Genomic DNA, 44229 nt, shown 5'->3' with positions numbered 1-44229 from the left:
AAGGAAGAGGACGGCCTCTTCCCTGCGTCACTCATCGCGCTGGGAGGCGCCGAGTGGGACGCCTCGATGCTGGCGTGGCAGGAGGCGCACCCGGGTCAGAGCATGATCGGGCAGTGATGCCCGGTCGGTGCAGGGCCAGCCGCCCGGCCTTGGGTCAGTGCGCAGGCAGGCAGCCAGGTGTCAGCCGTTTTTCTTGCCGACGCTCAGGAGGATCGCGGAGTCTTCGTCGGCCTCGAGGGCGTGTCTGGCATCGGGCACGACCAGCAGGTCCCCCGTTGACCCGCTCCACGAGGTGTCCCCTGAGACGAGCCTGACGTGCCCATGCAGGACCTGGACCGTCGCGTCGCCCGGATTCTCGTGCTCGTCGAGGGCGCTGCCGGCGCGGAGTGCGATGAGGGTCTGGCGAAGGACATGGTCGTGACCTCCGAACACGGTCTGTGCACTCCGTCCGCTGGTCGCCGTCCGGGCGAGCTCGAGGTGGTGTCGCGTCAGGTCGTTGAGGGACTCGTTCTGCATCGTGCTCATCTCCAGGGTTGTGGTTCAGGTCTGGCCGGCGCGGAGGGCCCTCAGCCGACGCGGTCCCAGCCGCGACGGGGCCGGTGGCTGCCGAGCTGGGTGTCGTCGCGACTGCGGTAGACGATGTAGGGGCGGGTCAGGTAGCCGATCGGCGCGCTGAACACGTGCACCAGCCTGGTGAAGGGCCACAGGGCGAACAGCCCGAAGGCGACCAGCGCGTGCAGCTGGAATCCCAGCGGCGCGTCCGCCATCAGGGAGGCGTCGGGGTGGAACGCGAGGAACGAGCGGTACCAGACGGATACGCCCTCGCGGTAGTTGTACTCGCCGCCGATCGTCATGATCGAGCCGGCGATGGTGTTCCACATGCCCAGCATGATCACGACGGCGAGGAAGGCGTACATGACCTTGTCCATGCGCGTGGTGGCGGAGAAGACGGGGCCGACGGTGCGTCTGCGGTAGATCAGGATCGCCATGCCGACCACGGCCATCACGCCGGCCAGCAGGCCTCCCGTGACGGCTACCACGTGGTAGGCGTGCTCGCTGACCCCGGCCCAGTCCGTCCAGGACTGCGGCACCAGCAGGCCGATGATGTGGCCGCCGACGACGCCGAGCATCCCGAAGTGGAAGAGCGGGCTCCCAATGCGCAGCAGGCGGTTCTCGTAGAGCTGGGACGATCGCGTGGTCCACCCGAACTTGTCGTAGCGGTAGCGCCACAGGTGACCGACCACGAAGGTCGTCAGGCACAGGTAGGGGAGGATGACGAAGAGGAACTCGTTCATGTGCGGGCTACCGGGAACGACGGCATGGGCAGCGCGATGGATGCCGTGGCAGCACGGGTGTCCGCGCCGGGGCTGAACTGCGGGTTGGCGAACGGGGCGAGCCCGACCTCTTCCTCGGGTGGCCCCTCGGCAGCGAGCCGCCGGACGGCATCGCGCTCGTCGCCACGCAGCGGCGGCAACGTGGCGGTGACTGCATCGATCAGGTGCGCCCACGGCGAGCCCATGTCCCGCAGCGAGAGTCGCAGCAGCTCGAGGCCGGCCCGGTGGTCGAGCATCAGGTCGCGGCCGATGTCCTGGTCGACGGTGGCGGCGAACTCGAGCACCACACAGAGGTGGTCGGGCAGCTCCCCGTCGTCGAGCTCGAACCCGGCGCGCAGGTACGACTGCTTGAACCGGAGCAGTGCCATGCCGCGCTTCCGGGTGTCCCCGTGGGCGAAGTAGGTCAGGAACAGGTTGCAGCGGCGCCGGGTGTCGAACGTCTCGACGTAGTCCGCCTGGAGCTCCGGCAGCGGAGTGGACTCGAGGTGGTCAAGGAAGGCCCGGATGGAGCCCCCGACCGCCGGCGTCAGCCGCTGCGAGGCGGACCTCAGCAGGTCGGCGCGGGCGATCAGGAACTCGTCCGGGTAGTCGAGGAGTAGGGAGACCGACTGCCACACGATGGTGAGCTGGTCGGGGGGCAGGGTCGGTCTGGGACGGCGGCTGCTCATGAGTCGGAGCCCGTTGGTGGGAACATCCCCGGTGGGGAGCCCTTGCCATCCCAGTTGAGGAGGTTGACACGGCCCTTCGTGTGGCTCGGTCCGGCCAGCGAGTCGGAGGTCTGCCGGTCCTGCAGCATCTGGAAGTTCTCGACCGCGATCGGCGTCGGGATCCCGGACCCCTCGCCGAACAGGTCCTGCTGTCCGCCGCCGTAGTCCGACACGGAGCACTCCGTGGACAGCTCCTCCAGGGAGTGGGCCTGCTCGGCGTGCGCGGGCGGGATGACGTAGCGCTCGTCGTACTTCGCGATCGCGAGGAGGCGGTACATGTCGTACATCTCCTCCTCGCTCATCCCTACTGCAGCGGGGATCGAGGGGTCGGGGTCGCGGCCCATGTTGATGTCGCGCATGTAGCAGCGCATCGCGGCGAGCTTCTTGAGGACGGCGTCCACGGGTTCGACTTCGCCGGCCGTGAAGAGCTCGGCGAGGTACTCGATGGGGATCCGGAGGGCGTCGATCGCGGCGAAGAGGTTGCCCTTGTCCTCGGCGTCCTCCCCGGTCTCTGCGACGACGTCGACGACGGGGGACAGGGGTGGGATGTACCAGACCATGGGCATGGTGCGGTACTCCGGGTGGAGCGGCAGTGCGACCTTGAAGGTGTTGATCAGGGCGTAGATCGGTGAGCGCTGTGCCGCGTCGATCCAGTCGCGGGCGATGCCGGCGTTCTCCGCCTCACGCACCACCTCGGGGTCGAACGGGTCGAGGAACACGTCGCGCTGGGCCTCGTACAGCCCCTGGTCGTCAGTGGTCGAGGCGGCCGCGAGGACCTTGTCGGCGTCGTAGAGCATCAACCCGATGTAGCGCAGCCGACCCACGCAGGTCTCGGCGCACACGGTTGGCAGGCCGACCTCGATACGCGGGAAGCAGAACGTGCACTTCTCGGCCTTGCCGGTGCGGTGGTTGAAGTAGATCTTCTTGTAGGGGCAGCCCGAGACGCACTTGCGCCAGCCGCGGCACTTGTCCTGGTCAACCAGGACGATGCCGTCCTCCTCGCGCTTGTAGATCGCGCCGCTGGGGCAGGACGCGGCGCACGACGGGTTGAGGCAGTGCTCGCAGATCCGGGGCAGGTAGAACATGAAGGTCTGCTCGAACTCGAACTTCACCTTGTCGGCGATCTTCTTGAGCATGGGGTCGCGGTGCGCGGTCTCGGTGGAGCCGCCGAGGTCGTCGTCCCAGTTGGCCGACCACTCGATCTTCATGTTCTTGCCGCTGATCAGCGACTTGGGTCGTGCGACCGGAGTGTGCTCCTGGGCGGGCGCGTCGGTGAGGGTGGAGTAGTCGTACGTCCACGGTTCGTAGTACTCGCCGATCGAGGGCAGGATCGGGTTGGAGAAGATCGTCATCAGGTTCTTGAGGCGTCCGCCTGCCTTGAGCTTCATGCGGCCGCTCTTGGTGAGCTCCCAGCCGCCCTTCCACTTCTCCTGGTCCTCGTAGGTGCGCGGGTAGCCGAGCCCTGGCCGAGTCTCGACGTTGTTGAACCAGATGTACTCGGTGCCCGAGCGGTTGGTCCATGCCTGCTTGCAGGTCACCGAGCAGGTGTGGCACCCGATGCACTTGTCGAGGTTCATCACCATCGCCATCTGGGCCATGACCTTCATCAGTACGTCACGTCCTGGCTGCGCTTGCGGATGATGGTGACCTCGTCACGTTGGTTGCCGGTGGGGCCGAGATAGTTGAACGCAAAGGTCAGCTGGGCGTACCCCCCGATCAGGTGGGACGGCTTCACGAGCAGCCGGGTCAGTGAGTTGTGGATTCCTCCGCGCTTGCCGGACGTCTCCGCCAGCGGTACGTCGATCAGCCGGTCCTGGGCGTGGTACATGTACACCGTTCCCTCCGGCATCCGGTGCGAGACGATCGCCCGGGCCACGACGACGCCGTTGCGGTTGACCGCCTCGATCCAGTCGTTGTCCTTGATGCCGACCTTGGCCGCGTCGCGGTCGCTCATCCAGATGTTCTGGCCACCGCGCGAGAGCGAGAGCATGAACAGGTTGTCCTGGTACTCCGAGTGGATCGACCACTTGTTGTGTGGGGTCAGGTACCGCACGGTCAGCCCTTCGACCTGGCCGGCCGAACCGTCCGACACGGTGCCCAGCGCGGGCTCCGCGAACAGCGCCGCCATGTTGAGCGGGGGCCGGTAGACGGGAAGACCCTCGCCGAGCTCGGTCATCCAGTCGTGGTCGAGGTAGAAGTGCATCCGCCCGGTCAGGGTGTGCCAGGGCTTCTTGCGCTCCACGTTGATGGTGAACGGGGAGTAGCGCCGCCCGCCGGTCTCGGAGCCCGACCACTCGGGTGAGGTGATCACCGGGACGGGCGGTCCCTGGGTGTCGGCAAAGGTGATCTGCTTGCCCTCGTGCTCCTCGGCCAGGTCGGCGAGCTGCACGCCGGTGCGCTTCTCGAGCGTCTTGAAGCCCTGGGTGGCCAGGTGCCCGTTGGTGGTCCCGGACATCGCGAGGATCGCTTCGCACACGTTGACGTCCTTCTTCAGCGACGGCCGACCGTCGGCCACGCCGCCTCGGACCGCCCCGTTCTTGGCCCGGAGGTAGTCGACCTGCTTACTGAGCTCGAACGTGACGCCCTTGGTGGTCGCGCCGAGCGTGTCCACGAGTGGGCCGAGTGCGTTCATCTTCGCGGCGACAGCGCCGTAGTCGCGTTCGACCTCGACCAGCTTGGGCATGGTGACGCCGGGAATCGGCTCGCACTCGCCCTTCCTCCAGTCGCGCACGACGCCGTGCGGGTTGGCCATCGCGTCGGGGGTGTCGTGGGTGAGCGGCACGGCGACCACGTCCTTGCGGACACCGAGGTGCGTGGCGGCGAGCTCGCTGAACTTCTCGGCGATCGTCTGCCACGCGTCCCAGTCGGTGCGGGTCTGCCACGGCGGGGCGATGGCGGGGTTGAAGGAGTGCACGAAGGGGTGCATGTCGGTGGTGTTGAGGTCGTGCTTCTCGTACCAGGTGGCGGCGGGGAGGACGACGTCGGAGAAGATCGTGGTGCTGGTCTGGCGGAAGTCGATCGTCATGAGCAGGTCGAGCTTTCCCTCCGGTGCCTCGTCCCTCCACAACACATCGACGGGTCGTTGCCCCTCAGGTGTCTCGGTGGCTCGCACCGAGGAGTCGGTGCCGAGCAGGTGCTTGAGGAAGTACTCGTTGCCCTTGCCGGACGAGCCGAGGAGGTTGGCCCGCCAGATCGACAGGATCCTCGGGTAGTTGCCGGGCGCGTCAGGGTCCTCGCCGGCGAAGTCCAGCTCGCCGGACTTGAGTTGTTCGACGACGTACTCGCCGATCGGCTTCCCCGCGGCAGCCGCGTCGTCGCTGAGGTCGAGCGGGTTGCGGTCGAAGGTGGGATAGGACGGCATCCAGCCCATCCGGGCGCTCTGGGCGATGACGTCGGCAGTGGACTTGCCCGCGAGCTGGCCCTTGCCAGTGGTCGCCGAGAGGGTATCGGCGCCGAACTGGTCGTAGCGGAACTGGTTGGTGTGCAAGTACCAGTAAGCCGTTTGGATCATGTTGCGCGGCGGCCGGTTCCAGTCGAGTGCGTTGGCGATCTGGGTGTAGCCGGTGATCGGGCGGACCTTTTCCTGTCCGACGTAGTGGGCCCAGCCGCCGCCGTTGACACCTTGGCAGCCGGTGAGGTTGGTGAGGGTGAGGAAGGCGCGGTAGATCGTGTCGGAGTGGAACCAGTGGTTGGTGCCGGCGCCCATGACGATCATGGACCGGCCCTTGGACTCCTCGGCGTTCTGGGCGAACTCGCGCCCGATCCGAGCGGCGGTGGCGGCCGGCACTCCCGTGATGGCCTCTTGCCAGGCGGGCGTGTACGGCGACTGTGCGTCGTCGTAGCCGTTGTTGTCACCGGTCGGCCAGACTCCCGGAAGGGCCTGACCCTGGTGCGACCGGCCAACCCCGTACTGCGCGAGGAGCAGGTCGTAGACGGTGGTGACCAGGTGACCATCGACGCGGCGCACGGGTATGCCCCGAGGGAGGTCGGCGGCCGCGCCGTCAGGGGTGTCGAAACGCGGCATACGGACGACGACTGACTCGGTCGCGGTGTCCAGGAGGGAAAGAACCGGGTCGACGTCGCCGAGCTCGAGGTTCCAGCTGCCCACCCCTGCCTCGCCGTACCGATGGCCCAGCGACCCGTTCGGGATGACGGGCTTGCCGGTGGCGGAGTCGATCAGCACGGTCTTGAAGGCGGCGTTCTCGTCGCCGATGTGGTCGGGGAGGTCGGCGGCGGTGAGGAACTTGCCGGCGGTGTACTCACCGTCAGCCGCTTCCTCGAGGCGGACCAGGTGGGGGAGGTCGGTGTAGGCCTTCACGTACTGCGTGAAGTAGGGCGTCTGGCGGTCGACGAAGAACTCCTTCAGCACGACGTGGCCCATCGCCATCGCGAGGGCGGCGTCCGTGCCGGGCTTGGCAGCCAGCCACTCGTCGGCGAACTTCACGTTGTCGGCGTAGTCGGGGGCGACGGCGATGACCTTCTGGCCGCGGTATCGGGCCTCGGTCATCCAGTGAGCGTCCGGGGTGCGGGTGACGGGGAGGTTGGAGCCCCACATGATCAGGTAGCCCGCGTTCCACCAGTCACCGGACTCGGGGACGTCGGTCTGGTCGCCGAAGACCTGTGGGGAGGCGACGGGGAGGTCGGCGTACCAGTCGTAGAAGCTCAGCATGGAGCCGCCGATGAGGTTCACGAACCTGGCGCCGGAGGCGTGCGAGACCATCGACATCGCGGGGATGGGCGAGAATCCGGCGACGCGGTCGGGCCCGTACTTCTTGATCGTGTGGACGTGCGCAGCAGCGACGATCTCGCTGGCTTCCTCCCAGGTGGCGCGGACCAGGCCGCCCTTGCCGCGCGCCGACTTGTAGGCCTTGGCCCGCAACGGGTTCTCGACGATGTGCTCCCAGGCTTTCACCGGGTCCCCGTCGTGCTGGGACTTGGCCTCGCGGAACATCTGGAGCAGGACGCCGCGCACATACGGGTAGCGAACTCGAGTGGGGGAGTAGGTGTACCAGGAGAACGCCGCGCCACGGGGGCAGCCGCGGGGCTCGTACTCGGGGGAGTCCGGGCCGACCGAGGGATAGTCGGTCTGCTGGGTCTCCCAGGTGATGATCCCGTCCTTGACGTAGACCTTCCACGAGCAGGAGCCGGTGCAGTTCACCCCGTGGGTGGACCGCACGACCTTGTCGTGGCTCCAGCGGTCGCGGTAGAAGTCGTCGGCCTCGCGCCCTCCGACCTGCGAGATGGTCCGGAGGTCGTCCGAGACGGTTCCCTTGGTGAAGAACCTCCGGCTGCGGACCAGGGCCTCCGTGAGGGAGCCGTCCATCCCGATGTCGGACGTGGACTTCTTGTGCGAGGGGGTCAACGAGCTTCCTGTCCTTGGGCGGCGGTTCGTCGGACGACCGTGACGGTGAGGAGCAGTGCCAGTGCGGCGGTGGCGCTGAGCATCCACAGCCCGATGGCGTACGAGTCGGTGCGGCCGTAGACGTAGCCCATGATCAGTGGCGGCACGAAACCGCCCAGACCTCCGGCTGCGCCGACGAGTCCGGTCACGCCCCCGACCCGAGAAGGCTCAGTGACCTTGGCGATGAGGGCGAACGTGGCGCCGCTTCCGGAGCCGAGCGCGGCGGCCATCGCGAGGAACGCGAGGGTGCCGATGCCGTGCAGTGGTGGGGTGCCGGCGGAGATGGCGGCGCACACGACGACGACGCCGAACCCGGTGGCCAGCACAGGGATCGAACCCACCTTGTCGGCGAGCCAGCCGCCGACGGGGCGCAGGATGACCGCGATGAGCACGAAGCCGGCCATCCGGTTGGCCGCGCTGTCCGGGGTGAGGTGGTGGGCGGTCTTGAGGTATGCCGGGAGGTAGACCGAGAAGGCGACGTACCCACCGAAGGCCACCGCGTAGAGAAGGCACGCCTGCCAAGTGATCGGGAGCCGGGCGTTGGCCGAGATCCGCGAGGCCAGTGAGGTGGTGGGCACCACTCGGTCGGGTGCGTCCCGAAGGATCAGCCAGGCGGCGAGGGAGTAGCCGGCCAGCACCACCGCAGTGATGAGGAAGGGTGCCTTTGCGCCCAGGTGGCTGGTGAGCTTGACGGTGGTCAGTGCGCTGATCGCGGTACCGCCCATGCCGGCGCCGAAGATGCCGACCGCGAGACCGCGCTTCTCCGGCGGGAACCACGCGTTCACGAACGGGACGCCCACGGCGAAGGCGGTGCCGGCGATGCCGAGGAAGAAGCCGCCGAGGATGAGCAGGGCGTAGGAGTCGAGGGCGAAGAAGGCGATGAAGAGGGTCGGGATGATGGTCACGCCCGAGACGATCGGAAACATGACCCTTCCGCCGTACCGGTCGGTCAGCCCGCCCACGATGATGCGGCCGAGGGAGCCCACCACGACGGGGACAGCGACGAGGAGGGCGACGTCGGACTCGGTCAGGGTGCCGAGGGACCCGGTGGCCCGGAATAGTGGTCCGAGGGGGCTGATCAGCGCCCAGGCCCAGAAGTTCACCGCGAAGCCGAGGGTGGCCATCGCCAGCATCAGCCAGGGCGATCTGGTTGCCGCTCGGGGCTGATGGTCCGAGGTCAACGGGGTGGTGGTCATCGGAGTGGTCACAGTCGTGCTCTGATGACGGAGCTGTGGACGACGGGCGTTGCGGCGGCCTGTTCGGCCATGACTGGTCTCCTTATCGGCCCACCGGCGGTGGTGGGGCGGCGCGGAAACAAGCACAGTGGCTTCGGTGCATGCCTACCAGTGCCAAAGGTCCTGCTCGTCGGAGATGCCCGGTCGGCTCTTCGAGCCTGTCGGGACGCTGGTCCCGGGCGGTGCCACACGATGTCTCCTCTGCCGAGCGGTGCATCAGCTGAAGTCACCGGGTCCAGGGCGACGACGAGTTGGACCTGTCCCGACCAACATAGCCCTTGCCTAGCCGACTGGCGCCGACTCGTGCGGGGCCGAAGAGCCTCCGACCGGCGTCGACGGTCTGTGGGGAAATCGCGGCGAACTTCGTTGGCGAGCCGTGAAGGCGAAGGTGAGCGGCCGGCATACCCCGGCCTGTAGATCCATCGCGAAAGCTTCGAAGATTCGCGGGGAAATCTTGGTTTCGAAGGCTGTGACCGTCGGACTCCCGCGCCCGTGACCCGCACGGACACCAGGGGTGGGGGTATGCAATCGCGATGGAGTTTCGCACCGTTCCGATTGGCGATGTTACGGGCAGACCGATGCGGTATACACGGCTGGCCCCAGGAGTCTGTCGAAAGGTCGTTGCCCTTAGCTGCGCGTGACGAGAATGCCGTCCGAGTCGCTGTAGAGGCGCAGCCCCGGCCGGAATGTAACGCCGCCGAAGACCACGTCCACGTCGCGCTGCCCGACGTTCTCTTTGCCGCTTCTGCGCGGGTTGGAGCCGAGGGCCTTCACACCCAACGCGATGCCCGAGAGCGCCTCGACATCACGTACCGCCCCGTTGATGACCACCCCGGCCCACCCGTTCGCGGCTGCCCGGTCGGCCATCCTGTCCCCCATGAGGGCGCAGGACAGCGATCCAGCACCGTCCACGACGAGAACACGTCCAGCCCCGTCCTCCGCAATGGCGGTCTTGACGAGGATGTTGTCCTCGAAGACTTTGATGGTCGTGATCTCACCCTCGAAGGCAGCGTGCCCTCCATAGTTGCGGAGCTGGGTGTAGCACGACTGCAGGGCCTCTCCCTGGTCGTCGTAGATGTCGGCGGTGGGCTTCATGCATGACTCCTGGGTGTTGGTGAGTGCTTGGGCAGGTTGTGACTTGGTGGTGGACATGGTCAGGTCGCAGCTGCTGAGGGAAGGTTGCGTGCGGCCAGTCCAACGGCTGCGAGGCTGGCGCCCGTCACGATCAGTACGCCGGCGGCTCCAGTGGTGGCCGCCATCGCGCCAGCGGCGGCTGGCAGGACGACCTGTCCGGCCCGGTTGCCGACGATCCGCAGCGACATCGCCTTGCCGCGCGCGCCGGGCGGGGCAGAGTCGGACAGCCAGGACATGGTCAGGGGCTGTCCTACCCCGAGTCCAAACCCGGCAACGGCGATGCACACCGCAAGGAAGGCGATGCCCAGTGGCAGGGCGGCTGCAGCCATGGCCACGGCGGACAGCAGGGTGAAGGAGACGAGGAGTCGCTGGCGACCGAGTCGGGCGACCAGTCGTCCAAGGGTGATGCGTGAGGCCATCGACGTGAGGCCGCGCAAAGCCAGCAGTACTCCCACCATGCCGGCGCTGATCCCTCGTTCGGCGCCGAGCGCCGGAAGGTAGGCCAAGGTGATGTCGACCGCCGCGAGAACGACACAGCTCGTCACGAGGGCCCGGGCGAGCCCTGGCATCCGCAAGAGGCGACCAGTGCCCGCGGCGCCGGGCCGCGTCTGGCGCGTAGATGTGCTGGTGCTGGAGAACCCGAAGGAGACGAGCGCCAAGAGTCCGGCGGCCCCGCAGGCTGCGATGAAGATGGCGCTGGTGTCGGGGATCGCCTGATCAGCGCCGAAGAGGAGCAGGAGCGCCGGTCCGATCGTCTGCCCCAACGAGGCGGCAAACGTGTACCGGCCGAAGGCGCGGTCGGCGCCTGTGCCCGTGACGCGGTTCGCCACCCAGGTCTGCTCGGCGATGACACTGCAGAGGTGGCCAAGCCCCAACAGGACCGTGCCGACCACCAGTGCGGCGAGGGACTGCCCGGCCAGGGTCAGGGTCGAGACGGAGGCCACGATGAAGGCGGAGCCGGCGACCGCCATGGTTCGCTCGCCCACCCAGTCGGTCAGGGCCCCACTGGGAAGGGCGAGCAGCAGGGGAGCGACCGCGAAGCATGCCGAGAGCAGACCGAGCAGGCTGCTGCTCAGGCCGAGCTCGATGGCCCGGTAGGTGGTGGTGGGTCGGACGACGAACGTCAGCACCTGCACCAGCAGGGCATGCGCCAGCAGGACCGCCCACGGTCCACGCAGCACCGTCCACGGCGGTGCGGTGCGGGCCATGTGTCACTTGGCGGACGGCTCGGGGTGCCCGAGCCTCCACACAGCCGTGGCTCCGAGACTGGTGTCGATGTGCTCGCGCATCACCGCGCCCGCTGCTTCGCTCTCGCCGGCGATGACGTACTGAACCAGCAGGTCGTGCTCACGAGCCTTCTGGTCGCGGGCCGCCTGGCCCCGGTCGGTCTGGAGGGCCAGCCGTCGGTAGCGGTCAGCCTTGTCCCACAGCGCCTCAAGGGTGTCGATCAAGAGCTCGTTGTGGGAGGCCATGTAGATGGCGGCGTGGAACCGGCGGTGGGCCACAAGCTGCTCGACGGCCGGGTGGGAGGGCAGCGGGTCCAGGCCTTCGGCCGCCGCACGGATGGCTTGGATGTCGGACTTCGTTCGGCGCTCGGCTGCGAGGGCCGCGGCCAGTGGGTCGAGCGATCGGCGGAGCTCGAGCAGGTCGCGTGCTTCCTCTGCTCGCAAGGAGGAGATTCGGGCGTCACGGTGGGCATCGAGCTCGACCAGTCCCTCGCTCTTCAACCTGCGCAGGGCCTCACGCAGGGGTGTGGTGCTGATGCCGATGTTGCTCGCCAAGTCGCGCTGCTGGATGACGGTGCCGGGGCCGAGTTCGCCGGAAAGGATCCGGTCGCGGACCTGACGGTACGCAAAATCGCTCTTGGTCTCGTACAACTCTGCTGGCTGCGACATGCGGCTCTCCTCCGTGATTGGGTTATAACGTAGCGCAACTCTGCCCCTAGTTGGCAAGCATTCGCACACTTCAAGTGCCGTGCGATGTAGCACACAGGCGGATGAAGGGGGCCTAGGGGAGGGCTTCCGAGGCTCCCCTGATCAAGAAGGGGGTCACTGAGGGCTTGACGTCATAGGTTATAACCGTCACTCTAGTGCGAACACCCCGAGGCAATGGGCCTCGTTCTTCAAGGAGGAAGAGCATGACTGCTGTCCCACTGGGCGCCGCTCGTATCGTTCGACGACGCCCCGCCCGGGTGGCCCTGGCCCTCGGCGCCGTCGCATCCCTGACCCTCGTGGCAGCCTGCGGAACCAGCGACACCCCCGAGCCCGGCGCCAACAACGTGGTCAAGACCGGCGAGGCCCCGAGCTACTACCCGGCCGAGTACAAGGACGTCATCACCGCCTCCAAGACCGAGGGCGGCACCCTGACGATCTACTCCAACACCGACCAGGAGAACTGGGCCCCGATCTTCCGCGACTTCCAGAAGAAGTACCCCTGGGTCAAGAAGATCGCTGCCAACAACCTCGACAGCGACGAGGTCTTCCAGAAGGTCCTCAGCGAGCAGGCCACCGGTGGTTCGCCGGCGGACATCCTGGTCTCCAACGCAGCACAGGCGTGGGCCGACTTCGGTGAGCGGCCCGGGACGCTGCTGGAGTACAAGTCCCCCGAGCTGGCCAAGCTGCCCGAGGTGGCGACCCTCATGCCGAACGTCTACTCGATGTCGACCGACCCGATGTCGATCGTCTACAACGCGTCGCTGATGAAGGACAAGCCGACCGGGCTCAAGAGCCTGGCCGACATCGTCGCCAAGGACCCCAACACCTACAAGGGCAAGATCACGACGCGCGACGTCGGCGGTGCCTTCGGCTTCACCGTCTCGAACGCCTTCACTGAGGCGCGACCCGACTCTTGGGCGTCGCTGGAGAAGCTCCTCCCGCTGGGCAAGGCCGAGTCCTCGTCGGGAACCCAGCTGGAGAAGATCACCGCCGGTGAGTACCTCGCAGGCTTCTTCGTCAGCGCCGCGCCCGCCTACCCCAAGGTTGAGCAGAGCGGTGGACTCCTGGGCCTGACCTTCCTGGACGACGGAACCGTCGTGCTCCCGCGCGGCATCGGCATCGCAGCGAAGGCCCCGCACACCGCGACGGCCAAGCTCTTCACCGACTTCGTCCTCTCCGAAGAGGGCCAGCGCGCAGTCGCGGAAGGCGGCCTGACCTCCTACCGCGACGGGATCGAGGCCACTGACGGCCGGCACACCTACCAGGAGCTCGTCAAGAAGGTCGGCGAGGCCAACGTCATCAACGTCAAGTACACCAAGGTCCCCGAGGACAAGGTGAAGGCGTTCACGACCCGCTGGGACGGCCTGCTCGGCCGCTGACCAGACAGCCAACGACCGCACCGAGGACACGAAGGGCTTCGAGAACCATGACAACGACAACGACGTCGCCGCGACGCAGCGACAGCCCGCCGGCACCGGGGGCGTACCCGGCACCCCGGTACCGGCGGGTCCTCGGCCAAGGACGAGAGGTGCTGCTGCACTGGGCAGTCATCATCCTGCTGGCCGTCCTGGTTCTGGCCCCGGTGGTTCCGACCCTGTACCAGTCCCTGCTCGACCGGCCGCTCTACGAGGCCGGCGGAGTGCTCAGCCTGGACAACTACGCCAAGCTGTTCACCGAGGCAGGCTTCGGCAAGGTCATGCTCAACACGGTGCTCTTCGCCGGCCTCACCACGGTGCTCACCCTCGCGATCGCCGTCCCCATGGCGGTCGTGGTGGTGCGGACCAAGATCCCCGGAGGACGGATCCTCGCGGCAGCGATGCAGTGGCCGTTCTTCATCTCCTCGCTGATCCTCGGCTTCGGCTGGATCACCATGTACGGACCCGCAGGGTTCGTCAGCGTCCAGGTCCGTCAGGTCCTGGGAGTCGTCCCGTGGAACCTGTACTCCATCCCCGGGATGGCCTTGACCGAGGCCGTCGCTCTGGCGCCAATCGCCTACACGTTCTGCGCAGGTGCCCTGCGCCAGAGCGACGCCTCACTCGAGTCGGCCGCCCAGGTCTGCGGCGCCGGACCGCTCCGCATCCTGTTCCAGGTCATCCTGCCGATGCTCAGGCCGCCGATCGTCTACAGCTCGATCCTGGTCATCTCGATGTCCGTCGAGACGCTCAGCGTCCCACTGCTCTACGGTCAGCCCGCCAACATCCAGGTGTTCTCCACCTTCCTGTACCGCAACGGCCTGCAGTCCATCAACCCGGACTACGGCATCTTGGGAGCAGCCTCGGCCCTGATCCTGCTGGTCACCATCAGCCTCGTCGCCGTCCAGGCCAAGCTCCTCAAGGATGCTCAGCGCTTCGTCTCCGTACGCGGCAAGGCCACCAGGCCACGCAAGCTCGACCTCGGGTGGCTCAAGTGGGTCAGCCTCGTCGCCATCGTGTTCTACGTGGTCATGGGCGCCTTCGTGCCGATCGCCGGTCTGGTGTTCCGCTCCTTCACGCTGGTCTTCAGCCCACTGCAGTCACCGCTCAAGACGCTGTCCATGGCCAACTACGACCGGATCTTCACCTACGCGGCATACATCCAGTCCATCAAGAACAGTCTCATCGTCGCCGCAGTCGGAGCCGTGCTCGTCAGCGTGGTCGCGCTCCTGGCCGTCATGGTGGCTCGCCGCTCCAACTTCCGGTACCGGCGCGCCGCGGAGTACCTGGCCCTGGCGCCACAGGCCATGCCCGGAATCATCGTGGGTATCGGGCTCTTCTGGGCCTTCGCCTACGCGCCCTTCGGGATCGACAAGTTCATCCAGGGCAGCCTCTGGGCCCTGATCATCGGCTTCGGACTTCGAGCGCTACCAAGCGGATTCGGCTCACTCGCCCCTTCGGTCATGCAGATCGGCCAAGAGCTCGACAATGCCGCCCGCGTCTCCGGTGCCGACTGGATCAAGACCTTCACCATGATCCTCGCCAAGCTCCTCACCCCCGCCTTCGCCGGCGCGCTGGTCCTGACCTTCGTGACCATGCTCAAGGAGTACTCGCCGGCCGTCTTCCTCGGTTCCGCCGACACCAACATCATCGGCACGACGATGCTCGAGCTCTGGGTCCAGGGCAACACGGGATCCGTCGCCGCCCTCGCCTCAATCCAAATCGCCATCACCGCAGCCTTCGTCGGGCTCGCCGGACTCCTCCTGAAGGGACACAACAAAGATGCCTGACGTCAAGGTCTCCAACCTGAACAAGATGTTCGGCGACAACGTCGTTCTCGACAACGTCGACTTCACCATCAAGGACGGCGAGTTCTTCACCCTCCTTGGCCCCAGCGGCTGCGGAAAGTCCACCACCCTCAACTGCATCGCCGGCCTCGAACAGCCCACGAGCGGAGCGATTGCGGTCGGCGACACGCCCTTCGTCGACACCGACAAGAAGCTCTTCGTACCGCCCGAGGGCCGCAACCTCGGCATGGTCTTCCAGTCGTACGCACTGTGGCCCCACAAGACCATCGCCGCGAACCTGGCCATGCCGCTGCAGATCCGCAAGGTCGACAAGGCCGAGCAGCGGCGTCTGATCGACGAGGCGCTGGACAAGGTCGGACTCCTGCACCTGCGGGAGCGCTACCCCCACCAGTTGTCCGGTGGCCAGCAGCAACGCGTCGCCCTCGCTCGAGCCCTCGTCTACTCGCCCAACGTCCTGCTGCTGGACGAGCCCMTGTCCAACCTCGACGCCAAGCTCCGCGAGCAGGCCCGAGCCTGGCTGAAGCGGCTCCAGACCGACCTTGGCATCACCACCGTCTACGTCACCCATGACCAGGACGAGGCACTCGCCCTGAGCGACCGCATCGCCGTCATGTCCCACGGACACATGATCCAGGTGGGCACACCCACCGAGATCTACGAGACGCCCGCCACCGCAGAGGTCGCGGCATTCGTCGGCCGATGCAACTTCCTCGAGGCCACCGTCACTGACACCACCACATCCGGCATCGCCGTCAAACTCGCCGCGAACGGCCAGCAGATGGTGGTCGAAACGCCTGAGAAGGTCTCGGTGGGCGACCACATCACCGTGGCGGTGCGCCCCGAGAAGCTCAACGTGCTGCCCGCCGACGACGTGGCCATGCCCGGCACCAACGTCATCAGCGCCGAGGTGCTGACCACCTCCTACCTGGGCTCGCGATTCGAGTACGACCTCAAGGTCGGAGACCACGTCGTCCAGGTCGTCAACGACCGTGGCGGTCTGGCAGGTCCGGTCAACCTCACCGTCGACCCCGATGCCTGCCTCGTCTACACCCAAGCCGACGTCCTGTCCGAGGACGCCCAAGCCCTCCTGACCGTCTCCCACTGACCCCGCTCGCCCGAACAGAGGAACAACCCGTGACCACGACCACCACCCCCCGCCAGTACACCCTCGGTGTCCTGAACGGTGACGGCATCGGCCCCGAGATCGTCCCCGCATCCGTCCTCATCGCCGACGCCGCCATCGAAGCCGCCGGAGCCCCAGCCATCAGCTGGAAGGAGCTCCCACTCGGCTTCGGCGCGATCGAGGAGTTCGGCGAGTCCACGCCCAGGGCCACCCTGGCCGCCCTGGCCGAGACCGACGGCTGGCTCCTGGGCCCGCACGACAGCGCCGCCTACCCCGAGCCGTTCAAGTCCGAGCTCAACCCCAGCGGCACCATCCGCAAGCACTTCGACCTGTTCGCCAACGTGCGCCCGGCGAAGTCGTTCGAGGGCGCCAAGGCCGTTGTCCCCGGTACCGACCTCGTGATCATGCGGGAGAACACCGAGGGCTTCTACGCCGACCGGTCCACCTACCKCGGCACCGGTGAGTTCATGCCCACCCCGGATGTGGCCATCGCGTTGGGCATCATCACGCGGCAGGCGTGCGAGCGGATCGCCAAGGAGGCGTTCGAGCTTGCGATGCGCCGCCGCAAGAAGGTCACCATCGTGCACAAGGCGAACGTGCTCAAGATGACCACCGGCCTGTTCCGCGACGTCTGCCGCGAGGTCGCCCTGGACTATCCCGAGGTTGCCCTCGACGACTTCCACATCGACGCCATGACCGTGCACTTGGTCCGACGGGCCAACGAGTTCGACGTCCTGGTCACCGAGAACATGTTCGGCGACATCCTTTCCGACCTCGCCGGAGAGCTGGCCGGGTCACTGGGCCTCGCACCGTCGCTCAACGCTTCGCACGACCGTGCCATGGCTCAGGCCGCGCACGGCTCGGCCCCCGACATCGCGGGCCAGGACAAGGCCAACCCCATCGCGATGATCCTGTCCACGGCCATGCTCTTCGACTGGCTGGGCACCCGCAACGACGACGAGCTGATGGTCCGCGCCGCGAGGCTCATCGAGCAGGGCGTGGCGGCCACCGTCGCTGCCGGGACCGCCACCAAGGACATGGGTGGCACCGTCGGCTGCCGCGAGTTCGCCGAGGCGGTCGCAGCTTCCATCAAGCAGCTGTGAGCCGGCGGTCATGACCAGGATCAGCGGCGACCGACCGCCCACAGTGGCAGTCATCAACGCCACCCCCGCCTCGGTGGGCCCGGCCAAAGCGGCGATCGCCGCGGGCTTCCCGGAGGCGACCGTCTGGAGCCTGCTGGACGATCGCCTCGTCACTGACGCGGAGGCCGCCGGGGGGCTGACACCGCAGTTGTCGACCCGCATGGCCACGCTGATCGACTACGCCGTCAACGGCGGCGCCGATGCGGTGCTGCTCGCGTGCTCGATGTACGGCCCTGTCCTGGATAGGCAGCGTCAGACCAGTTCAGTGCCGATGCTGAGCTCCGACGAGGAGCTCTTCGCCGAGGTTGCCCGACGGGGCTTCGGGTCGGTGCTGCTGCTGGGGCCGCTGCCTCCCGCCGTGCAGGACTCGGTGGACCGGCTGCGCAAGGTGCTGGCCGGGTCCCAGAGGTCCACGAACACCGAGATCCTCGGCGAGGTAGTCGCGGGTGCACCAGCGGCCGTTGCCGAGGGTGACGTCAAGAAGCTCGAGAAGGTTCTGGCGACCGCCGCGTCACCGCACTTGAAGGACGTGGACGCCGTCATCTTGGCCAACTTCTCGCTTGCCCCTGCCCGCGCCGGGCTCGAGCGCACCCTGCGCAAGCCCGTGCTCAGCCCTCCGCTGCTGGCGGCCACCGCCCTGCGCGCTCGGGTCGTGGGCGAGGAGTCGGTGGGCCCGCGATGACGACCGGGCCCTGGCTGGGCTGCGTGGCCGACGACTACACCGGTGGTACCGATGTCGCATCGGCGCTGCGACGCAGCGGCATCAGCACTGCCCTCGTGTTCGGGGTTCCGGATCCGGACATCCCCGTCCCGGACTGCGACGCTGTTGTCGTCGCGCTCAAGACGCGGACAGCGCCCGCGGCCGAAGCAGTCCAGGCGAGTCTCGACTCCGTGCGTTGGATGAGGCAGGGGGGCGTCGACCGGTTCTACGTGAAGTACTGCTCGACATTCGACTCCACCCCCAACGGGAACATCGGACCCGTCGTCGATGCCGTCCTCGACGAGATTGGCGACGGCGAAACGGTGCTGTGTCCGGCCTCCCCAGAACACGGCCGGACGGTCTTCCAGGGGCACCTCTTCGTCAACGACAGGCTCCTGTCCGAGTCCTCCATGGCCAACCATCCCCTCACTCCGATGACAGATTCGGACCTGCGTCGTGTGCTCGCACCCCAGACACGGCACCAGGTTGGGCACCTCGGTCACGAGTACCTCGCTGACGGAGCCGGCCCAGCAGAACTGCGTCTGTTCCAGCTGCGCAGCCAAGGGGTGCGCCACATCGTGGCCGACGCCGTCGACGACGCCGACCTCCGGACGCTCGCCGCCGCGACCTCATCGTGGCGGGTCACGACCGGTGGGGCCGGTCTGGCGCGGGCAATGGCAGAGCTGCGCGCCGCTGACACCACACCCACCCTCCCGGCGAAACTCCCTCCAGGACCTGCTGTGATCGTCGCTGGTTCCTGCTCAGCCGCGACACTCGACCAGGTCCGCCGGGCGACCGAGAGGTTCCCGTCGTACCGGCTCACACCGGTGACCGGCGACACCCTTGAGTCGTTGTGGGAGGGCGTGCGCGCATGGCTTGACAGCACACCCACGGGCACGGCGTTGATGGTCTATGCCAGCGCCACCGCCGATGAACGCGCGCTGACACACCACGTGTTTGGCGAGAAGACGGGGGAAGTGCTGGAAGAGGTCCTGGCCCGGACGGCACACCACGCGGTGGCACGCGGGGTCAGGCGTGTCGTGGTCGCTGGAGGCGAGACCTCAGGTGCAGTCGTTCAGGCACTCGGGGTCCGGTCGGTCGTCGTCGCCCAAGAGGCTGACCGAGGCGTGCCCTGGTGCCTGACCAGCGACGACGAACCCACGGCGCTGCTCCTGAAGTCCGGCAACTTCGGCAGCCCCGACCTACTCACGAGAGCGGCGACCCAATCATGACCACCGAGTCCACCGTCCGCCGAGACATCGTCGACCTGGGCGCTTCCTTCTTCGAGCGTCGCCTGACCTTCGGGCGCACTGGCAACATCAGCGCCCGCGTCGGCACCCAGATGCTGCTCACCCCGACGGGTGTGTCCCTCGGCTCGCTCGACCCCGACGCCCTGTCGGTGCTCGACGCGACCACGGGCGAACACGTCGATGGGCCCCGCCCCTCCAAGGAGGCGTTCCTGCACGCGGCCATGTACCGCGCTCGCCCGGACGCGAAAGCCGTCGTCCACACCCACAGCACCTACTCGGTCGCAGTGTCCTGCCTGGCCGACGTCGACCCCGAGGACGCCCTGCCGCCGCTGACCGCCTACTACGTCATGCGCGTGGGACGACTTCCGCTGCTGACCTACCACGCCCCGGGCGACGACTCCCTGGGCGAGCTGGCCGAGGCCACCGCGCGACAGTGTCACGCCCTGCTGCTGGCGAACCACGGACCGGTGGTTGCCGGACAGGACCTGCCCGCCGCGGCTGATGCCCTGGAAGAGCTGGAGGAGACCGCTCGACTCTTCCTGCTGCTGCGCAGCGAGACCACCCGTCCGCTCACGGCAGAGCAGGCGGCGGACCTTCGTCGTCGCTTCAGCCCCTCGCCCGTGACGGGGACCTCATGAAGGACTCAACCCTGACGACGTTCCGTCCCGAGACGCTGACCGCGCTCGGTGCGGCGATCCTGAGAGCGGTCGGAGTGCCCCCGGAAGACGCGGAGTACGTGGCGCACAGCCTGGTCACGGCTGATGGATGGGGCCATCCGTCCCACGGCCTGCTCCGGCTGAGCTGGTACGTGGACCGGATCCGCTCCGGGGCGATGAGTCCGGTCACCAGTACCGAGCTCGTCGTCGATGGCGGCGCCGTCAATGTCCTCGACGGTCACGACGGCGTGGGGCAGATCGTCACCAAGACCGCCTGCGACCTCGCCGTCGCGCGTTCCACAGCCCACGGGGTGGGAGTCGTCGCCGTCCGCAACAGCAACCACTTTGGGACCGCCGGGTACTTCACGCGTGCCATGGCCGAGGCAGGCTGCGCGGCCATCCTCACGACCAACGGAAGCCCGGCCATGGCGCCTTGGGGCGGACGGGTCAAAACGGTGGGCGCCAACCCTTGGTCGGTAGCCGTCCCCGGAGGGCCGCTAGGCCCCGTCGTCCTGGACATCGCGAACACGACCGTTGCGCGCGGAAAGGTGTATGCGGCAATGGAGCGAGGCACGACCATCCCCGACGGATGGGCCATCGACGCCGATGGCGTTCCCACCGACGACCCGCAGGCAGCCATCAACGGGCTGATCCTGCCCATGGCCGGCCACAAGGGGTACGCCATCTCCTTCATGATGGATGTCCTGTCCGGCGTGCTCACCGGCAGCTCCTTCGCCACCGACATCGCCGGCCCCTACGTCCCGGACCAACGCAGCGGCTGCGGCCACCTCGTCATCGCGATTCGGATCGATGCGCTTCGGCCGTCGCCAGGCTTTCGACACGACCTCAGCCAACTGATCGACTCCACCAAGGACGTGCCCCTGGCGGCGGGGCATGACGAGATCTTCTACCCCGGCGAGATCGAGGACCGAAACCTCCGCAAGGCAAAGTCCGAAGGAATTTCCCTGCCACGCAAGACGATCGACGACCTCGATGTGCTGGCCCGCTCGTGCGGCGTCATCGCTGAGGCGCTGGAGGTCTAACCCATGCACACCGTGCTTGTCTCCCTGCAGGTTCACCCGGACAAGACGGGTGAGTTCCTCGCGGCGATCCGAATCAACGCCCGAGCAAGCCTGCGCGACGAGCCCGGATGCCTACGCTTCGACGTACACCGCTCCGTGGAGGACCCCAACCGCTTCATCCTCTACGAGATCTACCGCGACGAGGACGCCTTCCTGGAGGAGCACCGGGCGGCGCCGCACTACGCCGCGTGGCGCGAGGCAGCCGCCCGGTGCGTGGTCGAAGGTGAACATGTGAACACGTTCTGCAGTCCGGCATTTCCCGACGACATCCCGGAGGCGCCGGAGGCGAGGGAGGAGACATCGTGACGCCCAACATCCACCTCACGGGCAGCCGGTCCAATGCGCTTGGGACTGTCGCCCATCTGGAACTGGACGAGGTAACGCTGTCGTACCACCGCGTGACGGACCTGGCGCCACGCACGATGCCAGTGAGCCGGCGCATCCTTCTCGAGAACGTGCTGCGTTTCCACGACGGGTCCCAGAACGCCGACGAGCAGGTGCGGGCAGTTGTGGCCGGGGGCTCTGACACCCCGGTCGACCTGTTCGCCTCGCGGGTGTTCCTGCACGACACGAATGGCGTGCCCACTGTCGTCGATCTCGCCGCCATGCGGGATGCGATGGCCGCCCTGGGCGGAGACCCGGACAAGGTCAACCCGGTCATCGCATCCGAGCTGGTCATCGACCACTCGGTGATCGCGGATGTGTTCGGTCGTCCAGACGCGATGTCGCGCAACGTCGAGCTGGAGTACGCCCGCAACAGTGAGCGCTACCGGTTCCTACGGTGGGGGCAGCAGTCGCTGGCGAACTTCTCCGTCGTCCCGCCCGGCACCGGGATCATGCACCAGGTCAACGTCGAGTACCTGGCGCGGGTGGTCATGGTCGAGGACGGTTGGGCCTTTCCCGACGTGTGCTTGGGCACCGACTCCCACACGACGATGGTCAACGGGCTCGGCGTCCTCGGCTGGGGAATCGGGGGGATCGAGGCCGAGGCGGCCATGCTCGGGCAGTCCATGTCGTTGCGCGTGCCGGAAGTCGTCGGGGTGCGGCTGCATGGAGCGCTGCCCACAGGGACCACCGCGACCGACCTGGTCCTGACGATCACCGAGCTGCTCCGCGGACACGGGGTCATCGGCAAGCTCGTCGAGTTCTACGGAAACGGGGTCTCCGCACTGCCGGTGGCCGACCGGGTCACCATCGCCAACATGAGTCCGGAGTTCGGGTCCACCTGCGCGCTGTTCCCGATCGACGACGAGACCCTGCGGTACCTGCGGTTCACCGGGCGCCCCGAGCAGCAGGTGCGTCTCGTCGAGGTGTACGCCAAGGCCCAAGGCTTGTGGCACGACGCGGCGCGTGAGCTCGAGTTCGACGAGACCATCGATCTCGACCTGGGCACGGTGGTGCCCTCCCTGGCTGGACCGTCACGGCCTGAGGACAGGGTGCCCCTCGATGAGGCCAAGGCGCGCTTCGCCGTGGCCGTGAAGGCGACGTCAGGTCGTGAGATGACCGCGCAGGCAAGTGTGATGCTGGACGGCCAGGCCCATCAGCTGGCCGACGGTGCGGTGGCCATCGCGGCCATCACCTCCTGCACCAACACATCCAACCCTTCGGTGATGGTGGCGGCCGGGCTGCTCGCCAGGAACGCGGTGAGGGCCGGTCTGCGCAGCAAGCCTTGGGTGAAGACGACGCTGAGTCCCGGGTCGAAGGTGGTCATGGACTACTACGAGCGGGCCGGCTTGGTTCCCGACCTGGAGACCCTCGGCTTCAACCTCGCGGGTTTCGGCTGTATGACGTGCATCGGCGCGTCTGGCCCCCTCATTCCCGAGGTGTCCAACGCCATCGCCGAGAACGGCATCAACGTCGTCTCGGTGCTCTCGGGCAACCGGAACTTCGAGGGTCGGATTCAGCCAGAGGTCGCCATGAACTACCTCGCCTCACCGCCCCTGGTCGTCGCCTACGCCCTCGCCGGAACCATGGACATCGACCTGTACAACGAACCCTTGGGGCACGACCCGACGGGTGAACCTGTGTTCCTCGCCGACCTGTGGCCAGACATGACGGAGATCGAGGCGGTCATGGCCGACCACATCGACCCGGGGATGTTCACCAGCGCCTACGCCGACGTTTTCGCCGGCGACAAGCGGTGGCAAGACGTTGCGGCCGCTCGCTCCGAACGGTTCTCCTGGGATGAGGAATCGACGTACATCCGCAGACCCCCGTACCTCGACCACATGACGATCGAGCCGCACCCGACCACAGACATCGTCTCTGCGCGAGTCCTCGTCAAGCTCGGCGACATGGTCACCACGGACCACATCTCACCCGCTGGCGCCATCACTTCCACGAGCACGGCCGCCGCCCATCTCCACGAGCGCGGCGTGGAGGGCCGGGACGTGAACACCTACGCATCTCGGCGCGGCAACCATCAGGTCATGATGCGCGGCGCGTTCGCCAACGTGCGCCTGCAGAACCAGGTAGCACCCGGCACACGCGGAGGCAGGACCCTCAACTTCCTCGACCACGCGGCGGAGACGTCGGTCTACGACGCAGCCAGCGCCTACCGGGATGCGGGCGTTCCCGTGGTGGTCGTGGCCGGGCGAGACTACGGCGGCGGGTCCTCCCGGGACTGGGCCGCCAAGGGCCCGGCGCTACTCGGTGTTCGCGCGGTCATCGCCCAGTCATTCGAACGGATCCACCGCTCCAACCTGGTCGCCATGGGCATCGTGCCACTCGAGCTGGTCGACGCAGGACCGTACGACTTGGCACCCACCGGCGCCGAGGAGATCACCATCACCGGCCTTGCCGAACTCTCGCCCGACCAGGTGCAACCGGCGGTCACCATCACCAGCAACGGCAGGTCGTTCGCGGCCAAGGCAAGGCTGGACACGCCCCGCGAGGTCGACTACTTCCGCCACGGCGGCGTCATGCCCTACGTCCTGCGCGGATTGCTCGACAGGGACGTTGAAACGCTCGCCTGAACCGCAACCACCCCCTCTCCGAATCGAGTCCAACGATGCACACGATCACTCGTAGAACACTCCTCGCCGGAGCCGGCGCCTCGGCCCTTGCAGTCGCCGTCCCTGCGTCTTCTCGAGCAGCCCGGCCAGCTCCCACCCCTACGCCGTTCTCCGTCGGCACCAACCGGCCCACCTTCACGCCACCGCACGGCTCGGTCGACTGCCACATCCACATCTTCGAGCCGGAGCGGTTTCCATACCCTTCGCCAACCGCCACGCCTCCGCCACGTGCCACGGTCGACGACTACCGACTTCTCCAAGCACGCCTCGGAACGCAGAAGGCTGTCGTCGTCACCCCGTCCAACTACGCAACCGACAACCGCTGCACCCTCGATGCCATCGCCCAGATGGGCCAAGACCGAGCACGAGGCATCGCCGTGATCGGCGCAACCACCTGTGACGCAGAACTGCAGGACCTGCACAACGGTGGAATCCGAGGAATCCGCTTCAACCTCACCCGGCCCGGCGGAGCCGGCGCCGAGCTCATCCGACCCCTGGCGGCACGGGTCGCCAAGTTCGGCTGGCACGTTCAGATCCACATGACCGCAGACGGCATCCTGGAGAACCTGCACCTGCTCCAAGACCTACCCACCGACCTCGTCTTCGATCACATGGGCCGCATCCCCGGTGCCATCGGCACCAACCACCCGACATACGCGGCGATCCTCGGCCTCGTCGATCAGGGCCGCACCTGGGTCAAGGTCTCGGGCGTCTACCACGAGTCCGTCTCCGGGCCGCCGGCCTACGGGGACAGGTCGGCTGTCGGAAAGGCTTTCGTGGCCGCAGCGCCCGAACGCATTGTCTGGGGGTCGGACTGGCCGCACCCCACCGCCTCGCGGGGCGAGGTCCCCATGCCGAACGACGCCGACATGCTCAGCCTTCTGGAGGGCTGGGCCCCGAACCACGGGGTCATCCACCGCGTCCTCGTGACCAACCCCGACCAGCTCTACGGCTTCTCTACCGGCCGCAGCTGACACGCGCACATGCACACCATGCACTGGTCTGTCCTTCTCATTCCGACCTGTGCCGTGTCATGACTGGCCGAGCCGGGTAGCGCAGCTGCAATCGGCACGCTTCATCCAGAAGCCGCTAGGGATGCGTGCTTAGAAGGGGGACGGGAGGGCGGTCGCCGTATAGCGGCGGTGTGGCGGCGATTAACGCGTCTGATAGTCCGACTGTGCCCGAAGGTCTCCGACCGGCGTCGACCGTTCGCGGGGAAATCGCGGCAAATTTCGGCGGCGAGCCGAGAAGCAGCAGGTGAGTGGACGGCATACGTCGGTCTGTAAATCCATCGCGAAAGCTTCGAAGGTTCGAATCCTTCACCTGCCACCACGTGTACCAGAGGGCCTGTAACCAGCGGAAACGCTGGTCACAGGCCCTCTTTCGCACCCAGCCTCCGCCGTGTGCTTACGGTCGCTGCCGCGGCGTGGCCATGCGAGACCACTGCATCGCCCACATGGACATGAAGTTTGGAGCAGGGCATGAAGTTGCCCCCCGAAGAGGCACGGTCACGACTGGGCTCACGGATGCACGGCGTGCTCTGCACCCTTCACCCCGAGCGTGGACCCGACCCGCAGCCCGTCCTGTACGCCGCAAGCGACGACGGGTATGTGGGCCTGCCCGTGGACCGGGTCAAACCCAAAGCCTCCTCTCAGCTTCAACGCGAGAAGAACCTTGCCCTTGACCCCCGCGCCGCGCTGCTGGTCGAGCACTGGGACCCCGACGACTGGTCGCGCCTTTGGTGGGTTCGAGCCACTCTGGAGTACGTGCCAGTTCCGCCGTCCGCCCTCACGAAGGAGCTCGCCGAGAGGTTCGGAATAGCCCTGGGCTGACGGGCGATGCGGGAGGCCGAACCACACGCGAAGTGGCGCCGTCGAATGTGACCGGGACGCCGTTCTAGACAGTTTGTCCGCGCGAGACCAGGGGCCCACTGTGGTCGTTCGTACCAGACCGTATCTCTCGAGGCACTTTGCGCCGTTGCCGCGTTGGTGGTTGTGGGATGCCGTCGTCTGGTTGAGGTGTCAGGCACGTCCTGGTGGCCATTCTCCCTGCGTGGGCGAGCTGCTCGTCGTCTCCGGGCAAGGTTTTCGCGTAACGCGTTGGCCCGGAAGCTGTCCGCGGTCCATCGCGGGTGATGTTAGTGCGGTGTCTTGTAAACGAGGATCAGCTTCGCCGGTCCGCGGTCATTCCGTCTCTGACTCGGGCCAGGACTTCGATGGCTGCGTCGAGGTGGCGGGTGTCGTTGCCAGCGGCCGAGGCTAGTGCGGCGGCCCACTCGTTGCGGGCCAGCTCGTAGTGTCCGCGCCCGCGTTCGCTCAGCTGCACGGTGACCACGCGCCGGTCCTCGATGTTCGTGCTGCGTTCGATGAGGTCCTTGTGCTCGAGCCCGCGGAGCACGGTGGAGACGTTCGTACGTTGCAGTCCGACGGCAGCGGCGATGCTGGTGGGGGTCGCGGCTTCGCCCCCTTGGAGGTGGCGCATCACCATGCCCTCGGACGGCGAGAGGTGCAGGACGCTTTCGTCGAGGTAGGGACGGATCTGGATCTCTCGGGCGACGACCAGTGCGAGGTCGCTGAGCTCGGCCCAACGGGGATCGACTCGACGTGCCCCGCTGGGGCCTCGTCCACCTCTGGCAACCACCCCGCCAGCCTAACTGCTTCGCTTGACATACGTATGAGAAGAGCGTAGTTATGAACATATAGTGATTATGAAAGCATTAACACTCTGCGAAATGGGCGGTGTCATGGCCGAAGTCGTTGTCCAACCCGGCGTTGCAGGAACCCGCCAAGGCTCGCCGCGCGAGGTGGCCCGGGCCGGAGGCCTCCACCCCTTTGGCGTGTTCATCCTCCTGGCTGGTGCCTTCCTGCCGATCGCGGACTTCTTCATCGTCAACGTGGCGCTGCCCAGCATCGGCAGGTCGTTGCAGGCGACCCCGGGTGCACTCGAGCTGGTGGTCGCTGCCTACGGCTTGGCCTACGCAGCATTGCTGGTCCTTGGCGGGCGGCTTGGCGACCGCATCGGGCGGCATCGCCTCTTCCAGATCGGCGCTGCCGGATTCGTGCTCGCGTCGGCCGCCTGCGGGTTCGCCCCGAACATCTGGGTCCTGGTCGCGGCGCGGCTGGGGCAGGGCGCGGCGGCGGCCGCGCTGGTCCCGCAGGTCCTGGCGACCTTTCACGCTGTCCTGGAGGGGGAACGCAAGACTCGCGCCCTAGCGCTCTACGGGGCGACGTCCGGCATCGCCGCAGTCGTCGGACAGCTCGCCGGCGGGGTGCTGGTGACCGCGGACATCGCCGGGTCCTCGTGGCGACCGATCTTCCTGATCAACGTGCCCCTCGGGGTCGCGGTGTACTTCATCGCCAAGCGCGTGGTCCCAGCCACCCGGTCGGCGCACGCGAGCAGCGTCGACCTACCCGGCACCCTGCTGTTCGGCGGGACCCTTGTCGCCCTGTTACTGCCGCTGAGCCTTGGCCACACGCTCGGCTGGCCGACCTGGACCTGGGCGCTGCTCGGCTTGGCGGTCGTGCTGGGCGCGCTCACAGTCAGAGTCGAACAGCGCAGCGAGCGCGCGGGACTCACTCCGCTACTGCCGCCGTCCGTGCTCAGGCTGCCGTCCATGGCCCGTGGCCTGGCGATGATCCTGCCGTTCAGCGTGGGCTTCGGTTCCTTCATGTTCGTCTTCGCACTCACCGTGCAGGACGGGCTGCACGCGGACGCACTGGTCGGCGGGCTGTCGATCCTGCCGATGGCGGCACTGTTCCTCCTCGGCTCGCTAGTCAGCGCGAAGATCATCAACCGGTACGGCCGCGCCGCCATCGCCGCCGGCTCCGCAACCCAGGCCCTCGGGTTGGCCCTCGTCGCCACAGTCATGGTCGTCACCTGGCCGCACGTCGCCCTGATAGCGCTCGCCGGGCCACTGGCGTTGATCGGCGCCGGCCAGTCGCTGCTGTTCGCCGGTCTGTTCCGCGTCGTGCTGACCGACGTCCCGGCGCACCACGGCGGCATCGGAGGCGGCGTCCTGATCACCCTCCAGCAGTCAGGGCTCGCGTTGGGCGTGGCCACCCTCGGCACCATCTACCTCGCCCTCGAGCCGCACGGCATCCCGACCGCCTTCGCGACCACGGTCGGCATCCAGTTCCTGATCGCTTTGTTGCTCACCGTGAGCACCCGCTTCCTGCCCAGGTTCACCAGTGGCGCACGCAGCAACGAGCCGGTCGTAGTCGATGCCTGACCGATCGCACCACGCACCAAGGAGGCGGCGATCGCGGGGCCTCACCCAGCATCCATGTCGCTCGAGGCCCCAACCACGTCCTCGCCGGCGACCAAGCCAAGGGGGGCCGGCTGAAGGTCCGGATGTGGTCGAAGGACGACGTCTGGCGTCGAGCGTTTTGTGGCGAAATCGCGCGAAGTTCGCCGCCGAGCTCGTATTCCGCTGGTGAGCGGGCGGCATACCTCGGTCGGTAAATCCATAGCGAAAGCTTCGAAGGTTCGAATCCTTCACCTGCCACAACGTGCACAGAGGGCGCCTGACCCGCGGAAACGCAAGTCTGGCGCCCTCCGCTTGTAGCGGGAAGGGTCTTCTGGCGCGGAAGCTCTCTGCACAGCCGCCCTTGTCCCGGCAACCCCCCCCGAATCGAAACGGTCTCGTCATGCCGGACGCCTCTGGGGAGGCCCGACGACCCCACTGGTCACCGCTGTGGCTCGACGTGTGGACCGCCGCCAGCGGCAAGGATTGCGCGCGCTCGGTCGATGACCTCGAGCGCCGCGACCGAACGGCTCAGGGGCAGCTGTGGTGCCTCCAAACGTCCGCTGTCGATGTGGTGGGCGGCCCAGTCTGCCTGGCGGGCGAGCCCGTCGTGGCCCTGGAGTCCCGTGCGGTCCTCGAAAGTGCCCACGAGCCGGTTGCTCCCGTCGTAGACGGCCAGCGACCCCGGCATGGGGAAACGGCCTGTCGTCTCCACCCGTCCCGACTCGCCGGCGACCACGGCACGGCTCGGCGTGTAGCCGGCCATCGTGGTCGACACGACCGAGTGCACGGAGGGAGTCGTCATGACGACAGTCGCTTGTGACTCCACGCCGGTGGAAGCCAGCTGGCCCGCGGCCGCGACGTGGTTCGGCGGGCCGGCGACGTGCACTGCCAACCACACGGCATACACACCGAGGTCCAGCAACGCACCCCCACCGAGCAGTGGGTCGTGCAGACGTGACGAGGGGTCGATGGGGAAGTGCCGACCGACGTCGGCGGCCACGAACCGCGGGTCGCCGAGCACCCCGTCGGCGATCAGCTGGTCCATGACGTCGACCCAGGGGTGGAACCGGGTGTGCATGGCCTCCATCGCGAAGACCTTGGCTGCCAAGGCGGCTTCGGCGATGCTGCGCGCCTCGTGCGCGCTTGCAGCGAGCGGCTTCTCGACGAGGACGTGCTTGCCGGCGGCGATCGCGGCCAGAGCCAGCGGGGCGTGCGCGGTGTGCGGCGAGGCGACGTACACGATGTCGACGCGAGGGTCCGCCAGGGCCGCTTCGTACGAGCCGTACGCGCGGTCGATCCCGTGACGGCTCGCGTAGTGCTCCGCGCGCTCGAGCGACCGCGACCCGACGGCCACGATGCGTTGGGTGCTGTGGCGGTGCAGCGACTGAGCGAACGCGTTCGCGATCGCACCCGGGGCCAACACGCACCACCGCATTGACCGGACCGTCGCGCCGTCCAACAGCCGGGGGGTCGGCAGCAGCATCTCGTCCGTCATCGTCCCCACCCGAGCGCGAGGACGATGGCCACGCAGAGCCCGCCGGCTGCCACGGCGAACCGGAGCCCGGTCTGCGGGGCCCGCCTGACCAGTGCTGGAGCCGCCGCACTGCCCAGCATCGTCCCCAGTGCCAACGGGAAGAGGATCCCCCAGTGGACGTGGTCGGTGAAGACGAAGATGACGCCGGACGTGAGGTTCGCGGTCCCGAGGACGAGGGTTCGCAGGGCGGCCAGCTCGGCGAGGCTGTTGTCGAGGACGGCAGCCATCGTGGCCATCACCAGGACGCCCGCCCCGGACCCGGAGTAGCCGCAGTACACCGCTGACGCACCGACCGCCAACAGGAAGGCCGGGTGGGCGTCGTGCACCCGCCCTCCATGCGCGCGGCGAAGCCAGGGGCCGACCAGGAGGGTGAGGGAACCGAAGGCGATCAGATAGGGGACGACCCGCTCGAACCAGGCCGCGGGCAGCAGGAGGAGGAGCCCTGAGCCGAGCGCCCCGCCGACGAGCCCGATGAGAGTGAGTCGGACGGCGTAGTGCCGGACGCTGGCCAGCTCGGGCCGGGACGTGGTGAGCGCGCCCACGGTCCCGCCCGCGAGGGAGACGGACGTGGTGACGGTGGCGGCGATCGGGCTCAGGCCGGCTGCGAGCAGGACGGGGAAGGCGACGAGGGTGCCGATGCCCGTCGCGTAGCCGATGACCCCCGTCGCGGCCCCGGTCACCACCATCAGGGCGAAGGCTCCCGGCGTCACCGGGACGCCGCACCACTTCGGCGTCGCGACCTGACGACCGCCTCGGCCTCCGCCAGGACCCTGCCGAGCTGCTCCGGATCGTGGGCAAAGCGCCCCAGGAAGACCCCGTCACTGCTGGCGCCGAGCGCCGTGAGGAGGCCCGGCGCCGCGCTACCGCCATAGATCACGCTGCTGTCGGGCCGGTCCGAGAGCTCTGCAAGGGCGATGCGCAGTCGGGTGCAGACCGTCGTGATGTGGTCGAGCGGAGCAGCGTGCTGGGCCCCGATGGCCCAGACGGGCTCGTAGGCGACGATGACGCGCCCCGAGGGCGCACCGGCGAGGGCCGCGTGCAGCTGGAGCAGACAGTCGGCGGCGGCCTCCTCCGCCCCGCCGACGCCAAGCTCGCCAACGCACAGCACCGGGGTGAGCCCGTGCCGCAGGGCGATGGCGACCTTGGTCGCCACGACCTCGTCGGTCTCGCCGAAGAGGCGGCGGCGCTCGGCGTGCCCCACCTCGGCCAGGCGCACGCCCACCTCTGCCAGCTCTGCCGCGCTGACCTCACCGGTGTAGGGGCCAGGGCCGTACGCGGCGACGTCCTGCGCGCCCACCAGCACAGGCGACCCGTGAAAGGCACGGGTGGCCGCCTGCACCTGGAGGTAGGTCGGGGCCACGAATAGCTCGATCTCCCCTGCGGCCAGCGCGGAGGATCCTGCCGCAAGCTCGGCGACGGCCTCGAACCACGAGGCAGCCGCACTGTTGCCGAAGTACGACTTCAGGCTCACCCCGATGGTGACGCGATCGCCCATCAGCAGGACTGCGTTGTCTCGTACCGGTCGAGGACTGCGAGCTTCTGGGCGCTGGAGCTGGTCTCGTCGAAGCGGTACGTGAGCCACTCTCCGACCAGTCGACGCGCCAGCTCGAGCCCGATGACCCGCTGTCCGAGGGTCAGCACCTGCGCGTTGTTCGACAGCACGGACCTCTCGACGGAGAAGCTGTCGTGCGCGGTGACGGCGCGCACGCCTGCCACCTTGTTGGCTGAGATTGCGACCCCGAGGCCGGTGCCGCAGACGAGCAGGGCCCGGTCGGCCTCACCGCGTGCCACCATCTCGGCCGCGCGGATGGCCACGGCGGGGTAGGGCGTGTGCCCGTCGGCGTCCACGCCGACGTCGACGACCTCAGCCACGAGACCGTTCGCCTCGAGGTCCGCCCGCAGGATCTCCTTGTAGGCGAACCCTGCGTCGTCGCTGCCGACGACGATGCGCCACCTAGTGGGCGGGGAGGGGCTGGTCACGATGGGGCTCCTTGGTGGTGAGGACAGTTGCCACGGCTGTGGCGATCAGGCCGAAGGAGTGCGCCCCCGCATCCGGGGTACCGACGCTCCTCTGTGCGTGGGGCCGGGCTCGCCCGACCCTGGGGACGAGCTCGGACGTGGCCGCCGCCGCGTCGACGGCGGACCGCGCGGCGGCGCCCCAGGCGTCCGGCAACGCCGCGCCGCTGCCCAGGTGCTCGAGCAGCGTTCCTGTGAACGGCACCACCGCGTCGACCATGGTCTTGTCGCCCAGCTGGGCCTTCCCGACCGACTGCAGCCGGTCGCGCGCGCTCGCGACACCACGAGCCACGTCCTGCGAGGTCGGCGTCCTCGTGTCATCGAACGCGTCGGCCAGTGCCTGCAGCATGACCCCCCACAGAGCGCCAGAGGTCCCGCCCGCCCGGTCGGCCCATCTGTCGCCGGCAGCCCCCAGCACCCGGGACAGGCCCTCGCCTCGGCCCACCCCGTCAGCGGCCGCCTCCACGGCCGCGAGCACGCCGCGCTGCATCCCGATTCCGTGGTCGCCGTCGCCGGCGACGGCGTCGATACGGCCGAGTTCGTCGACGTGTTCCGTGATGGTGTCGGCCATGGCCAGCAGGGCGGACAGCGCCACCTGGGCGGCGCTCACCGACGCGGGATCGGCCGGTAGGGCAGTGACGGGAGAGGGTTCGCTCGACGTTGCAGGCGGGTTGTGGTCCGGAGGGGCGAGATCGGTGGGGGCGGGGCTGGGCACGCTGCCCCGGTTGAAGGCAGGTGACTGCGCCGGGGCGAGCCAGAGCTGCTCGAGCTCGTCGTCCAGCCACAGGATGGTGAGCGACGCACCAGCCATGTCGAAGCTGGTGCAGAACTCGCCGACCTCAGGGGCGACGACCACGATCCCGGCTTCGGCCAACAGTCGCGTCACCGATGCGTAGACGACAAAGAGCTCCTCGTACTTGACTGACCCCAGCCCGTTGAGGACGACGGCGGCCCGCTGGCCCTGGGTCGACGTGATGCCCTCTGGCAGCTCGCCGAGCAGCGTTTCGACCAGCAGCGCGGCGAGGCCGGCGGCGGTGGGGACGTCCGTCTCGCGGAGCCCGGGCTCGCCGTGGATCCCAAGGCCGACCGCCATCCTGCCGGCAGGGACGCTGAACAAGGGGGAGTCCGCCCCCGGGAGCGTGCAGCCGCTGAAGGCCACGCCCACGCTTCGCGTACGGTCGTTGGCCGCAGTGGCGAGGCGGGCCACGTCATCCAGGCAGTCCCCGCGCTCTGCCGCTGCGCCGGCTACCTTGAACACGGCCAGGTCGCCCGCGATCCCGCGACGCTTGTGTCGCTCGTCCGCGCTGGCGCTCGACATGTCGTCGGTGACGAGCACGGTCTGGCAGGGGACACCCTGCGCACGCAGCGCCTCTTGGGCGGCACCGAAGTTCAGCACGTCGCCGGCGTAGTTTCCGAATGTCAGCAGCACCCCGCCGTCCGTCGCGGCACTGGAGGCCACACTGACGACCTGCTGGCGTGAGGGGGAGGCGAAGAGGTTCCCGACGACGGCTCCGTCCGCCAGGCCGGCGCCCACGAGGCCGGCGAACGCGGGGTAGTGGCCGGACCCGCCGCCGACCACGACGGCGACCTTGCCCACGGTGGTCCCGGTGCGTCGCACGACGCCGCCCGGAACCGCCCTGACCGCGTCGGCGTTGGCGGCGACGAACCCCTCCAGCATCTCGTCGGCAAAGTCGGCCGGGTCGTTGAAGAGCAGGGTCATGGGGCGAACGTAGCCAGCCGGGGAGCTTTGCGAGGGGCTGTGGCCGACGCAGTCAAGCAGTCGTCCCCCACGCGCAACTGCCTCGTCCTGCCACGCGGGGCTGCGTCCCGGTAGGCAGCGACGACCGGATGCGAGGAAGTTGCAGGCAATGCTGGACAGTTTAGTTACACGTGTCACAGTACACGAGTAACGGACACGTGTAACTACGGGATACAAGGGAGTAACTCGTCCATGAGCCACGAAGTCACCACCACACAGGCACCTTCGATCGTCACCCGTCGGGTCGACCGCCTCGAGATCGCGCACCTGCAGTCCCCGCACGGAGAGCGCGTGTACACGAACCCCGACCACGACTCGACCTGGCCGCTGCGCGCGCTGTACGCCCTGCGGGGCTCCGCGCGGGTGGGGCTCAAGGACGCTTCGTTCGACCTGGCCGAGGGTGACTTCGCGGTGGTGCGCAACAGCGACCAGCTCATGGTGACGACGGCGCCGGACACCGAGGTCCTCATCATCCGCGTTCCCGCGGCGACGGTCGGGCCGCACCTGAAGGCGATGTCCCAGGCGCATGGACGGGTCTGGGGCACGGGCACCGGCACGGCGAGCCTCGTGGGACACGTGCTGCGAGTGCTGGCCTCACAGCCCACGGAGTACGTGAGCGGCAACCCGGCGCAGCTGGCCCACCACGTCGTGGGTCTCATGGCGCTGCTGTGCTGCGACGGAGCGCCGGTCGTCGACCAGTACGGGCGGGATGGGCTGCTGCGCTCGGCCAAGGAGTATGTCGAGGCCAACCTGGGCGATGTGGGGCTGTCGCCCTCGGCGATCGCCGCGAGCCAGAACGTGTCCACGCGGACGTTGCACCGGTTGTTCGAGGCGGATGGCCTCACGGTCCGCGGGTGGATCCGGGGGCGCCGGCTCGAGCGGTCCCGCATCGACCTCACTGACCCCACCCTGGCCAACGTGCCGGTCAGCAGCATCGGGGCCAGGTGGGGGTTGTGGGACGCGGCGCACTTCAGCCGGCTGTTCAAGGCCGAGAACGGGATGCCGCCACGCAGCTACCGCGCCCAAGCCTTGGCCAACCGCGTCGCGCCCGCCGCCATCGCCGCGGCCTGACTCCCCGGTCTGACCGCGGTTTGTATCCATCGGCACCCCCGCTGTCGTGGCGAACAGACAACGAGGCACCGGCAGACAAGAACCGGTCGGCAGCCCACAAGATCAGCGCGCCCCACCGCGCAAGAGTGTTCTGCAACGAGCCGTTGTGGACGACGAACTGGGAGATGCAAGAGTGAAAGAGCTGAAGGTCGCCCTCATCGGCGGCGGGTTCATGGGCAAGGCGCACAGCATGGCGTACGCGGTCGCGCCGCTCGCGGCTGAGCTGGGCGCGACGGTCACCCGCCAGGTCGTCGTCGACACCAACCCCGACGTGGCCCGCGCCTCGGCTGCCCAGCTCGGCTGGGCCGAGTACGCGACGGACTGGCGCGAGGTGGTCAGTCGGGAGGACATCGACGTCGTCGACATCTGCACCCCGCCGCAGTTCCACCAGGAGATCGCACTGGCCGCCCTCGCGGCCGGGAAGCACGTCTTCTGCGAGAAGCCGATCAGCAACACCGCGGACGAGGCCGAGACCATGGCAGCGGCCGCCCAGGCCAGCGGCCTCGTGGCCCAGGTCGGGTTCAACTACCGGCACACCCCGGCCATCGCCTTCACCAAGCAGCTGCTCGATGCCGGCAAGCTCGGCACCCCTCTGCAGTTCCGGGCCAGCTACCTGCAGGAGGTCGGGTTCGGCTGGTCCGCCCAGCCCGATCGCTGGCGCGCACGGAAGTCGACCGGAGGCTCAGGCACCTTGGGCGATATCGGGTCGCACGTCATCGACCTCGGCGAGTACCTCCTGGGCGACATCGTCCGCGTCTGCGGGCTGCTGCGCGCCAAGGGCCAGGACGCGGAGGACGGCTGGCTCCCGGAGCACGAGCGGCTCGAGCAGGACCTGATCGACGACGGTGCCGTCTGGATCGCCCAGTTCGCCTCCGGCGCCATCGGTACCTTCGCCGCCCACTCCTACGCATCCGGGCGCAAGAACCGGGTCTACTTCGAGCTCGACGGGACCAAGGGAGCAACCCAGTTCGACTGGAACTCGAAGGAGGAGTTCCAGGTCTCCTACGTCGACGAGCCCGCGGACCACCAGGGTTTCCGGCGCATCCACACGAGCTCCCAGCACCCGGACGGCTTCTGGAAGCTGGCCGGGCTCGGGCTCGGCTACGTAGAGGTGTCGGCCATCCAGTTCCAGAAGTTCATCCGCGCCATCGTCGACGGGACAGGGTCCGCCCCTTCGTTCACCGACGCGGTGCACGTGCAGCGCGTCGTCGACGCGGTGGCCGAGTCCGCCAGGACCGGCGAGTGGGTCGAGGTCAAGCCGCGCACCGAGGCATCGGCATGACCGCGCCACGGATCCGGTTCGGCACCAACCTCATCACCTTCTTCGAGTCCGGCTGGTGGGGGTTGCCCGCCGGTCTGCCGTTCCCCCAGTGGGCCAAGGAGGTCGCGAAGGACCCACGGCACTACTTCGACGGGATGCTCGACGGCGCTCGCGACGCCGGCGTGGAGGGCATCGAGCTCGCCCCCGCACCGGGCGACTTCGAGCTGGCAATCGCGGCATACGGGTCGGCCGAGGCGTTCGCACAGGCAGTGGCCGACCGCGGGCTGGTCGTCACGTCCAGCTTCTCCCCTGGGCGCACGTTCATCGGCGAGGCCATGGACGACCCCTCCCTCGAGGGCAGGGCCGATGAGTACATCGAGCGGCATGCGAGGTTCCTCAACGCGGTCGGTGCGTCGACGATCACGATCGGGTCCGTGCCCCGGTCCCGGTTCGGCAGCGCCAGCCCGGACGACTCGGCCACGGCCGAGGACTTCACCGCACCGGTCTCGCGTGAGACCCACGAACGGTATGCCGACCAGATGAACCGCCTCGGCAGGATCATCGAGCCGTACGGTGTCCGGATGGCGATCCACACCGACGCCTACTCGATGTGTGTGCGCAACGAGGACATCAAGACGGTCCTGGGCCTCACCGACCCGGCGACGGTGCACCTGTGCCCGGACGCCGGTCACATCACCCTGGACGGGGGGGATGCGGTCGAGGTCCTGCGGACCCACATCGAACGCATCCCCACCATGCACTGGAAGGACTGCGTCGGGCCCCTCTCCGGTCACGTCCTGCGTGGCGAGCCCAAGGAACGCCACGACGTCATGCTGACGTACTTCCGAATCCTCGGTTCGGGGATCGTGGACTGGCAGGAGTGGATGCAGATCCTGCGTGACCACCAGTGGGCAGGGTGGGCCATCGAGGAGATCGACAACTCGCCCGACCCGGTCACCGAGCTGCGGCGCGGACTGGAGCACTTCCGCACCCAGCTGGCCCCGATCTGGAGCTAGCAGTGACGGAGGCACACGACGTCGCGGCGCTCGCGAGGCGCCTCGTCGCAGCGCTCGGCCCCGGGGGCACCGGCCTCGTAGACGCGTCGACGCGCCGGCGGGCCGAGTACACCTCCGACGCGTCGAACTACCGGGTCGTGCCGCAGGTCGTGGTCTTCCCCCGGGACGCCGCCGACGTCCAGGCAGTCACGGCCGTGTGCCGTGACGAGGGCGTCCCCCTCACCTCGCGGGGTGCCGGGACGTCCGTCGCGGGGAACGCGATCGGCACAGGAGTGGTTCTCGACTTCTCGGTGCGGATGAACCGCGTCCTGCACATCGACCCTGTAGCCCGGACCGCGGTGGTCCAACCCGGGGTCGTCCTGGACGACCTGCAGCGCGCGGCGGCCGTGCACGGGCTGCGCTTCGGGCCAGACCCGTCGACGCACGCCCGGTGCACGCTCGGCGGGATGATCGGCAACGACGCGTGCGGGTCGCACGCCCTCGCCTATGGCCGGACCAGTGACAACGTGCTGGCCCTGACCGTCGTCGACGGACACGGTCGCCTGTTCGACACCGGATCGCCTCCCGAGGACCTGTCCCAGGCGTTGCGCGCCGTGGCCGCCGACAACCTGGCCACGCTCCGTACCGAGCTGAACCGGTTCGGGCGTCAGGTCTCCGGCTATGCCCTGCACCACCTGCTGCCGGAGCACAACACCGGTTCGGCCCGCCTCGACGGCGAGCGGCTGGCCCGGCTCGTCGTCGGCTCCGAGGGGACGCTGGCGACAATCGTCGAGGCCACGGTATGCCTCGTCGCGAGCCCGGCGGCGACGAGCTTCGTCGTGCTCGGCTTCGCCGACATGATCTCCGCTGCCGACGCCACACCGGCCCTTCTCGACCACAACCCCCTCGCCATGGAGGGCATCGACCGTCGACTGGTCGACGCCGTCGGTGCCCGCGGCTCGTCCACCGCAGGGCTGCCGGCCGGCAACGGTTGGCTGTTCGTCGAGCTGGGCGGCGAGAGCGAGGAGCAGTCGCGAGACCGGGCCCGGGCGCTCGTCGCCGCCGCGCTCGCCGCCGGGGCCACCGACGCCGTCGTCGTCGACTCGCCCACGGCTGCCCGCTCCCTGTGGCGCATCAGGGAGGACGGGGCGGGGCTCGCCGGCCGCACCCCCGCAGGCCGGCCCGCGTGGCCGGGATGGGAGGACGCCGCCGTCCCGCCGGCCAACCTCGGTGCCTACCTGCGGGACTTCGACGCGCTGATGGACCGTCACGGCCTCGACGGCCTGGCGTACGGACACTTCGGTGACGGATGCATCCACGTTCGCATCGACCTGCCCCTGTCCGAGCCTCAGGGCAGTGTGCGCACCCGGACCTTCCTCCACGACGCCGCGAGGCTCGTCAGTCGGCACGGAGGGTCGCTCTCGGGCGAGCACGGCGACGGTCGGGCCCGCAGCGAGCTCCTCTCCGAGATGTACTCACCCCAGGCGCTCGACGCGTTCGCCCAGGCCAAGGCGGTGTTCGACCCGGACGACCTGCTTAACCCCGGGGTGATCGTGCGGCCCCGCCCGCTCGTCGAGGACCTGCGCGTCCCTGCGGCGCGACCGGCGGGGGAGTATGGCGGCCGCACCCGGCTCGCGTTCGCCTACCCGAACGACGGGGACGACTTCACGACCGCCGTGCACCGGTGCGTGGGGATCGGCAAGTGCCGCACCGACTCCGGTGGGGTCATGTGTCCGTCCTACCTGGCCACGGCCGACGAGAAGGACTCCACGCGAGCCCGGGCCCGCCTGCTGCAGGAGATGGCCAACGGGGATCTCGTCACAGACGGCTGGCGCTCGACCGAGGTGCTGGACTCACTGGACCTGTGCCTGTCGTGCAAGGGCTGCTCAGTCGACTGCCCTGCGGGCGTCGACATGGCGACGTACAAGGCCGAGTTCCTCGACCACCACTACCGGGGACGGCTTCGACCGCGGAGCCACTACTCGCTGGGTTGGCTGCCGCGCTGGTCGCGGGTCGCGGCACTGAGTCCCAGGGCGGCCAACGCGGCCCTGGGGCTCCCCGGGGTCACGCCAGTGCTGAGGTGGCTCGGCGGAGTCGACCCGCGCAGACCTCTGCCGCGTTTCGCCGAGCAGGGTTTCCGCGCCTGGTTCGCCGACCGCGGCCCCGCGACCGCAGGGCCCGCGCCGGAGGATGGCGGGACCCCGGTCATCCTCTGGGTCGACACCTTTACCGACCACTTCGCGCCCGAGGTGGGCCGCGCGGCCGTCGAGGTGCTCGAGCACCTCGGCTTCGACGTCCGCATCACCCGCGACCGCGTCTGCTGCGGTCTCACCTGGGTGTCCACCGGACAGCTCGCTGGGGCCAGACGCCAGCTGGTCGCCAGCCTCGAGGCCATCGAGGACGTTGCGGCGACGGCATGGCCGGGGGTCGCCCCCGCCACCATCCCGGTCGTCGGGCTGGAACCCAGTTGCACGGCCCAGCTGAGGGACGAGGCGGCCCGACTGGTGCCCGGCGATGCAAGGGCCGAGGGCCTCGAGCACCGCGTCGTCGGGCTCGCCGAGCTGGTCGCGCGCCACCGCCCGGACTGGCGACCGCCGGTGCTGGGGGAGTCGCCGCAGCCCGCGGTCGTGCAACCGCACTGTCACCAGCACGCGTCGACCGGGTTTGCCGCGGACACCGAGCTGCTGCGTGCCCTCGGCCTCGAGGCGACGGTGCTCGACGGCTGCTGCGGGCTCGCGGGCAACTTCGGTGCCGAGCGTGGGCACTACGACGTGTCGGTCAGCATCGCCGAGCGCGCCCTGCTCCCCGCGGTTCGCTCCGCCCTGGACCAGTCGCCGCAGGCCACGGTGATCGCCGACGGGTACTCCTGCCGTACGCAGACCCAGAACCTGACTGCGCACGTGCCCCTGCACCTGGCCCAGGTGCTGGCGTCTGCCATCCGGTCTGCCCCGTCGGTCCGGACACCGACCCCTTCCGCGCGCTGACCGTCGTACCTTCACCCGAAAGCCCCGTCACACCAGCCCCTGCACCAGGAGACGTCCCCCATGCCACAGCTGCGCGTCGTTGCCGCCACCGTCCTCAGCGAGGAGCACTGCGAGCTGATCGAGCACCTCGAGCCTCGTGTGACGGTCGTCCGCGACCAGTCCCTCCTGCCCCCGGCGCGGTACCCGGGGGACCACGGCGGCGACCCTGCGTTCACGCGCACGCCCGAGCAGCAGCAGGCGTTCGACGCGCTCGTCGACTCCGCCGATGCCCTCTACGGCCTCCCCGACGAGTCCGCACCCGCCCTGCGACGGGCGGTCGCCGCGAACCCCAGGCTGAGGTGGGTGCACACGACCCGGGCCGGAGGAGGCGCCCACGTCAAGGAGGCTGAGCTCCCCACCGAGGCCTTCGACCGGATCCTGTTCACGACGTCGGCGGGCGTACACGCCGACCCCCTCGCTGAGTTCGCGGTCTTCGGCGTCCTGGCCGGCGCCAAGGACCTGCACCGCCTCCAGGCGCACCAGCGCAAGCACGAGTGGGCGCTGCGCTGGACGATGAGCCGGGTCAGCCGACAGCGCATTGTCGTCGTCGGCCTGGGCAACATCGGTCGCGCGACGGCACAGAAGCTCGCTGCGCTCGGCGCAACCGTCATCGGCGTGCACCGACGCCCGGTCGTGGCCGAGGGGGTTCACGAGGTGGTGCCGCTGGAGCGCCTGGGCGCCGCGCTGTCGCAGGCGGACGCAGTGGTCCTCGCCCTGCCCGGCACCGACGTGACCCACCGGATGGTCGACGCGCAGGTGTTCGCGGCGATGCGCCCCGGGATCACCTTCGTGAACGTCGGGCGCGGGTCGACGGTCGACGAGGAGGCCCTCGTGGCTGCCCTGCAGGACGGGACCGTCGGGTTCGCCGCCCTGGACGTGTTCGCGGTGGAGCCGCTGCCCGCCTCGAGCCCGCTGTGGGACCTGCCCAACGTGGTCATCAGCCCGCACGGCGCGTCGATCACCGACGACGAGGACCGCCTGATCGCCGAGCTGTTCGCCGAGAACGCCTCACGACTCCTCGACGACCTGCCCCTGCGGAACGTCGTGAACACCCACGAGTTCTACTGAGCGCGCCAGCGCGAAACCTCGTCCCCCGCCGCCAAGTTCGCGTCCCGGGGACACAAGACCGGCCGCACGAGCCGAACACATACTGGTCGCAACGGACCAGGACCCAACGACGGGCCTGTGTGCCCGACAGAAGACCGGAGGACCACCGATGGCGACCGCCGTGACCGAACGGGTGGCAACGACCAAGGGCAACGCCCCGCGGGTGCCGCGCAGGCGACGGCCACGGCTGTGGCTGTTTCTCGTCCCCGCGCTGATCCCCTACCTGTTCGTGGTCATCATCCCGAGCATCCAGGGCGCGGCGCTGTCGTTCACCGACTGGAGCAACCTCAACCCGGACCGTTCGTGGGTCGGCTTCTCGAACTACACCCGGCTGTTCCAGGACCCGCAGGCGGTCAAGGCGGTGACGAACACGCTGCTCTTCGCAGTCCTCGTGACCGTGTTCGAGAACGTCATCGGCCTCGGCCTTGCGCTGGCCCTGAACGGGCGGCTGCGCAGCCGGAACGTGCTCCGTGTCATCTTCTTCGCCCCCGTGGTGGTCCTGTCGGTGGTCGTGGCGTTCCTGTGGCAGTTCCTGCTGGAGCCGGAGGGGCCGATCAATGAGATGCTCACCGGCGCAGGGCTCGACGGCCTCGCCAAGAACTGGCTCGGCGACCCCAAGGTGGCTCTCTTTGCCATCGCGGCGATCACCATCTGGCAGTTCTCCGGCTACGCCATGGTGATCTACCTCGCTGGTCTGCAGGGTGTGCCGCAGGAGCAGCTCGAGGCTGCCGCCCTGGACGGCGCAGGCCCCATCGCGCGTTTCTGGTACGTGGTCCGGCCGATGCTCGCGCCGGCCATCACCGTCAACCTCATGTTGTCCCTGATCCGTGGCCTGATGATCTTCGACCAGATCTGGGTCACCACCCAGGGCGGACCCGCGCAGTCCACCGAGACCCTGTCCACGCTGGTCTACCGCAACGCCTTCCAGTACGGGGAGCTCGGGTACAGCGCAGCGTTGGCCGTCGTGCTGTCGTGCTTCGTCGCGGTCCTGGCTGTCGTGCAGTACCGGTTCCTCCTCCGCTCCGGGAAGGACGCACGATGAACCGCTACACCTGGCGCACCAGCGCTCTCGAGGGCGTGATGCTCATCGTCGCGCTGGCCTTCCTCTTCCCGATCTACGTCCTGGTCAACCTCGCCATCCGGCCAGCAACGGACCTGTCGTCCGCGGTCAAGCCGACCCTGCACCCGACCTTCGGGAACTTCACGACCGCCTGGACCGAGTCCGGGCTCGGTGGGGCGATCGGCAACAGCCTCATCGTGACCGTGGTCAGCGTCACCCTGATCGTGATCGTCTCGAGCCTCGCGGCCTACCCGCTCGCTCGGATGACCACGCGCTGGTCGAGCGCCGCGTTCTACACGTTCATGGTGGGCTTGCTGCTGCCGTTCCAGCTCGGCCTCATCCCGCTCTACACGACGATGCGCGATCTCGGGCTCATCGGCAGCGTCGTCCCGCTCATCATCATCGACACCGGGCTGCGCATCCCGTTCTCGGTGTTCCTCTACACGCAGTTCCTCCGTGGCATCCCGGGGGAGTACGAGGAGGCCGCGGCGATCGACGGTGCCGGACCCCTGCAGACCTTCACCCGGGTGCTCTTCCCGATGCTGCGGCCCATCACGGGCACCGTCGTGATCCTCAACGGACTCTTCACCTGGAACGACTTCCTCCAGCCGCTGCTGTACCTCAGCGGCACCACCAACCGCACCGTCCCGGTCGCGGTCTACAGCTTCGTGGGCGAGTTCACCTCTGAGTGGGGAACGATCTTCGCGGCTCTGATCATCGGGGTCATCCCGGTGCTCATCGCCTTCTTCTTCCTCCAGAAGTCGCTCATCAAGGGACTCGGCACGGGTGTCAAGGGCTAGAGCCCGAACCGTCATCGAGTAGACATCACCATCACTAGAAAGGCATTCGTGTCGTGAACCGGATCAACAATGTGACGAAGGCAGTTGCCGTCCTGGCAGTGGCCGGGTCAGTCACCGCAGCGTGCTCCACCGCACCGGCCAGCGAGTCGGGCGATGGAGCCTCGAACCACCTGACCATCAGCTGGAAGGGCTCGGAGAAGATCGGCATCGAGGCCGTGCTGGCGGCCTACAAGGCCAAGAACCCCAAGGCCGACATCATCCTCACCACGGCCGACACCGAGCAGTACCAGGCCACCTTGGGCACCCAGCTGTCCGCAGGCACCGCAGCCGATGTCATGTACATCTGGCCCGCCAACGGCAACCCCGGCGCACTGCTCCAGATCGCCCCCCGCGGTTACCTGCTGGACCTCTCGGACCGGCCCTGGGCGAGCAAGTACCCGGACGCGGTCAAGCCCCTCATGCAGTACGAGGGGAAGACCTACCTCATGGGCACGCTGCTCAACACGTTCGGTGTGTTCTACAACAAGACGGCCCTGACGCAGACCGGCCTCACGCCGCCCGCGACCTGGCCGGAGGTGCTGCCGTTCTGCTCCGCCGCCAAGGCCAAGGGCAAGGTCGCGTTCGCGATGGGCGCCGCCACCCTGAACAACGTCCAGAACCCGCTGTACAGCCTCGGCCCGTCGCTGATCTACGGTGCCAACCCGAACTTCGACAAGGACCTGGCTGAGGGCAAGACGACCTTCGCCACGGACCCGGGCTGGAAGACGGCGCTGGACTACTACCAGCAGATGATCAAGGCCGGCTGCTTCAACGCGAAGTCGACGGGCCTGAACAACGACGGCATGCTCCAGCTCGTGGCCAGTGGCAAGGCCCTGGGCACCATGCCCAGTGCGCTGCAGCTGGCGGCCCTGCGCAAGATCGCCGGACCGGACAACCCCATCGAGTACCACCCGGTCTCGGGCGGCAACGACGCCAGCACCGGCATCATCGCCGCGGCAAGCTCTGGTGGCGCCGCCGTCAACGCCAAGGCCAAGAACAAGAAGATGGCGCTCGACTTCGTCGACTTCATGGGTACCACCCAGGGCACGGAGACATTCGTCAACGCGATGAAGGGACCAGTGCCCGCCATCACGGACCCCGCCATCAAGCTGGCCCCCGAGGCGCTCTCGCCGGTCAACGACTACGTCAAGGCCGGCCGGACGGTCCACTTCCTCAACCAGTTCTGGCCGAACGCCCGTACCGAGCAGGCCATGTTCGCCGGCCTGCAGGGCCTGCTGGCCGGGAGCACGACGCCGGAGGAGGTCCTCAAGGGGATGGACGCGGCATACAACACGAAGAAGTAGAACCGAACACCAGCAACGACAGCACGTGCGGCACACTGTCGGT

36 protein-coding genes are annotated in these 44229 nt (G+C 68.3%); 21 read left to right on the top strand and 15 right to left on the bottom strand.

The window, feature by feature from the left end:
- Positions 1-180: 180 nt before the first annotated feature.
- The 9 genes from AC1DVZ_RS14325 to AC1DVZ_RS14285 all read right to left on the bottom strand — a co-directional run bounded on the left by AC1DVZ_RS14325 (position 181) and on the right by AC1DVZ_RS14285 (position 11706).
- Positions 181-525 carry a cupin domain-containing protein gene (locus AC1DVZ_RS14325; protein WP_477618874.1) on the bottom strand — a complete coding sequence of 115 codons (345 nt, stop codon included), beginning with the start codon at positions 523-525 and terminating at the stop codon, positions 181-183.
- 41 nt (positions 526-566) lie between these two features.
- Positions 567-1295 carry a respiratory nitrate reductase subunit gamma gene (gene narI / locus AC1DVZ_RS14320; protein ID WP_477618873.1) on the bottom strand — a complete coding sequence of 243 codons (729 nt, stop codon included), beginning with the start codon at positions 1293-1295 and terminating at the stop codon, positions 567-569.
- On the bottom strand, positions 1292-2002 hold the full coding sequence (gene narJ, locus AC1DVZ_RS14315; RefSeq protein ID WP_477618872.1) for a nitrate reductase molybdenum cofactor assembly chaperone: 711 nt from the start codon (positions 2000-2002) through the stop codon (positions 1292-1294). The genes narI and narJ overlap by 4 nt, the downstream gene beginning before the upstream one ends.
- The gene (gene narH / locus AC1DVZ_RS14310; protein ID WP_477618871.1) at positions 1999-3648 is read right to left on the bottom strand and encodes a nitrate reductase subunit beta; all 1650 of its coding nucleotides are present in this window, start codon (positions 3646-3648) and stop codon (positions 1999-2001) included. The genes narJ and narH overlap by 4 nt, the downstream gene beginning before the upstream one ends.
- Complete coding sequence (locus tag AC1DVZ_RS14305; protein ID WP_477618875.1) at positions 3648-7364, bottom strand: nitrate reductase subunit alpha; 3717 nt, start codon at positions 7362-7364, stop codon at positions 3648-3650. The genes narH and AC1DVZ_RS14305 overlap by 1 nt, the downstream gene beginning before the upstream one ends.
- Before the next feature lie 35 nt (positions 7365-7399).
- The gene (locus tag AC1DVZ_RS14300; protein WP_477618870.1) at positions 7400-8566 is read right to left on the bottom strand and encodes an MFS transporter; all 1167 of its coding nucleotides are present in this window, start codon (positions 8564-8566) and stop codon (positions 7400-7402) included.
- A gap of 738 nt (positions 8567-9304) precedes the next feature.
- Positions 9305-9772 carry a ribonuclease E activity regulator RraA gene (gene rraA, locus AC1DVZ_RS14295; RefSeq protein ID WP_477618869.1) on the bottom strand — a complete coding sequence of 156 codons (468 nt, stop codon included), beginning with the start codon at positions 9770-9772 and terminating at the stop codon, positions 9305-9307.
- Between the two features lie 59 nt (positions 9773-9831).
- Positions 9832-11019, bottom strand: coding sequence for an MFS transporter (locus tag AC1DVZ_RS14290; RefSeq protein ID WP_477618868.1), 1188 nt, complete (start codon positions 11017-11019; stop codon positions 9832-9834).
- Positions 11020-11022: 3 nt separating this feature from the next.
- Complete coding sequence (locus AC1DVZ_RS14285; protein WP_477618867.1) at positions 11023-11706, bottom strand: GntR family transcriptional regulator; 684 nt, start codon at positions 11704-11706, stop codon at positions 11023-11025.
- 242 nt (positions 11707-11948) lie between these two features.
- Here AC1DVZ_RS14285 and AC1DVZ_RS14280 point away from each other — a divergent pair, with 242 nt between their 5' ends.
- The 12 genes from AC1DVZ_RS14280 to AC1DVZ_RS14225 all read left to right on the top strand — a co-directional run bounded on the left by AC1DVZ_RS14280 (position 11949) and on the right by AC1DVZ_RS14225 (position 25764).
- The gene (locus tag AC1DVZ_RS14280) at positions 11949-13124 is read left to right on the top strand and encodes an ABC transporter substrate-binding protein (protein WP_477618866.1); all 1176 of its coding nucleotides are present in this window, start codon (positions 11949-11951) and stop codon (positions 13122-13124) included.
- Positions 13125-13273: 149 nt separating this feature from the next.
- Positions 13274-14947 carry an ABC transporter permease gene (locus AC1DVZ_RS14275; protein WP_477618865.1) on the top strand — a complete coding sequence of 558 codons (1674 nt, stop codon included), beginning with the start codon at positions 13274-13276 and terminating at the stop codon, positions 14945-14947.
- Positions 14940-16070, top strand: a complete 1131-nt coding sequence (locus AC1DVZ_RS14270; protein WP_477618864.1) for an ABC transporter ATP-binding protein — start codon at positions 14940-14942, stop codon at positions 16068-16070. Before AC1DVZ_RS14275 ends, AC1DVZ_RS14270 begins: the two co-directional genes overlap by 8 nt.
- Positions 16071-16099: 29 nt before the next feature.
- On the top strand, positions 16100-17191 hold the full coding sequence (locus AC1DVZ_RS14265) for an isocitrate/isopropylmalate dehydrogenase family protein (protein ID WP_477618863.1): 1092 nt from the start codon (positions 16100-16102) through the stop codon (positions 17189-17191).
- A 10-nt stretch (positions 17192-17201) separates the two neighbouring features.
- Positions 17202-17912 (top strand): aspartate/glutamate racemase family protein, encoded by a 711-nt coding sequence (locus AC1DVZ_RS14260; RefSeq protein WP_477618862.1) that lies wholly within the window; start codon positions 17202-17204, stop codon positions 17910-17912.
- On the top strand, positions 17909-19162 hold the full coding sequence (gene otnK, locus AC1DVZ_RS14255) for a 3-oxo-tetronate kinase (protein WP_477618861.1): 1254 nt from the start codon (positions 17909-17911) through the stop codon (positions 19160-19162). Before AC1DVZ_RS14260 ends, otnK begins: the two co-directional genes overlap by 4 nt.
- The gene (gene otnC / locus AC1DVZ_RS14250; RefSeq protein ID WP_477618860.1) at positions 19159-19818 is read left to right on the top strand and encodes a 3-oxo-tetronate 4-phosphate decarboxylase; all 660 of its coding nucleotides are present in this window, start codon (positions 19159-19161) and stop codon (positions 19816-19818) included. Before otnK ends, otnC begins: the two co-directional genes overlap by 4 nt.
- A complete protein-coding gene (locus AC1DVZ_RS14245; RefSeq protein WP_477618859.1) occupies positions 19815-20879 on the top strand; it encodes an Ldh family oxidoreductase in 1065 nt (354 codons plus the stop codon). The genes otnC and AC1DVZ_RS14245 overlap by 4 nt, the downstream gene beginning before the upstream one ends.
- Positions 20880-20882: 3 nt before the next feature.
- The gene (locus AC1DVZ_RS14240; RefSeq protein ID WP_477618858.1) at positions 20883-21224 is read left to right on the top strand and encodes a putative quinol monooxygenase; all 342 of its coding nucleotides are present in this window, start codon (positions 20883-20885) and stop codon (positions 21222-21224) included.
- Complete coding sequence (gene acnA, locus AC1DVZ_RS14235; protein WP_477618857.1) at positions 21221-23893, top strand: aconitate hydratase AcnA; 2673 nt, start codon at positions 21221-21223, stop codon at positions 23891-23893. Before AC1DVZ_RS14240 ends, acnA begins: the two co-directional genes overlap by 4 nt.
- A 35-nt stretch (positions 23894-23928) precedes the next feature.
- Positions 23929-24906, top strand: coding sequence for an amidohydrolase family protein (locus AC1DVZ_RS14230; RefSeq protein WP_477618856.1), 978 nt, complete (start codon positions 23929-23931; stop codon positions 24904-24906).
- Between the two features lie 507 nt (positions 24907-25413).
- Positions 25414-25764: a PNPOx family protein gene (locus AC1DVZ_RS14225; RefSeq protein ID WP_477618855.1), complete on the top strand. Its 351-nt coding sequence runs from the start codon at positions 25414-25416 to the stop codon at positions 25762-25764.
- Between the two features lie 331 nt (positions 25765-26095).
- On the opposite strand, the gene AC1DVZ_RS14220 is transcribed toward AC1DVZ_RS14225, so the two are convergent.
- On the bottom strand, positions 26096-26572 hold the full coding sequence (locus AC1DVZ_RS14220) for a MarR family transcriptional regulator (protein WP_477618854.1): 477 nt from the start codon (positions 26570-26572) through the stop codon (positions 26096-26098).
- A gap of 103 nt (positions 26573-26675) precedes the next feature.
- On the opposite strand from AC1DVZ_RS14220, the gene AC1DVZ_RS14215 reads away from it, so the two are divergent.
- Positions 26676-28160: an MFS transporter gene (locus tag AC1DVZ_RS14215; RefSeq protein WP_477618853.1), complete on the top strand. Its 1485-nt coding sequence runs from the start codon at positions 26676-26678 to the stop codon at positions 28158-28160.
- A gap of 457 nt (positions 28161-28617) precedes the next feature.
- Here AC1DVZ_RS14215 and AC1DVZ_RS14210 read toward each other — a convergent pair whose 3' ends face one another.
- Genes AC1DVZ_RS14210 through AC1DVZ_RS14190 form a run of 5 tightly spaced genes read right to left on the bottom strand, consistent with a single transcriptional unit; the run spans position 28618 to position 33448 of the window.
- A complete protein-coding gene (locus tag AC1DVZ_RS14210) occupies positions 28618-29673 on the bottom strand; it encodes a Gfo/Idh/MocA family protein (RefSeq protein ID WP_477618852.1) in 1056 nt (351 codons plus the stop codon).
- On the bottom strand, positions 29670-30422 hold the full coding sequence (locus AC1DVZ_RS14205; protein WP_477618851.1) for a sulfite exporter TauE/SafE family protein: 753 nt from the start codon (positions 30420-30422) through the stop codon (positions 29670-29672). Before AC1DVZ_RS14205 ends, AC1DVZ_RS14210 begins: the two co-directional genes overlap by 4 nt.
- Positions 30419-31207 carry a triose-phosphate isomerase family protein gene (locus AC1DVZ_RS14200; RefSeq protein ID WP_477618850.1) on the bottom strand — a complete coding sequence of 263 codons (789 nt, stop codon included), beginning with the start codon at positions 31205-31207 and terminating at the stop codon, positions 30419-30421. Before AC1DVZ_RS14200 ends, AC1DVZ_RS14205 begins: the two co-directional genes overlap by 4 nt.
- Positions 31207-31692: a ribose-5-phosphate isomerase gene (locus tag AC1DVZ_RS14195; RefSeq protein ID WP_477618849.1), complete on the bottom strand. Its 486-nt coding sequence runs from the start codon at positions 31690-31692 to the stop codon at positions 31207-31209. Before AC1DVZ_RS14195 ends, AC1DVZ_RS14200 begins: the two co-directional genes overlap by 1 nt.
- Positions 31667-33448, bottom strand: coding sequence for a dihydroxyacetone kinase family protein (locus AC1DVZ_RS14190; RefSeq protein ID WP_477618848.1), 1782 nt, complete (start codon positions 33446-33448; stop codon positions 31667-31669). Before AC1DVZ_RS14190 ends, AC1DVZ_RS14195 begins: the two co-directional genes overlap by 26 nt.
- 231 nt (positions 33449-33679) lie before the next feature.
- On the opposite strand from AC1DVZ_RS14190, the gene AC1DVZ_RS14185 reads away from it, so the two are divergent.
- From AC1DVZ_RS14185 to AC1DVZ_RS14150, 8 genes are all read left to right on the top strand, one after another.
- Complete coding sequence (locus tag AC1DVZ_RS14185) at positions 33680-34558, top strand: helix-turn-helix domain-containing protein (RefSeq protein ID WP_477618847.1); 879 nt, start codon at positions 33680-33682, stop codon at positions 34556-34558.
- A gap of 172 nt (positions 34559-34730) precedes the next feature.
- Positions 34731-35879: a Gfo/Idh/MocA family protein gene (locus tag AC1DVZ_RS14180; RefSeq protein ID WP_477618846.1), complete on the top strand. Its 1149-nt coding sequence runs from the start codon at positions 34731-34733 to the stop codon at positions 35877-35879.
- Positions 35876-36874: a sugar phosphate isomerase/epimerase family protein gene (locus AC1DVZ_RS14175; protein ID WP_477618845.1), complete on the top strand. Its 999-nt coding sequence runs from the start codon at positions 35876-35878 to the stop codon at positions 36872-36874. The genes AC1DVZ_RS14180 and AC1DVZ_RS14175 overlap by 4 nt, the downstream gene beginning before the upstream one ends.
- 2 nt (positions 36875-36876) lie before the next feature.
- Positions 36877-39837, top strand: coding sequence for an FAD-binding and (Fe-S)-binding domain-containing protein (locus AC1DVZ_RS14170; protein WP_477618844.1), 2961 nt, complete (start codon positions 36877-36879; stop codon positions 39835-39837).
- 60 nt (positions 39838-39897) lie between these two features.
- Complete coding sequence (locus AC1DVZ_RS14165) at positions 39898-40944, top strand: D-2-hydroxyacid dehydrogenase (protein ID WP_477618843.1); 1047 nt, start codon at positions 39898-39900, stop codon at positions 40942-40944.
- 148 nt (positions 40945-41092) lie between these two features.
- Positions 41093-42025 carry a carbohydrate ABC transporter permease gene (locus AC1DVZ_RS14160; protein ID WP_477618842.1) on the top strand — a complete coding sequence of 311 codons (933 nt, stop codon included), beginning with the start codon at positions 41093-41095 and terminating at the stop codon, positions 42023-42025.
- Positions 42022-42843, top strand: a complete 822-nt coding sequence (locus AC1DVZ_RS14155; protein WP_477618841.1) for a carbohydrate ABC transporter permease — start codon at positions 42022-42024, stop codon at positions 42841-42843. The genes AC1DVZ_RS14160 and AC1DVZ_RS14155 overlap by 4 nt, the downstream gene beginning before the upstream one ends.
- A 53-nt stretch (positions 42844-42896) precedes the next feature.
- Positions 42897-44186: an ABC transporter substrate-binding protein gene (locus AC1DVZ_RS14150; RefSeq protein ID WP_477618840.1), complete on the top strand. Its 1290-nt coding sequence runs from the start codon at positions 42897-42899 to the stop codon at positions 44184-44186.
- The last annotated feature ends 43 nt before the right edge of the window (positions 44187-44229 follow it).

The sequence above is a fragment of the Pedococcus sp. P2_E5 genome, from assembly GCF_056403895.1.
Note: the sequence above shows the minus strand (reverse complement) of the source record. Positions and strands in the feature narration are given on the sequence as shown.

Bases quoted from the DNA above. Each gene is read 5' to 3' on its own strand.
- AC1DVZ_RS14325 (WP_477618874.1), bottom strand. From the start codon at position 525: ATGAGCACGATGCAGAACGAGTCCCTCAACGACCTGACGCGACACCAC.
- narI (WP_477618873.1), bottom strand. From the start codon at position 1,295: ATGAACGAGTTCCTCTTCGTCATCCTCCCCTACCTGTGCCTGACGACC.
- narJ (WP_477618872.1), bottom strand. From the start codon at position 2,002: ATGAGCAGCCGCCGTCCCAGACCGACCCTGCCCCCCGACCAGCTCACC.
- narH (WP_477618871.1), bottom strand. From the start codon at position 3,648: ATGAAGGTCATGGCCCAGATGGCGATGGTGATGAACCTCGACAAGTGC.
- AC1DVZ_RS14305 (WP_477618875.1), bottom strand. From the start codon at position 7,364: ATGGACGGCTCCCTCACGGAGGCCCTGGTCCGCAGCCGGAGGTTCTTC.
- AC1DVZ_RS14300 (WP_477618870.1), bottom strand. From the start codon at position 8,566: ATGGCCACCCTCGGCTTCGCGGTGAACTTCTGGGCCTGGGCGCTGATC.
- rraA (WP_477618869.1), bottom strand. From the start codon at position 9,772: ATGAAGCCCACCGCCGACATCTACGACGACCAGGGAGAGGCCCTGCAG.
- AC1DVZ_RS14290 (WP_477618868.1), bottom strand. From the start codon at position 11,019: ATGGCCCGCACCGCACCGCCGTGGACGGTGCTGCGTGGACCGTGGGCG.
- AC1DVZ_RS14285 (WP_477618867.1), bottom strand. From the start codon at position 11,706: ATGTCGCAGCCAGCAGAGTTGTACGAGACCAAGAGCGATTTTGCGTAC.
- AC1DVZ_RS14280 (WP_477618866.1), top strand. From the start codon at position 11,949: ATGACTGCTGTCCCACTGGGCGCCGCTCGTATCGTTCGACGACGCCCC.
- AC1DVZ_RS14260 (WP_477618862.1), top strand. From the start codon at position 17,202: ATGACCAGGATCAGCGGCGACCGACCGCCCACAGTGGCAGTCATCAAC.
- otnK (WP_477618861.1), top strand. From the start codon at position 17,909: ATGACGACCGGGCCCTGGCTGGGCTGCGTGGCCGACGACTACACCGGT.
- otnC (WP_477618860.1), top strand. From the start codon at position 19,159: ATGACCACCGAGTCCACCGTCCGCCGAGACATCGTCGACCTGGGCGCT.
- AC1DVZ_RS14245 (WP_477618859.1), top strand. From the start codon at position 19,815: ATGAAGGACTCAACCCTGACGACGTTCCGTCCCGAGACGCTGACCGCG.
- AC1DVZ_RS14240 (WP_477618858.1), top strand. From the start codon at position 20,883: ATGCACACCGTGCTTGTCTCCCTGCAGGTTCACCCGGACAAGACGGGT.
- AC1DVZ_RS14230 (WP_477618856.1), top strand. From the start codon at position 23,929: ATGCACACGATCACTCGTAGAACACTCCTCGCCGGAGCCGGCGCCTCG.
- AC1DVZ_RS14225 (WP_477618855.1), top strand. From the start codon at position 25,414: ATGAAGTTGCCCCCCGAAGAGGCACGGTCACGACTGGGCTCACGGATG.
- AC1DVZ_RS14215 (WP_477618853.1), top strand. From the start codon at position 26,676: ATGGCCGAAGTCGTTGTCCAACCCGGCGTTGCAGGAACCCGCCAAGGC.
- AC1DVZ_RS14210 (WP_477618852.1), bottom strand. From the start codon at position 29,673: ATGACGGACGAGATGCTGCTGCCGACCCCCCGGCTGTTGGACGGCGCG.
- AC1DVZ_RS14200 (WP_477618850.1), bottom strand. From the start codon at position 31,207: ATGGGCGATCGCGTCACCATCGGGGTGAGCCTGAAGTCGTACTTCGGC.
- AC1DVZ_RS14190 (WP_477618848.1), bottom strand. From the start codon at position 33,448: ATGACCCTGCTCTTCAACGACCCGGCCGACTTTGCCGACGAGATGCTG.
- AC1DVZ_RS14185 (WP_477618847.1), top strand. From the start codon at position 33,680: ATGAGCCACGAAGTCACCACCACACAGGCACCTTCGATCGTCACCCGT.
- AC1DVZ_RS14175 (WP_477618845.1), top strand. From the start codon at position 35,876: ATGACCGCGCCACGGATCCGGTTCGGCACCAACCTCATCACCTTCTTC.
- AC1DVZ_RS14165 (WP_477618843.1), top strand. From the start codon at position 39,898: ATGCCACAGCTGCGCGTCGTTGCCGCCACCGTCCTCAGCGAGGAGCAC.
- AC1DVZ_RS14160 (WP_477618842.1), top strand. From the start codon at position 41,093: ATGGCGACCGCCGTGACCGAACGGGTGGCAACGACCAAGGGCAACGCC.
- AC1DVZ_RS14155 (WP_477618841.1), top strand. From the start codon at position 42,022: ATGAACCGCTACACCTGGCGCACCAGCGCTCTCGAGGGCGTGATGCTC.